We start from the raw sequence: 57,671 nt of genomic DNA on the forward strand, positions 1-57,671 counted from the left end.
TTAATTCCTTTTGTTTTTGAGCTTCTACAAGGGCCTTCGCTTCCAAGCGCCTACTTTTGGTACTGGTGATACCACAGGCTATGGCGAGTCGTTCGCTAACACCTAATTTCATTAAACTGCGTACTTTGGTACGAGCTATTCCTTTGGAAAGAGCGCCATTGCCGCCAGTAGCACATTCTTATCCTACGACGGATCCAATGATCTAAATCCACTGTTAGTTGATAAGCGTTGGCTATTAGGTAGTAGTGTCCCCAGCCGCGTAAATACTGCGTGAGTTTATGAATTTGTAGGGTCATTGAGATCCCCCAGTTGCGGTTAGTGAGTTCTCTTACATTTGCTTTAAATTTCTTTAGCGCCTGTTCGTGGATCTGCACTTGAGCGTAACGGAAGGTAAACCCGAGAAATTTCGAGCCTGATACGGGACCGACTCGACTTTTCGATTCATTCACTTTGAGTTTTAATCGCTGAGTGATAAACGCAGTAATTTCCCGTTGGATTATGAGTCCTTCGCTTTTCGTTTTTACTAAAATGATTATGTCATCAGCGTAACGTGCAAACTTAAGGTGTTTGTAGGTTAGCTTCTTATCTAATTCATCGAGTAAAATATTGGAAAGTAAAGGGGATAATGGCCCACCTTGAGGGACTCCTTTGGTTGACTCAAACCACAGACCCGTTTCGCGCTCTGCGATCCCCGCTCGGAGGTATTTACCAAGTAGGCGCATGAGTGCTTTGTCTTTGACTTTACGACCAACACGATTCATCAGCATGTCATGGTCTACTTCATCAAAGAACTTAGACAAGTCAATATCAACTGCTGTTTTATAACCTTGTTTAACACAAGATTGAACATGATTTACTGCTTGGCTGGCTCTTTTATGAGGGCGATAACCATAACTATGTGGTGAAAATAGAGGCTCAAAGTAAGGGCTAATCACTTGAGCAATAGCTTGTTGGATCACTCTGTCGATAACAGAAGGGATCCCAAGCATTCGCTCACCGCCATCGGGTTTGGGTATCATCACGCGTTTGACTGGCAAGGGTTGATAAGTGCCGCTAAGTAATTGTTGTTTAATACCCAGCCAATGTAACTTAGCGAAGTCATTAAATTCCTCAATACTCATATTATCAATACCCGCAGCCCCTTTATTGCGCTTAACATGTTGCCATGCTGCACCAATATTGTGGTTGCTCAGTACCCTTGCCATCAGGTCACGATCTGTTTGGTTGTATTCATTCGAGGTATTATTCACAGTCGAACGCTGTTCATCACTATCACAACACGGTGATCTATGTGAATTCAAGTTCATTTGTAGTATCTCCTCTGGTTAAGATGTTCAGGCCTTCACCGTGTCCCCTCCATTACGATGGGCGTTTGGCTACTCGGCAACTGCTCCTGCGTTGCTCTACCTTCTGCATCCATGCAGTCGTATGCCGTCTGCTGACTTCTGATAAATCACTCTAGCGATTACTCGATAAAGCGCGTCGAAACTAACGCTTGTTTACTGCTATTTCGCTCGCTGTAGGTCGCAGCAACCAAAGCGCCAAGGGTTGAACAACCAGTCCCTAACTGGTAATCTTCAAGCATTAGCACGGATGCGTGTTTATCAGATCTCCCCCCCCCCTTTTTACCAATGAAGAACAGGTGCATCGACTTTCTCTGCACAACTGCATCATTTACGGTGGCCGTTAGATCACATGACTTCGCTATCTTGTGCTAGCTCGTCTCCAGCCTACGCCTTATATGATGTTTTTGTTCATCAGCTCGCACTTATTTTTATAAAGAATGCTAGCGGCTTCCTTCAGACTATCTCTCACGATTTAGCCCTTGCCATTTGCGAGTGTCTATCGTTAAATAACAGTGTGTTATTTAAACGGTGATCTTCCTACAGAGGACTTTCACCTCATAAGTCAATGCCCATGTCGGGCGTACACAAGTTGCTCAAACGGACAAAAAACAGTTGGCCTTTGCTCGTACCTCGCTAATTTTAGCCAACAATTTTATTGCCGCTTAGCAAAGCGTTAGGCCACCCGAGGGAGAAATCAACATTGAGCACAATTGAAACATGGATATCGGTTGTTGGGTCTATAGCATCAATCGGTGGGGCTGTATGGGCTTTTATTGAAGCAGGGAAAGCCGCTAATTCTGCAACTAAAGCTGAAAGTGTGAAAGATGAAATAATTGAAAGAAGAAAATTGGTAGAGGTATCTCAGGTATATTCCGAAACTAGCAGAATCTTAAAGGTTGTTTCAAAGGTTGGCCCTTCATGTAACCAATCTCTTTTAAGAGGCGTTAATTGCGGTACGATCGCAAAAGATATCGAAGAGTATTCAAGGTTCATAAATGAACATAGTTCACATTTTACTGATTTTTTCGAAAACAAAGCCAGAGAATTATGTGAGCAGCTGCACCCTAATATAGAAACTTTATCAGAAGCAAAAACATTTGAAGATAAAAAATCGGCCGGTAAAAATATTTATTATAAAATAAATGCTTTTATGCCTTTTGTTAAACAACTTTCCGACGAAAAAAAAGAAAACGTCGCTACAAATTAAGGGATATAAATAATGAAAATTACTGACGGTGAAAAGCTAATCCTTTTAATGCTTAGTGAGCTGTATGACAAATTGGAAGTTGACGGAGAGGTTGAGCCTGACTTTATTCGATCAGCTATTTTCTCTGAAAATACGTGGGGTATTCCTTGGAAGTATTCTGGGATACCGTTTGAAAGGCAAGAAACGCCAGAAATAGTGAAGGAAGTGTTAGATATTCTTGATATGTGGAGCATGATAGAAAGAAGTTACGACAACCTTTCTGATGATGAAAAGGCATTTGTCGAGAAAGAAGCGGCTCCTTTTGGTAAAGACCCAATGTTTCGTGGCTTTGATGGTAACAATGAATCAGAGTACTTAGGAGCAGCATCTTTCTTAGTAAATGACTTAGATAGATTTGAAGAGTTTAAAGGAAGAGACTTTAATTCACATTGCCCATCAGTTGCCACTTACAATCGAATGTTAGGTGTATTCAAACCTATTTTTGAAAACCTTAATTTTCAGCCATTGTCAGCACAAAACGTAGTTGATATTATCAAAGAAAAAATTCACCCAGAGAATAGGTGATGGCCTAATCGGGTAGCCGGAGGTCTCTAACCTCCAGCCCCCACACCACCCATCATGCGCTTTTTATTAACAGGATGTGCAATGGGCGGTTCATCTCCCGTAATGAATATTGATCCAAATATCTCTCAATGACACTAAACCTTGTGACGCTAAGTAGTCATTGCCTAGCGCAATGTTAATTCCTTTTGTTTTTGAGCTTCTACAAGGGCCTTCGCTTCCAAGCGCCTACTTTTGGTACTGGTGATACCACAGGCTATGGCGAGTCGCTCGCTAACACCCAATTTCATTAAACTGCGTACTTTGGTACGGGCTATTCCTTAATAGAGAGCGCCATTGCCGCCAGTAGCACATTCTTATCCTACGGCGGATCCAATGATCTAAATCCACTGTTAGATGATAAGCGTTGGCTATTAGGTAGTAGTGTCCCCAGCCGCGCAAATACTGTGTGAGTTTATTGGGAACTTAGGATGACACCCATCTTAACCCGAATGCACGGTTTCCATTAAGCTGTTGTAATGATCCATTGACATAACGACAGCATCTTCTGCATCTCTGTGGGTAATGATTGTATAGTCTGCATCATTTACTACATGATCGAGTACAGATTTAAGCCCATTTCTTGCTTCAGTAAAAGACACTATTCTCATAATTAACTCACTTTAAGTTGTACAACTAATAAGACAAGTTTAATTAAAAACTATAACCTGTCCAAGATTGAGTACACGTTATACTTAAGCAACTAACGAGGCTGTAAAATAACTCATTTTTAATTTATTTTTATTGATAGTTCAACCATAGCTGAGTTCCTATTTTTGGTTCAATCGGTTACTTTGATTTTTCGTAAAATATAAAAAGAGGGTTTAGTGTTGTTTTAATGGACGTTTTAGAAGGTGGTTTAGTGGCTGATTTAAGACATCGATAATGTAAAAAACTGGTGTTAACTGGTTGGTTTTTTTCGTTGGGTTTCGTGGTACTCAAGCCAACCTACGTTACTTAGTTTAACACCGAGCAAGCTTATGCTTATGCCTTACAACTTACAACTTACAACTTACAACTTACCCGCTATTATCCAATGCATAAAAAAAGCAAGCCAGTAGGCTTGCTTTTTACATTCTTAAACTTTCAAAGCGTTACACTTTCAAGTAGTCCATGATCCCTTCGGCGGCGTTACGCCCCTCAAAGATTGCGGTTACTACTAAGTCTGAGCCACGAACAATATCACCACCAGCAAAGATTTTTGGGTTGGTTGTTTGATGCGTAAACTCACCTTTTTCTGGTGCGTTAATGCCGCCCCAGTGATTTATCTCTACATCGTATTTTTCTAACCAGTCCATTTTGTGTGGTTTGAAACCAAATGCCATTATTACTTGGTCGGCTTCAATAACATGTTCTGAGCCGGGTACTACTTCTGCACGGCTACGGCCTTTTTCATCTGGTTCACCCATTTGGGTTTTTACCATTTGTACGCCTGCTACATGGCCGTTGTCGTTTAGTACTATACCTGTTGGTTGCACGTTAAAGGTAAATTCAACACCTTCTTCTTTAGCGTTTTTCACTTCACGTCTTGAACCTGGCATATTTTCTTCATCACGACGATAAGCACAAATTACTTTCTCTGCACCTTGACGAATCGAGGTACGAAGACAGTCCATCGCTGTATCGCCACCTCCAAGTACCACGACTTTTTGATCTGCCATATCAAGGTATTCTTGATTTGATTCGTCGTAACCCATTACGCGGTTTGTATTGCCAATTAAAAACGGTAGTGCATCATGAACGCCTGGTGCATCTTCGTTTTCAAGGCCCGCTCGCATACTTTGATAAGTCCCCACTCCCAAAAATACTGCGTCGTATTCTGCCAATATTTCATCCATCGTGATATCAACACCAACTTCAACATTGAGTTTAAATTCAACACCCATTTCGGTGAAAATTTCACGACGTTTTTGCATAACTTCTTTTTCAAGTTTAAACGATGGAATACCGAACGTTAGCAGACCACCAATTTCTGGATGACGGTCAAATACCACGGGTTTTACACCATTTCTCACTAGAATATCAGCACAACCTAGACCCGCAGGGCCTGCGCCGATGATAGCTACTTTTTTATCTGTCCATACAACGTAGGACATGTCAGGCTTCCAGCCCATTTTAAACGCGGTATCGGTAATATATTTTTCAATATTACCAATCGTTACAGCGCCAAATTCTTCGTCAAGCGTACAGGAGCCTTCGCATAAGCGGTCTTGTGGGCATACCCGGCCACACACTTCCGGTAAACTATTTGTACGGTGTGACAGCTCTGCGGCTTCAAGGATGCGACCTGTACGAATTAACTTTAACCACTGTGGGATATAGTTATGTACTGGGCATTTCCATTCACAATATGGGTTACCACAATCAAGACAACGATCGGCCTGAGAGTTTACTTGCTTCTCTGAAAAGGGTTCGTAAATTTCAACAAATGACTTTTTACGTGATGAAATTGGCTTCTTGCGAGGATCAACCCGCTGCACGTCTATAAATTGATATACATTTTCGCTCATACTACCCCCTTACTGTGCTTGAACACGAAGTTCAGCACTACTGCGAGCGCGATGCCCGAGTAAACTTTTCACATCACTTGATTTCGGTTTAACAAGTTTGAATTTTGGTAAATACGCTTCAAAACTGGCTAAAATGTTTTCTGCACGGCTTGAGCCGGTTAGCTCCAAATGCTCAGCAATTAGACCTCGTAAGTGTTCTTGATGTGACGCAAGCTCATCTAATAGCACGACTTCAACAAGCTCTGGATTGATGCGTTTTTCAAAATCATTACGCTCATCCAATATATAGGCAAAACCACCGGTCATACCTGCACCAAAGTTAACGCCTACATTACCTAGTACACAAACAACGCCACCGGTCATGTATTCACAGCCATTATCACCCACGCCTTCAACAACCGCTTGCACACCTGAGTTACGAACAGCAAAGCGCTCGCCTGCACAACCTGCAGCAAATAATTTGCCGCCTGTTGCACCATATAAACAGGTATTACCCGCAATAGTCGCTTCATGGCTTTTAAACGAAGAACCGAGCGGTGGGCGAATAACGAGCTTACCGCCCGCCATGCCTTTACCAACGTAATCGTTGGCATCGCCTACTAGCGTCATTTCTAGACCACCGGCATTCCAAACACCAAACGATTGACCCGCTGTACCATGTAATTCAATTGATACAGGATCTGCTGCCATCCCTTGGTTACCATGCTTATCGGCAATATAACCCGATAACATCGCGCCCACTGAACGGTCAGTGTTACAAATACGACTGACTAATGAAATACCACTGCTGGTATCAATTGCTTGTTGCGCTTTTGCTAATAGCGTTTCATTTAACTTACCTAAGTAATGAGACGTATTAGGCGCGCTACAATAAAGCGTTTCACCGGTTGGGTTATTAGGCTGTGCAATCACTGACGATAGGTCAATTTTTTGCTGTTTCGCCGTTTTACCTTCAATCGCTTCTAGTAAATCAAGACGGCCAATGAGATCTGTTAATTTAACAACCCCTAGGCTTGCCATAATTTCACGCGCTTCTTGAGCAATAAACTTAAAGTAGTTCATCGCCATTTCAGGTAAGCCGTGGTAATGCTTTTGACGTAGCGTTTCGTCTTGCGTTGCAACACCGGTCGCGCAGTTATTCAGGTGGCAAATACGTAGATATTTACAGCCTAATGCAACCATAGGCCCAGTACCAAAACCAAAGCTCTCAGCACCTAAAATAGCGGCTTTGATGATATCTAACCCGGTTTTTAAACCACCATCTGTTTGTAAGCGAATACGATGACGTAAGCCATTTTCAACCAGCGCTTGTTGTGTTTCAGCCAGACCAAGTTCCCATGGGCTACCTGCATATTTAACCGAGGTAAGCGGGCTTGCACCGGTACCGCCGTCGTAGCCTGAAATCGTGATTAAATCGGCATACGCTTTTGCTACACCAGTGGCGATAGTGCCAACACCTGGCTCTGAAACCAGTTTCACTGAAATTAACGCTTTTGGATTAACTTGCTTTAAATCGAAAATCAGCTGAGCTAAATCTTCAATCGAATAAATATCGTGATGCGGCGGTGGTGAAATCAAGGTTACACCCGGCACCGAGTAACGAAGCTTTGCAATATACGGGGTTACTTTTTCACCCGGTAATTGACCACCCTCGCCTGGCTTTGCACCTTGCGCTACTTTGATTTGGATAACGTCAGCACTGCGTAAGTAATGCGGTGTTACACCAAAACGCCCTGACGCAACTTGTTTAATACGTGAGTTTTTCTCCGTACCGTAACGAAGCTTATCTTCGCCGCCTTCACCTGAATTTGAACACCCGCCTAAACGGTTCATTGCAATTGCAAGTGCTTCATGCGCTTCTGGTGATAATGCACCAATACTCATTGCAGCAGAGTCAAAACGCTTATATAGCTCAGTTGCAGGCTCAACCTCATTAATATTAATGCCTTCAGCTGGCAGTTTAAGCGCTAGCATGTCACGTAATGTAGCAATTGGGCGTTTATTCACTAAATCAGCGTACACGCTGTAATCAGTGTATTCACCTGATCGCACTGCTTTTTGCAGCGTTTGAATTACATCAGGGTTGTACGCGTGGTACTCACCACCATGAACATATTTTAATAAGCCACCGTGGCTTAATAATTTACGTTTGCTCATTGCTAAGGTATGCAGTTTGCGTTGGTCATCGTCAAAGTCAGTAAAGCAGGCACCTTTAATACGACTTGCTACACCGTGGAAACACGTCTCAACAATACTGTCTGATAAGCCTACTGCTTCAAATAACATTGAACAACGATACGATGCCACGGTACTAATACCCATTTTTGACATGATCTTGTACAGGCCTTTGTTGATCGCATTACGATACGCCAAAGTAACCTGACAATAGCTTTTATTAATCACTTTATTGTCGCTCATCGCAACCAGTGATTCATACGCTAAGTATGGGTAAATAGCCGTTGCACCAAAACCAAGTAATACCGCAAACTGATGTGCGTCGCGCACACTACCGGTTTCAATAATGATGTTTGATTCACAACGTAAATTGTTATCAACAAGACGCTTTTGCACCGCACCAACCGCCATAGCCGCAGGAATTGGTAATTGATTCTCATCAAAATTACGGTCACTTAAAAACAACATGACACAGCCAGCAGCCGCTTTTTCTTGTGCTTCATCACAAATACGAACTACCGCGTCGCCCAGATTTTCATCTTTGTTGTAGGTAATGTCTATTTTGCAATAACTGTAGTGCGCTTGATCGGCGCTGAGTAATTGCTGCATGTCTGCATACATTAAAATAGGTGTATCAAACTGCAATCGCTTAGCGTGACCTGTGGTCTCATTAAATACGTTTTGCTCACTACCAATACACGTTGCCAACGACATTACGTGATTTTCACGCAGTGGATCAATTGGTGGATTTGTTACTTGTGCAAACTTCTGACGGAAGTAATCAAATAAAGAACGGTTACCTTCAGAGAGCACTGCAAATGGCGTGTCGTCCCCCATAGAACCCGTTGCTTCTTGACCAATTTCACCCATCACGCGAATAACGCTATCAAGCTCTTCATTGGTATAGCCAAACATTTTTTGATATTTGGCCAAGGTTTCGTCATCAAATGAACGATTTCCTGCATCTTGTTCTGATAATTGCTCAAACGGGGTTAAACGCTTAACGTTTTCTTCAAGCCAAGCTTTGTATGGATGACGAGATTTTAAATCCTGATCAATTTCATCAGAATGCCAAATTTTCCCCTGCTGAGTATCTATTACGAGTAACTCACCTGGACCGACTCGGCCTTTCTCAACCACTTCATCGGCGGTGTAATCCCAAATACCCACTTCAGAGGCAAGTGTGATAAACCCATCTTGGGTGATCACATAGCGCGCAGGGCGCAGACCATTACGATCCAAGTTACACGCAGCAAAACGACCATCAGACATTACAATACCCGCTGGGCCATCCCATGGTTCCATGTGCATTGAGTTAAAGTCATAAAATGCCCGTAAGTCATCATCCATTGCACGGTTTTTTTGCCATGCCGGTGGCACAAGCATACGCATAGCGCGGAACAAATCCATGCCGCCCGCTAAAAACAGCTCAAGCATGTTATCTAAGCTTGATGAATCTGAACCCGTTTCGTTTACAAACGGTGCTGCTGATTGTAAATCTGGGATCAGTGGCGATGAGAACTTATATGAACGTGCACGTGCCCATTGGCGGTTACCTTGAATAGTATTAATTTCACCATTGTGCGCTAAATAGCGAAATGGCTGTGCTAATGGCCAACGTGGCTGTGTATTTGTTGAAAAACGTTGGTGAAAAACACAAATCGCACTAGTCATGCGAATATCTGCCAAATCTAAATAAAAGTTAGGTAAATCTACCGGCATCATTAAGCCTTTGTAGATAGTCACTAAGCCTGACAAGCTGGCAATATAAAAACCGTCGTCTTCGCTTAAACGCTTTTCAGCACGACGACGCGCAACATACAAACGGCGCTCTAAATCTTTAGGACGCCAACCTTCTGGTGCACTTACAAAGATTTGCTCAAACTTTGGTAGCTGCTTGATTGCAATAGGCCCTAAGCATGACTCATCAGTTGGTACTACACGCCAACCTTGAATATTGAGGGTTTCTTTTTCGAGTTCTTCACTCAATATATCTTTAGCAGCTTGCGCAAGTACTGGATCTGAATTTAGGAAAATCATACCTACAGCATAATTTTTACCCAGGTGCCAATTTTTTTCAGCGGCAATAGCGCGGAAGAAACTGTCTGGTTTTTGTAATAATAAACCACAGCCATCGCCTGTTTTACCGTCGGCAGATATACCACCACGGTGTTCCATACGGTCTAAACCCGTGATCGCTGTACGAATTAAGCGATGACTTGCCTGACCATTAACTTGGGCTATTAAGCCAAAGCCACAATTATCTTTTTCTAATTTTGAGTCGTATAACATAGACCCCTCCCCTTGCTACAACAGCTAGCTATGAATGACCTTCTCGACGGTTTGCTAGCAGACAGTCAAAACTATCGCCAATTGTACATTGAGTCAATAGTGTTTTGAATACATATTCACATTCTTGAATATTTCTCACCACAACACAATCTTTTTATTTCATGCCTTTTTTTAACATTTAGCGATATTTTGGTCATTATTTTTTTATGACACTGGTGTCATAATTAACAAGTTGTAAAATCACAAAATAAAAACAGTACAGTTTACGTAAACGTAAACCTCGCTAAAAGTGAATAAATATTCACTAATCCATTCACCGATATATTTGCTTTAGCCTAAATAGTTGCCATTTAATTTGCACACTTGAGCAGCGTTACTCATACCTGTAGAGCGCTGGCTCTAATCTAGACGCAAATTGTTATATATAAAAGGCAGCTAACTAATGCATAAAAATAATAAAATGTAGCTTTACTGCATAATTAATACTGATTGACCCTGCAAGTTTAAGAACTTAACCGCGCCCCTCTTTACCTCAACGCAAAGCATGCATGTCCGCAGCGGACACTTTAACTGTCCGCGGACAGTTAAAAAATACAAAATAAAAATAATAAACAATAAAATCAAACACCTAAATGTTGGCATGCTTTTCGGATAATAAACTTATGATAGTTAATGGACAGCACCATGTTTATTTTAAGCATTTTTTTAGTTTCGCCAGTTACCATGATTTTAGTTGCATACATGATCACTGTTTTTGAAAAATCACATGCCTAGCCATTCACTCGTGGCTTTGCCTTTAAAGCAAGCAACCCAATTTAGTTATGCTGATTTTAAGTAAGGGATAAAAATGATCAAAGATACCAGCGCACAAGATGTAAGCGTAAAACCTACAACTAACTATAAGAAGCCGTTGATCATTGTTTTGACTCTGCTGTTATTTATTGTTTTGTGTAGCCAAGTTTTTATTGCACAGACCTCTGCAAGCGTGTCTGTAGAACTTAAACGCGTAAATACAGCAACTGTGATTATTGATACGTTAATAAGAGACGTAGCCGCAAGTGGCAAAATAGTTGCTGCAAATGCGCCTCAGGTATACAGCCCTGAACGTGGTTTTGTAGATTTGAAAGTTAAAGCAGGTGATAAAGTACAACTAGGTGATGTTATAGCCACGTTAGAAAGCCCCGAATTAACTAACGAATTAAAACAACAACAATCTGTTTTGCAACGCTTACATGGAGAGCAACAACGCAAGCACTTAGAAGCCCGTCGTCAAACACTCAGCCTAAGTAAAACACTCGATATGGCTCAAGTTGAGCTCAATGCAGCGGATAGAGAAAATCGTCGCGCTCAACTTTCAATTGAAAAAAACCTTATCAGTCAAATTGATTTAGAAAAAGCGGTTGATGAGTTAGCGCGTGCAAAATTAACATTTAAACATGCACAACAAGAAGCTTTACTTGCTAAAGACACCCTTGCCTTTGAGCTACAAGCAGCACAAAGTGATGTTAACCGCCAACAGCTAGTCGTTGATGATTTAACGCGTAAAGTTAATAACTTATCTATTCAAGCATCGGTTACCGGTATTGTCGGGAATTTAATAGTGCAGGAGAAATCAGCCGTTATACAAAGCCAGGCACTGATGACTTTAGTTGATTTAAGTAATTTTGAAGCTCAACTACAAGTACCTGAAAGTTACGCCAACGAGCTGGGTTTAGGGATGCAAGTTGAATTAAAGCTCGGCGCTAGAACTGTAATGGGTGTACTTTCTGCGATCTCCCCTGAAGTTAATAATCGCGAAGTCACTACCCGTGTCCGTTTTGATGAGCCACTTGATAACATCCGTCAAAATCAACGCCTCACGGCACGAATTATATTAGATAACCGTGACGATGTGTTGATGATTAAACGCGGTGCATTTATGCAACAAGGTGGCACTGTGGCTTACAAAGTAATCGGAGATACTGCTACCAGAATTCCTATCAGCATTGGTGCCACCAGCATTAACGCCGTTGAAATATTACAAGGTGTAGCGCCAGGTGATGAGTTAATCATTTCCAGCTACAGCGAATTTAAGCAAGCCGACACTATATTATTACGCTAAAGACTAACAACCTAAACGATAACAACCAAATTAAGTGATATAAACAGGATCCCAACCATGTTAAAAATGAACAATATTAGTAAGATGTACCAAACTGAAATGGTACAAACCCACGCACTAAGAGATTTTAACTTAAACGTTAATGAAGGCGAGTTTATTGCCGTTACAGGCCCAAGCGGTTCAGGTAAAACCACCTTTTTAAATATTGCCGGTATGTTAGAACCCTTTAGCGACGGTGAATATTTTTTAGATGATATTAATGTAGGCAAGCTTAATGACAACCAACGCGCTGACTTACGCAATCAAAAAATTGGTTTTATCTTTCAAGGATTCAATCTTATCCCTGATTTGAATCTCTATGAAAATATTGAAGTACCGCTACGTTATCGTGGTATTAAAGCCAACGAGCGAAAACGCCGTATTGAGCAATGCTTAGAACAAGTCGGTTTGGCCTCACGGGCAAAACATTTACCACAACAATTATCGGGTGGTCAGCAGCAGCGCGTAGCGATTGCCCGCGCACTTGCAGGTGAACCTCGCTTTTTATTGGCTGATGAACCAACTGGTAACCTCGATAGCCTTATGGCACGTCAAGTTATGGAGTTACTTGAACAAATTAATCGCGATGGCGCCACCATTATTATGGTGACTCACGACCCTGAACTTGCCCGCAGAGCACCGCGTAATATTCAAGTAGTCGATGGTCAACTTGCCGACTTTACCTTGTACCAAGGTGCGCAAAATCTTAAAAATGTGGCTGGAGTGTAACTTATGCTATTACATTATCTTGATTTAAGTTGGCGTAGCTTTAAGCGCACGCCATTAGTCAGCTTTTTAATGGTACTGGCAATTGCTATCGGTATTGGTATCACCATGACCAGCTTGAGTGTTTACCACATGATGTCGGCGGATCCTATTCCTGAAAAAAGCAGTCAATTATACAACGTGCAATTACAAACCATGGATGAAGGCCGTACCTGGTGGAAATATGACAACATGCCTTTACAGCTTACCTATCAGGATGCGGTAAACCTACTAAGTGCCCCTGTAGAAACAAACAAAGTGGCTATGGTACGTTCAGGATTTTCAGTGCACCTTAATTCAGATACGTTAAAGCCATTTATTGGCGGTGCTCGTTTAACAACGCCTGATTTCTTTAACATGTTCAATGTACCATTCATCTATGGTGGAGTATGGACACAACAGCAAGAGCAAACTGCTGCGCCTGTGGTTGTACTGAGTGAAAAAATCAATGATAAGTTATTTGCAGGTGAAAACTCCGTCGGAAAAATGATCTATCTTGACGATCTAAGTTACGAAGTTATTGGGGTAATCGCTGACTGGCAATTAACAACCAAATACTATGATTTAAATAACGGTGCTTTTAACGATACTGAAGAGCTATTTATGCCTTTTAGCTTGCTTGAAGCGAATGAGTTCAATAATTGGGGTAATACTAACGGCTGGAAACATGAGGTTACTCATACCTTTAAAGATAAACTGCAATCAGAGAGGTTTTGGATTCAGTTTTGGGTGCAATTGCCCGATGAAAAAGTAAAAAATAAATACCAAGACTACTTACTTGCCTATATGCAAGACCAACAAAAAAATGGTCGTTTTAATCGAAAAGAGCTTCAATACACATTGCGTGACGTAAAACAATGGATGGCCTACAACGATGTTGTAAGTGAAGACAACAAAATTTTAGTGGCACTAAGCTTTATGTTTTTAGCTGTGTGCTTAGCAAATATACTCGGACTCTTATTAGCTAAATTTTTGCGTCGCGCGCCTGAAGTGGGTGTTCGCCGTGCACTTGGAGCCAGCAAACGCCAAATATTTTTACAACACTTAGTCGAAGTTGCAATGCTGGGCTGTTTTGGTGGGCTGCTTGGTATCGTGCTCGCACAAATAGGTTTATTAGGCGTACGTCAAAGTTATGATTATTACTCATCATTAGCAACAATGGATTTAACGATGCTTATAAGCGCACCACTTATTGCTATCACCACCTGTATTCTTGCTGGGCTTTACCCTGCTTGGCTGGTGTGTCGCACTAATCCTGCTATTTACTTAAAAAGCCAATAAAGGAGCTATCACTATGTTAGAGATCAAACCTATATTTCATGCACTGTGTCGCTCCAAAGTGGGCGCTATGTTACTACTGATCCAAATAGCAATTACAACTGCGATTGTCAGTAATGCCGCTTTTATTATTCAAGATAAAATAAGCTTTTTGAGCCAGGAAACAGGTTACCCTGAGCAAGATATTTTCTTATTTAATGTTATGACGTTTGGTAAAGACGTAAATGTTACGCAACAGTTTGAATTAGATGAAGCCATGATCAGGCAATTACCTGGTGTGGTAGGTGCAGCAATGAGTAGCAGTGCCCCATTAACTGGTAGTGGTAGTGCGTCTGACTTTAGCCTAAAACCCGCGCCACAAGAAAGCCTATCAGTCAGAACAGGGTACTTTTTTATTGATGAGCACGGTGTTAACACTTATGGCGTAAAACTAATAGCAGGTAGAAATTTTACCGAAGAGGAAGTCGTCGTTACTAACAACTTTGAAAAACAAGCGAATGTAACAATTGTGTCTCAAGCCTTACTAACGGAGCTATTTCCTGGTGAAAACGGGCTTGGTAAAACGGTTTATTTTGGTGATATTCCCTTAAAAATTGTGGGTGTAGTTGAAAAAATGATGGGACCATGGCTAAAAGACAGCCGCCCAGATAACCTAGCATTCATTCCTTTTATTAATGCCACTAGTTCAGCAAATTTTGTAGTACGAACTGAGCCGGGACAACGTGCGTCCGTTATTAAGCAAATTGAAGAAGCGATGCTCAATAATTACAATAAACGTGTTATTTCACGTATCCGAGGGCTTGATGAAAGCAAGGCAGAATATGTTGCCCAAGATAAACTCATGATGCGAATGTTGATTGTGCTGATCACTATTTTAGTGTTGGTAACTGCACTGGGGATTTTTGGCTTAACCTTATTTAACATCAGTAAACGCACCAAGCAAATTGGTACTCGTCGTGCGCTTGGGGCTAGAAAGTCTGCAATAATTAACTACTTTTTAGTTGAGAATGCGATGATTTGCTGCGTGGGCTTAGTGCTTGGGGTTATAGTAGCGCTATTGCTCGGGCAAATATTGATGCAGTATTTCTCTATTGCAGCGCTACCGCCTAGCTACATCATCATTACTGCCATGGGAGTGTTTTGTATGAGCTTATTAGCCGTATTTGGTCCCGCCAAACGAGCGGCAAATATTTCACCAAGCATAGCAACGCGCACTATTTAATAGTAATCAATAAGCTGTGCTACACTGTAAAATAGTGTAGCACTCAGATAAAACTACCCCTGAATTCGGATAATAACAGCGATTAAAAACAATAATATGGAAAAAATACTCATTGTAGATGACAACCCTGCCATTTTAGATGCATTGTCATTATTATTAGAAATTCATGACTATCAGGTCGTCACCGCCGATACCCCTTTTGCAGCGCTGCAAGTTGTTAACTATCAACGCATAGACTTAGTTATTCAAGATATGAACTTCTCCGCCGACACAACCTCAGGTGAAGAAGGTAAAGATCTCTTTTATCAACTAAGAGCACAAAATCCGCACTTACCTATTATTTTAATTACCGCATGGACTGAACTTGCAACCGCTATTGAGTTAGTTAAAGCAGGTGCGGCGGATTATTTACCAAAACCCTGGGATGACAGCAAGCTTCTTACCTGCATTAGTAATTTAATTGAACTTGGGAAAACTAAACAAGTTAATGCCACCTTCACTCGCCACCAGCAAGAGCGACAAGCACCACTAGAAAACGCAAATCTTGCGGGCTTAGTGTTTGCAAGTACCGCAATGGAAAGTACCGTAACTATGGCGCTGCAAGTTGCAAAATCAGATGTATCTGTGCTGATCAGCGGTCCTAATGGCAGTGGTAAAGAATGCATCGCAGCCATTATTCAGCTCAATTCTCCCTTAGCAGCTAAACCGTTCATTAAAGTCAACGCCGGCGCCCTGCCAACCGAGCTAATAGAAGCTGAATTGTTTGGGGCTGAATCAGGTGCATTTACGGGGATCACAAAACAACGCATTGGTCGCTTTGAAGCTGCTGATGGCGGCACCTTATTTTTAGACGAAATAGGTAATTTACCGCTTTCAGGACAAATGAAGCTACTTAGGGTATTACAAACTGGTGAATTTGAACGTTTAGGTTCCACGCAAACACGAAAAGTTGATGTGCGTGTTATTTCAGCCACCAATGAAAATTTACCGAATGCGATTCAAGCCGGTCGCTTTCGTGAAGATTTGTATTATCGGCTGAATGTGATTGAGTTAGCGTTACCGGCATTATCACAACGACAAGACGATATAATGCCTTTGCTTAATCACTTTTTGCCAGATCGTGAACTCACCTTACAAGCAGAGCAAGCATTAATAAAGCACACTTGGCCTGGTAACGTACGAGAACTTGAAAACGCCTGCAAACGTGTTGCGGTACTCAAACCAACTGGATTATTAGATATTAGCGACTTTGCTTTAACGCAAACAAATTCAAACATAACCACACCAAGTATAGAGCCAAGTAAAGCAGATATTGAATCAGCCATGCGCGAACATCAAGGTGTCATAGCCAAAGTGGCACGTCAATTTGGTTTAAGCCGCCAAGCGCTGTATCGTCGTTTGCAAAAAATGGATATTGACTATTAATGGCGTTCCCTCTTAATTCATTACCGTTGGTACATAAAATTAGCCTATATTGTGCTTTAGCAAGCGCACTGCCCGTTTTACTCATTGGATGGCTATGTAAATTAAGTTTGCCTTGGCTTATTAGTAGTGCTGTAGGCAGTGCTGTTTTAGCAATACTGCTGATAAGGCAATTGAGTTGTAACCTTGTAAAAGGCATGCAATCGCTCGAAACTGGTTTACTCAATTTTAAAGATGGTGAACTTTCAAGTTTACTCGCTTATAACCAGCGCGATGAGCTTGGCCAGTTGTGCCAATTGTATAACCAAACAGCTAAACAACTACGACAAGAAAAACAATGGGTTTATCAACGCGAACTTATGCTTGATAAAGTCCTGCAAAGCTCCCCGCAAGCTCTATTACTTATAAACGATAATGATACTGTTGTGTTTAGCAACCTAAGTAGTCGCGCACTTTTTAATTGTGCAAACGCACTTGAAGGTATGAAATTAACTGAACTACTTAAGTTAGCGCCAAAACAATTAGCCACAGCATTAGCGCAAGGTTTTGATGGTTTATTTAGTATCGAAAAAGACGCCCAAGAAGCGCAAACATGGCATTTAGCAACAGGCGAATTTTTGCTGAACAATCAGCGCCATCACTTGTATATTTTTAAACAACTCACACGAGAGCTTAGCCGACAAGAAGTTGCGGTCTGGAAAAAAGTGATCCGTATTATTAGTCATGAACTAAATAATTCATTAGGTCCAATGTCATCAATGTTACACAGTGCCCAACTGCTCGCTAATAAAGTAGATGAGCCCCGCTTAAGCCGAGTTTTTGCAACCATAGATGAGCGGATCGCGCATTTAACTGCATTTGTACAAGGTTATGGTAAATTTGCCAAGTTACCGCAACCTCAACGCAGCCCTATTGAATGGCCGACACTACTTACGTCACTGCAAACTCAATGGCAATTTCACTATCAAATTACACCGTCACAATACACAACCCATGCAGATCAAACACAAGTAGAGCAGTTACTTATTAATTTACTAAAAAATGCGCATGAGTCAGGCGCTGATCCACAGCATATCAATGTAAACATTAGCCATGATCAACACGCAACTTTAATTGCTGTCAGCGATAATGGCAAAGGCATGAGTGAGCAAGTAATGGCGAATGCACTTATTCCGTTTTATTCAACTAAAGCAAGCGGTAGCGGTTTAGGCCTGGCGTTATGTCGTGAAATTGCAGAAGCCCATCGTGGTCATATTAGTTTGCATAATCATAAACAAGGAGGATTAAGCGTACATGTTGTATTGCCTCACCAATCCAAAACACAAAAATAATGAAACTGTAGGGGATCGCCATGCGTGTTAGCGCCTTTTACCCGTTGCGGGGGTTGTCCTTCGCGTTATATGCTCAAACGAGCCAAGAGGTGATCGTCGTTGAAATTAAACACTTTTTAAACCTATAAACTATAGGGTGATTTGGGTATATACCCAAGCCACCTCAAGATGCGAGTTTCAGTTGGAATTTAAAGCGATTTAGGCAAGGCATTGATTGCAAGTAATAGTGGTTCTATTGTTAAAATTAATAACGCAGAATAAATCGCTTTAAAACCAACCCGCTGGGCGCTTCACAGGGACTCACTCTCATCGTTGTTACTTCTTAAAAGGGATTGCCATTATTGCAAAGTAACGCCTTGATATTAAGCCCCTGTGAAACGCTGAATTCTGCATCTTGAGGTGACTTGGGTATAGATGTCGCAAGGGCGTGTTGACCTTTGTGGATTGAAATTTGTTCAATCTAGGGGCGATTTAATCGCGGCGCGAGGTTTGTAACCTAGTGGGCTAAGTAAAAATCGAGCAACAAAGAGTTAATCGCCCTTAGAAAGAACCCTTTGGGCAGCGCATGTTTGGCATTTATACTGCGTTATCGCCTATTTATGGGGAACAACCACACACCATAGGCTCTGCCTTGCCTAAATACCAAATAGACTGCTGCAAAATCAATCACGAAAGGTCAACACGTCCTAGCTAAACTATCGCCTTTCATCATATTGCCACAGACGTCGTAACTAAGACTCGCCAACCGCCACTGCAGTAAACTCGTTTTACTTCTATCTCACCTTAAAAATGTTTACAAGCAAAAGGCAATACGCGCCCCTTTTGTTTAATTATTAACTATTTAACTTAAAAATAGGTGATTGCAACGCATTTTCATATGAAGCTGATATGTTATATAGTATCAACTTCAATCGCTTTTTATAAAAAATGTTAAGGATAATAAAATTGCTTTCCAAGTTACGCGTTGTTACGCCACTTTTTTTAAGTATAACATGTTGCTTTTCTTCATTAACTTATGCAGAAAAAAGAGAGCGGTATGATCCTTCTTTCTTTACGGTTTATTCGGTACAAACAGCCTTTGATATGGTTAATAGGCTCCCTGGTTTTAAAGTTGATCTAGGTAAAAGTGTCAGGGGTTTTTCAGGCGGCGCTGGGAACATTCTCATTGACGGCGCTAGATTATCTGCAAAATCCGGTGGCTTAAAAGAAGCATTACTACGGATCCCAGCGCAGCAAGTTGCCTATATTGAAATTAACCGTTCAGCATCTGGTGTGGGTGATGCGTCAGGTAAAGCAATGGTTGCAAATATTGTTAGAGTACCGCAATTACAAGCAGGACAATATAGCATTACATTATCAAAAGCAGGACAGGATGTACTCTTCCCCGAGGCGCAAATCAGTTATGTCACGCAATTAGGGCAGTGGCAGAGTAACTTTAAAGGGGATATTAAGTTTAAAGATATTCCTAGTCAATCAGAGTATGAGCTAACCTCACAGGCAGGTCGTCACTTAAATAATGCGACCGAAGTTAAAAAAGAAAGTTTAAATGAAATTTTTATCTCTGGTGACGCATCTAGACAACAGCAAGATGCACAACAACAGTTTACATTTAGGGTTGGTAAAAGTCAGTATCGACCTCAGTTACAGCGTACCACAACAACATTAAACAGTATCGAGGTACTGCATAATGACCGCGACAGCGTGTATCACACAGCTGAAGCGGGATTTAATTGGTCGCTTCCTGTTGCTAATTGGCGGCTTAAACACCTTGGAATTGTTAATTTCACCCATTGGACTGTCGACAGGCAAACAGAAGCATTTATCGAAACAATGCCCCGTTATGAAAATTATGACTTTCAACGTAATAAATGGGAATCTATTTATCGTGGCACAGCACAGAAAAAACACACAAAAAGCAGTCAAGAGCTAGGCGTTGAACTGACCTATAACTATGCCAACAACAACACACGCTACCTTAAAACACAAAATAATGTGCAGCAAGTTGTGCAATTACCTGCCGCCAATGTAGAAATAAAAGAGCAAAGGGCTGAAGTTTTTTATAATCATGCCTGGCAGTTAGACAGCACAACAGGCTTTAACGCAGGAATAGCCTTAGAGCATTCAAGTATTGAAGTAAAGGGAGATGCCAGTAATCAAGATGATTACTTGTTTATTAAACCAAGTTTAGCCTATTCACATCAACTTTCACCTAAATGGCAGGGGCAAGTACAGTTTAACCGAGTGGTAAATCAACTGTCGTTTAAATTATTTGCTGCGCAAAGTAATGCTGAAGCAAATAGGCAGCAAGCGGGTAACCCAGCATTAAAACCAGATAGTTACTACCGCTTAAGTGTGGATTCTAACTACCAATTGAGTGACAAAAATGTAATTAAAATGACGCTATTCGGACAATGGCATCAAGACGGTTTAGAGTATCAAATTTTACCTTCAGGAGCCGAAGGGATCGCCAATGGAGGTAATGCCCGAGTTATGGGGATCAATCTCGATGTTTCTTTAGGTTTAGATTTTGTGCTCCCCAATGGCGTAATGGATATTGAGTTTACAACACAAAAAAGCTCCTATTCAGATCCGATAACATTAACGGACAGAGCGATTAATCAACAGCAGCGGCCAACATTAAAAGCGCAGATCCGCCAAGACATCATAGCGCATGATTTTTCTTGGGGGGTAAACTACATAGGGAAAAACACACGACAAAACTATTATGTGTCTGAATACGTTGAACTAAAAGAACAAGAAGATTTTGATGCTTTTATAGAATATAAAGGGTTTGGCTCAAGTGTAATTACTTTTACAGTATCTCAGTTGAACCGTGCTCAATCAATGCAGTATAGGCACTTTTATAGCCCTAATCGTTCTGGGGTTTTGAGTCAGTCAGAACTGCGTGATAAGCGCCATGAACGGGTGGTAAGTTTGAACTATGCGACCACTTTTTAAAGCCTAAATTAATACTCAATGGTTTTAGATTAATTGTCGCCACCGCTCACTACTTCATGCGCATTGAGGCTATTGAACGAGTTGGCACAGTGATACCAATCGGCTTAAATATTTAACCATGCTAGCGGACTAAATAAGGCGCTAACTGCGTTTATCTTTCGCTATAAATGCTCATTAACTTAACACGATTGGTATCAGACAATCGTTATTTACATACGAACGCGCTTTTTCCAATTTTATAAATAAAAATGCCAGTCAGTATTAGCTGACTGGCATTTCATATAAAGTGGTTTTTCTATTTCAGCAATGCTTATTCAGCATCAGCTTCTTTATATTTTTCTGCTGTTTCAGTGATCAGTGGTTGTAACTCACCACGTTGAAACATTTCAATAATGATGTCACATCCACCTATTAATTCGCCATCAATCCACAATTGTGGAAATGTTGGCCAATTAGCATATGCTGGTAATTCAGCACGAATATCAGGATTAAGTAAAATATCAACATAAGCAAACGGTTCACCGCATGACATTAATGCTTGAGATGCTTGTGAAGAAAAACCACAATTTGGTAATTTAGGCGATCCTTTCATATAAAGGATAATTGGATTTTCAGAAATTTGCTGTTTAATTTTATCTATGGTTTCCATCTACAACCTCAAAAATGACGATAGCTGAACATATCAAGGCTTGAAAATTTTTCATTAAGCCTCATATATGTATCTTAAAGTGGGCAAATAAAGCCGCAATCGAAATAGTCTTGCATTTGCATTGCTGTTTGGCATTGCTGTTTGCTAAAACTTGAGTAAAATACTCAACAATTATAGTAACACTATAATTCTGTTTGGTATAGATAAGTGGTCTGTTCGAGCAGGCATTACGTATTACCAAACGGACTATCAACCAAAAGAAGATGGAGATAAAAATGTCATTTGAACTACCGTCACTACCATATGCAATTGATGCACTTGAGCCACACATTTCAAAAGAAACGTTAGAGTTTCACCACGGCAAGCACCACAACACATACGTTGTTAAACTTAACGGTTTAGTTGGTGGTACTGAATTCGAAAATAAAACACTTGAAGAAGTAGTATGTTCTTCAGATGGTGGTGTATTTAACAATGCAGCACAAATCTGGAATCACACTTTTTACTGGAACAGCCTATCTCCAAATGGCGGTGGCGAAGCAACGGGCGCGGTTGCAGATGCTATCAATGCTAAATGGGGCTCTTTTGAAGCATTCCAAACAGCTTTTAATGACAAAGCTGTAAACAACTTTGGTTCAAGCTGGACATGGTTAGTAAAATTAGCTGATGGTTCTTTAGACCTTGTTAATACATCTAACGCAGCAACTCCACTAACTCAAGACGGTGTTACACCGCTTCTTACTGTGGATCTGTGGGAACATGCTTATTACATCGATTTCCGTAACGTTCGTCCAGATTACTTAAAAGCATTCTGGTCGCTTGTTAACTGGGAATTCGCGAACGCTAACTTCGCATAATTAGCAGCTCATTTTGAGCTAACCTAGTTTAAAAGACGCTTCGGCGTCTTTTTTGTTTTTTAACATAAATTTTTAATTTTATTGCACAAAAATCTAAATTCGTGACTAAGCTTTATATAACCTTTGCTTATTTTTAATCTTTAAGCACCTAGTTTAAGCAGGTTTTCGGAGGTCTTCATGAGTATTTTTGAGCATTACCAAGCACGATACGAAGCGGCACAGGAAGAAGAGTACAGTATCGCTGAGTTCTTAGAAATTTGTAAAACGGATAAATCGGCATATGCCAGCGCACCAGAGCGATTATTAACAGCGATTGGTGAGCCAAAAATGGTCGATACGTCAACTGATGCACGTCTAAGTCGGTTATTTTCAAACCGAGTTGTCGCACGCTACCCCGCATTTAATGATTTTTATGGTATGGAAGATGCCATAGAGCAAATCGTTTCATACCTAAAACATGCCGCACAAGGACTTGAAGAGTGTAAGCAAGTACTTTACTTACTGGGCCCTGTAGGCGGTGGTAAATCGTCCATTGCAGAAAAACTCAAGTACCTAATGCAACAGGTGCCAATTTACTCCATTAAAGGCTCTCCGGTTAACGATCACCCATTGGCACTGTTTGACCCTAACGAGGATGCTGATCTGCTCGCAAAAGAGTACGGTATAAAACCACGCTACTTAAAAACGATTATGTCACCATGGGCAACTAAACGCTTATCTGAATTTAATGGTGATATTAGCCAATTTAAAGTGGTAAAACGTTACCCATCAATTTTAAATCAAATTGCGATTGCCAAAACTGAACCTGGTGATGAAAACAATCAGGATATTTCAGCGTTAGTCGGTAAAGTTGATATTCGCCAGCTAGAACATTTTGCCCAAAATGATCCCGATGCTTATGCGTACTCAGGCTCACTCTGTCTTGCCAACCAAGGCTTGATGGAATTTGTTGAGATGTTTAAAGCGCCTATCAAAGTGCTACACCCCTTGCTGACTGCTACACAAGAGGGTAACTATAACGGCACAGAAGGGATTAGCGCCCTGCCCTTTAGCGGCATGATTTTAGCTCATTCAAACGAATCTGAATGGCAAACCTTTAAAAACAACAAAAATAATGAAGCATTTTTAGACCGTGTTTATATTGTAAAAGTGCCCTATTGTTTACGCGCTTCAGAAGAAGTGAAAATTTACGACAAATTGCTAGAGCATAGCGAACTATACAACGCACCTTGCGCACCGGGTACACTTGAAACGCTGGCTAAATTTACAACATTATCTCGATTAAAAGATCCTGAAAACTCCAGTATCTACTCAAAAATGCGCGTTTATGACGGAGAAAGCCTAAAAGATACCGATCCTAAAGCAAAATCATATCAAGAGTATCGTGATTACGCCGGTGTTGATGAAGGCATGACAGGGCTATCTACCCGCTTTGCATTTAAGATTCTATCGCGCGTCTTTAATTTTGATACCACGGAAGTAGCCGCCAATCCAGTGCACTTATTCTACGTGCTTGAACAGCAGATTGAACGTGAGCAATTTTCTGCTGACGTTGAAGAGCGCTACCTGAGTCACTTAAAAGGCTATTTAATTCCGCAGTATGTTGAGTTTATTGGTAAAGAATTGCAAACAGCTTATTTAGAGTCGTACTCAGAATACGGGCAAAATATTTTTGATCGCTATGTAACCTACGCTGATTTTTGGATTCAAGATCAAGAGTACCGCGACCCTGATACCGGCCAATTATTTAACCGTGAAGCCTTAAATGCTGAGCTTGAGAAAATTGAAAAACCAGCAGGCATTTCCAACCCTAAAGATTTCCGCAACGAAATAGTTAACTTTGTACTACGTGCTCGTGCTCACAATAACGGTAAAAATCCGTTGTGGACCAGCTATGAGAAACTACGCACTGTGATTGAGAAAAAAATGTTCTCAAATACCGAAGAGTTATTACCCGTTATTTCATTCAATGCAAAAACATCTGCAGAAGATCAGAAAAAACACGAAGACTTCGTCAATCGGATGGTGGAAAAAGGATACACCCAAAAGCAAGTTCGTTTGTTATCTGAATGGTATTTACGAGTGCGTAAATCGCAATAACACACAAAGGTGTATTTTTAGGGGGTCTTTATGGCGCATTTTATAGACCGTCGCCTGAGCGGTAAAAATAAGAGCACGTTAAATCGTCAACGCTTTATTAGGCGATATAAAAAACAGATCAAAGAAGCTGTATCAGATGCTATCAATAAACGCAGTGTCACTGATACCAGTAGCGGAGAGAGTATTTCTATTCCGCAGCGGGATATTAGTGAGCCAACGTTTCATCAAGGTAAAGGAGGCGATAGAGAGCAGATTCACCCTGGTAACGATCAATTTTCTACGGGCGATAAAATTAAGCGCCCGCAAGGTGGTCAAGGTGGAGGTGCGGGCGAAGGTGAAGCAAGTGACTCAGGCGAAGGCGAAGATGACTTTGTATTCTCAATTTCTAAAGATGAGTATTTAGATTTACTATTTGAAGATTTAGAGCTACCAAACCTTCAACAAAATCAACTTGATAAACTAGTACAAATGAAAACACATCGCGCCGGGTTTTGCAGCGATGGTATGCCTAGTAATATCGACATCGTGCGTTCACTGCAAGGCTCACTTGCAAGGCGCGTTGCGATGAGTGCAGGTAAAAAACGTGAGCTAGCTCAGTTACAAGAGCAGCTTGCTGCGTTAATGGCTGATCCTGAACCGGATATAGCAGCCATAGCGTTAATGGAGCAAGAAATTGCCCAATTGCAAAAACGTATTGGCGCTGTGCCCTTTATTGATAACTATGATTTGCGTTTTCGTAATTATGAAAAACAACCTCACCCAACGAGTAAAGCCGTGATGTTTTGTATTATGGATGTGTCGGGCTCGATGGATCAGGCAACCAAAGATATGGCAAAACGCTTTTATATTTTGCTGTATCAGTTTTTAACACGTAGCTATAAAGATATTGAAGTGGTGTATATTCGCCATCACACTCAAGCAAAAGAAGTCGATGAGCAAGAGTTTTTCTATTCGCAAGAGACAGGCGGAACAATCGTCTCCAGCGCATTGAAATTAATGCATGAGATCATACAAGAGCGCTATAACGCGGGTGAGTGGAATATTTATGCTGCGCAAGCCTCTGATGGCGATAATTGGGCAGATGACACCCCACAATGCGGTGAAATATTGCGTAATAAACTCTTAAATGATGTGCGTTATTACACGTATATTGAGATCACGACGCGTGCCCATCAAAGCTTATGGCGTGAGTATGAAAAAATTTGTCAAAGCAATGATAATTTTGCCATACAACATATTCGAAGTGTTGAAGATATTTACCCTATTTTTAGAGAGCTATTTAAAAAAAGTCGTCAACACCAAGGTGCAGCTTAAGCTGTACAGCGAGGTATTTATATGACCGATAAACGTTTAAGTGATGGCCCAGATTGGACATTTGATTTATTACAGCAATACCAAGACGAAATAGCGCGCGTAGCAGAACATTATCGCCTTGATACTTACCCAAATCAAATTGAGGTGATCACGGCTGAACAAATGATGGATGCCTACTCCAGTGTCGGTATGCCGATTGGTTATAGTCATTGGTCTTACGGTAAAAAGTTTATTCAAACGGAACAAAACTACAAGCGTGGGCAAATGGGCTTAGCATACGAAATTGTTATTAATTCTGATCCCTGTATTGCCTACTTAATGGAAGAAAACACCCTGCCAATGCAAGCACTCGTAATGGCACATGCTTGCTACGGCCATAATTCCTTTTTTAAAGGCAATTACTTATTTAAAACATGGACCGATGCCAGCTCAATTATTGATTACTTACTGTTTGCAAAAAACTATATTGCACGCTGCGAAGAAAAGTATGGCATTGACGATGTTGAAAACCTGATTGACTCATGCCATGCGCTAATGAATTATGGTGTGGATCGCTACAAACGCCCGCAGCAAATCTCTTTATTTGAAGAGCAAAAGCGCCAGCAAGAACGTGAAGATTACCTGCAATCACAAGTAAATGAGCTTTGGCGTACTATTCCATCTCATCAGCAAGAGAAAAAGCCGCACGAACGTCATTTCCCGCGTGAACCACAAGAGAACATTTTGTACTTTATTGAAAAAAATGCCCCACTATTGGAGTCTTGGCAACGAGAAGTTATTAGAATAGTCCGTAAAATCTCTCAGTATTTTTACCCGCAAAAACAAACGCAAGTTATGAATGAAGGCTGGGCCACCTTTTGGCATTACACTATTTTGAACCATCTATACGATGAAGGTAAATTAACCGACTCGTTTATGCTGGAGTTTTTACAAAGCCACACCAATGTTGTTTATCAGCCACCATATAACAGCAATTACTATTCTGGGATCAACCCGTATGCATTAGGTTTTAATATGATGGTTGATATTCGTCGTATATGTGAAAACCCAACAGAGGAAGATAAACAGTGGTTTCCTGAATATGCTGGCAGTAACTGGCTAGATACGCTGCACTTTGCTATGGAAAACTTTAAAGATGAGAGCTTTATTAGCCAGTTTTTATCACCGAAACTGATCCGCGACTTTAAATTATTTACTATTATCGATCATGAAAAAGATCCTAATTTACACGTTGGCGCTATTCACGATGAAAGTGGTTATCACGCAGTACGCGAGGCACTCTCAGCGCAATATAATTTAAGTAATCACGAACCTAACATTCAAGTTTATGATGTGGATATTAGAGGGGATCGTTCTTTAACTCTACGTTATGTACCTCATCAAAATATCCCGCTTGCTAAATCCCATGACGAGGTATTAAAACACCTCTATAGGCTATGGGGCTTTAAAGTGAAACTTGAGCAGGAGTCTATGTCTGGGGAAGTAAGTACGGTGGCGCAATGCCCATCTGATGACTCTCGCCATACAACAGAATAATTGAACAATAAAAAATGACGCCATAGCGTCATTTTCTTAACCATTACTTTTACTCGCTTTTATTAGCTTTGTGGAATATCACTAAAAGCTGAAACAAGGTTTCTGCCATTTTCTTTTGAATGGTAAAGCGCTTTATCGGCGGCCTCTATCCACTTTTCGTGACGTTCAAAACTACTATCAAAACATGCAAAACCTACACTGACTGTCATCGTGACTTGCTGTCCATCAAAAAATATCGATGAGTTTTCAATAACACTTCTTAAGCGCTCTGCAAATATCTGTGCACCTTTTTTATCCGTATCAAGTAATGTTACTGCGAATTCCTCGCCACCATAACGCCCTGCTACGTCAGTTTCACGTAACGTTTTACGAAGTAAGTCGGCAATGTTACGCAGTGCTTCATCACCACAACGGTGTCCATGTTCATCATTTATCTTTTTAAAGTGGTCAATATCAAACATTAGCAACGTACTACAACCACCACTTCGTTTTATTCGTAAAAACTCTTGGCGTAAAGTATTTTCCCAGTGACCGCGATTAGCAAGCTGGGTTAATGCATCAGTTTGACTTATTAGTTCAAGTTTGCGGTTAACGGCTTCTAACTCTTTTTTATTGACGGCTTCATCAGTAACATCATAAATAATAATGCAAATATGACCAACTTCGCCCATCGTATTAGAAAGCGGAATAAACGTGGCATTTTGATACATGTGATCAGCTTTGCCTGTTATTGGCCGATAATTTTTAAACTTAAAAATATAAGGCTGCTGTTCCCAAATGGTAAATGAGCGATTTTTCAAAATGAAAACTGATTCAGACTTACTACGAAACCACTTTTCATCTATTGATGGGAACAAATCAAATAGATCTTTGTCTTTCACTGCACTTGGTAGCAAACCTGAATGGTTTTCCATAAAGCCATTCCAAATACACACTTTGTAGTCACGATCTAACACCACTAAACCAACATCAACGGTATTAAACATATCCATTAACCAATGGATTTCATTCATATTAAAATCTGCTGCAGGCATAATGTTAGTCTTCTAGTAGGTAAGCAACTTTGTATTTCAAAGTTTTCATTGAATCTTCGGTAAATAACAGCATTAAATCGCAGTTAATATTATGGTTTTCGATACCGTAACTAATTTCTATAGCTAACGTACGCTGCCAACGAGACTTGTTAGCCTTTACTAGATCAGATACATCGCAATGCTGCCCTAGTACGACCGGGTGACCTTGGCTAAAGGTCATATCAAGTTGTCTGGATAAACCTGTTAAAATCGCTCCAATTAGTATGTTACTAATATCCATGAGCAATTCTAATTCAACTTTATTGTTAAGCTCGCCTTCGTAATTCATCAACGATGCTATTTCTTTAAAACTTGAGTCGTTGAGCAGTAGCAGCGCTTCTCCCGAGACCCCTCCACCAATAAAGCCTTGGCATACACCAGATGTAGATGAATTTGCGTCAATTGAACGCAGCGCCATGTCTAACTCATTTACTTCAAGGATATTTACATTCGGAATAGGTAGCTCAACAAACACATTAAGCAGTCGTGCTAATAAATCCCCAGCTTGCCCCATTGCTACGTTTGTTAACTCTTGATAAATGTCTCTTACATCGGGGTCAACTTGCTCACCCAATTTATGAGAGAGCCTTTCACGCATGGCTTTATCTTTAATGCCATGATGCTCGATAATATCTGCAAGCTTTTGGGCATCACATGGCTTTTGAATAAAATCGATTGCACCAAGATCAATGACACGCTGATGGGCACTTGGTTGAATATCGCCAGAGACGACAACAGTAAGAACTTGAAACTGTAATTCCTCAATGGCTTGCAGTACTTCATAGCCATCCATTTGCGGCATATTAAGATCTAAAAATAATATCTCAGGACGAATTGCTTTTAATTGCTCGATACAATGAACGCCATCTTCAGCAAATTCTATTTTTATATCCCAATCATCGGGTAACGAACGCGCTAACTGACGGCGCGCAAGTTTTGAATCATCACAAATTAGTACCGATGTTGACATATTTTCTCTCTGATAGTGTTTATTTATAGCAACCACTTTTTAGTTACAATACATTTATTATTATTGATCATTGAATAAACATTTATTACTGTATTATGTTAATCAATGTAACACCTATTTACAATTTTAAATTTCACTAAAACCTTGGTGTGCACCAATGATTATAATACACTCTGGCTAATTGCGTTAATTCTAAAGGAAATACCTTATGCTTCGTTCTATCAGTTTTGCCTTGAGTGCTTTTTGCTCTGTTGCTTTCGCGACTGAAATTCCAGAAAACACGTTAGATGCGGGGAAAGTCACCGCACAATCAAAACCCATAACGTTGTTAGGCCAAGGAGTGAAATTAAATGAACAAGCGCCCGATTTTAAAGTAGTCGACGGTTCTTTCACACCGGTCACTTTAGCAAATTACCAAGGACAAGCTGTTTTAATTAGCGTGGTTCCAAGTCTGGATACAGGTGTATGTAGTATTCAAACAAAGCATTTTAACGAAAAAGTAGCTGCACAATTTCCCAATATTGCCATGCTGACTATCAGTGCTGATTTACCCTTTGCACAGGCGCGTTTTTGTAAGGCTGAAAACATCGATAAAGTAGTCACTTTATCTGACTCTGTTTGGCGTGACTTTGGCCAAAATTATGGCCTAGTGATCAAAGATATGGGGTTATTAACCCGCGCTGTTTTCGTGCTTGATGAAAATCATAAGGTTGTTTACAAACAATTAGTGGCTGATCTATCAACAGAGCCTAAGTATGAGCCTGTCCTTAGTGCTTTAAAGTCACTCTGATTTATTGTCGTATTAATAATAAAAAACCGCCAATTGGCGGTTTTTTTAGATTATTAGCTTATTAACCTAATAATTCAGCTAACTGTTGATTAACCGCTTCAACAGCTTGTGTTCCGTCTAAACGGTGGTACTGAGTGTTACCCGCTTTCGCTTCAGCTTGATAGTAATCAACCAATGGCATTGTTTGCTCATGGTAAATACCTAAACGTTTACGGACTGTTTCTTCAGTATCGTCAGCGCGGATGATAAGATCTTCACCGCTTACGTCATCTTTGCCTTCAACTTTTGGTGGGTTATACACAACATGGTATACACGACCAGAACCTGGGTGAACGCGACGTCCGCCCATACGATCAACAATGATCTCATCTGCAACGTCAAATTCAATAACGTGATCAACGACAACGCCATTTTCTTTCATTGCATCAGCTTGTGGAATTGTGCGCGGGAAGCCGTCAAGTAGGAAACCTTTTTCACAATCCGCTTTAGTAATACGTTCTTTAACAAGACCAATGATGATGTCATCAGAAATTAGCTGACCTGCATCCATTACTTTTTTAGCTTCTAAACCCAGTGGTGTGCCTTCTTTAATTGCTGCACGTAACATATCACCAGTAGAAATTTGTGGAATACCGTACTTGTCCATCAAAAACTGAGCTTGAGTGCCTTTACCTGCACCCGGCGCGCCCAAAAGAATAATGCGCATATCATTGTCCTCGTTTGATACTGATTTTACTTATCTTGCATCAGTATGATTTATTATAAAGCCTGAATTCTTCCATAAGCGCCTGCGATACTCAAGCAACTTATACCAATTGACTACACACACACCATAAAAAAAGGGAACCGAGGTTCCCTTTTCATTAAAATGTTATTTTTTGAGCAATTACTTGCTTAGATCAAGCATTAGTTTGTTTAAACGTGTCACAAACCCAGCAGGGTCTTTTAACGTGCCACGCTCTGCAAGTAGAGCTTGATCAAGAAGTACATGTGACCACTGAGCAAATTTCTCTTCGTCTTGTTCAACATTCAAATGTTTAACAAGTTGGTGCTCTGGGTTTAGTTCAAAAATAGGCTTTGCTTCTGGTGCTGCTTGTCCTACAGACTCCATAAGCTTTTGCATTTGTGAGCTCATGTCATTATCATCTGCAACCACACAGGCTGGTGAATCAGTTAAACGATGTGTAAAGCGTACATCTTTTACTGTATCGCCTAAGGCTGTTTTGATTCGCTCAACAAGTCCTTCAACTTCTTTTTCAGATTCTTCTTGCGCTTTTTTGGTCTCTTCATCATCTAGGTTACCTAAATCTAGGTCACCACGTGTGATTGATTTAAATGGTTTATCAGCAAACTCTGTTAAGTGGCTCATCATCCATTCATCAACACGGTCGCTTAGCAATAATACTTCGATACCTTTCTTACGGAAGATCTCTAAATGCGGTGAACTTTTTGCTGTGGTAAATGAATCAGCCACAACATAGTAAATTGCATCTTGACCTTCATTCATACGCTCAATGTATTGCTCAAGTGACGCATTCTGTGTGCTTTCATCTGTATGCGTTGATGCAAAGCGTAATAGTTTAGCAATCGCTTCTTTATTAGCTGCGTCTTCCGCTGGGCCTTCTTTGATCACTTGACCAAATTCATTCCAAAATACTTGGTAATCATCGGCTTTGTTTTTAGCCATGCGCTCAAGCATTTTTAAAATACGTGATGTACAGCCCTTACGAATTGCTTGCGTTACTTTGTTATCTTGTAAAATTTCACGTGATACATTCAATGGTAAATCATTTGAATCAAGTAAACCTTTAACAAAGCGTAAGTAACTTGGCATAAACTGTTCTGCGTCATCCATTACAAATACGCGTTGTACATAAAGCTTTAAACCACTTTGGCGTTCACGGTTCCATAAATCAAATGGGGCCTTCTTAGGGATATAAAGTAGGCTTGTATATTCAGTTTTACCTTCTACTTTATTATGTCCCCAGCTAAGCGGCTCTTCCCAGTCATGGCTTACATGCTTATAAAATTCTTTGTACTCTTCATCAGAAAGCTCTGATTTATCGCGAGTCCAAAGTGCAGTCGCGCGGTTAATGCTTTCCCACTCACCTGGTACTGCTGGTGTTTTTTCGCCATCTTCACCTTCAGACTCAGGTACTTCTGCTTTGTACATTTGTACAGGTGTAGAGATATGATCTGAGTATTTAGTCACGATGCTACGCAGACGCCAATCATCAGCAAACTCTGTTTCATCTTCACGAAGGTGTAAAATGATGTCTGTTCCGCGGCCTTCTTTTTCAATTTCTTGTAATGTGTATTCGCCTTCGCCTTGCGACTGCCATTCAACACCGGCTGCTTCACCAGCTTTGCGAGTGCGAACAGTAACTAAGTCTGCAACAATAAATGCTGAGTAAAAACCAACACCAAATTGGCCAATTAACTGTGAGTCTTTACCTTGATCACCTGTTAAGTTTTTAAAAAACTCAGCTGTGCCTGATTTAGCAATTGTGCCTAAAGAGCTGATCACTTCATCGCGTGTCATACCAATGCCGTTATCAGAAATAGTGACCGTATTGGCTTCTTTGTCTGCACTGATACGTACTCTAAGATCAGCATCACCTTGGTAAAGCTCACCGTTTGAAAGTGCTAAAAAGCGTAATTTATCTGCCGCATCTGAGGCATTTGACACAAGCTCACGTAAAAATATTTCTTTATTTGAATAAAGTGAGTGGATCATCAGGTTTAATAGTTGTTTAACTTCCGTTTGAAAGCCTAATGTTTCTTTTTGTGCTGCAGTCATTGTGTTTCTCCAATTAGCAAAGTCTCTGCGTTATGCACTTAATATGGGGCGCGGTTCGTTAACTTCAAGGGGAAATATAAAAAAGGCAAACGAAATAATTATTTAAACTGAGTAAATAGGCTATTAACATTTAAACTTAACGCTTAAAATAAACATGGCGAATGGCCGTGGATCTGCTCGCCACTTATTGGATGCTGAAAAAATAAGTCACTGGCGTGTAAGAGCAACCGTGCTGCCATTGCTTCGCTCGTTTCATTTTTATATAGATCACAACCCAAAATAGGGTGACCCATCTCTTTACTGTGGATCCTAAGTTGATGAGTACGCCCTGTCATAGGCATATACTGCACTAAACTTCGCTTTGGTTGGTCAATACGCTTTAGTACCATGTAGTCACTTACTGCGGTTTTGCCTGTAATCTCACAAATTTTAACTAAAGGGAAAAGTAACGTGTCTTTCGCTATCGGTGCGATAACCTGCCCTTCATCTTTCACAACCCACCCTTGTAACATCGCTATATAGTGTTTTGTAATCGCTCGGTTCTGAAATTGCTTATTAAGCTGTTTTGATGATTCAGCATTGAGCCCCACGACCATAATACCTGATGTGCCATAATCTAATCGATGCGGTAATTTGGCTTCAGGGAAAGGCGGACTAACTCCTGCTTGCCCATTTACTAATCGATAATGTACCGAGTCCCAATTAAGTGGATTTCTACCCGACAAGCTCAATAAACCACTGGGTTTGTTGATTAATAAAATATCTTCATCCTGATAGAGTATGTCTAAAAAGCCGGTGCATATTGGGGCGACAAAATCATCAACTATGCTGGGAGTTATTACGTGCTGTTCAGGCATTTATATTCCTGCTAATACCAATTTTATTAAAAACATATTTATGTGAGTTTTGCTAAAAGCCATTAAAAAGCCTGCATAACTAAGTTAATGCAGGCTTTTTCTTTCAAAGTGTTTAATTACGCTAACAGTTAATTTTCGGTAACTGCCCTGCGACCACTAAACGCATGCATTAATGTCATGCCATCGAGTAAGTCAAGCTCACCACCGACAGGTATACCATGAGCAATACGCGAAGCCTCTACTTTATAACGATGACAAAGCTGCGCAATATAATGCGCGGTGGTTTCACCTTCGACCGTTGGATTGGTGGCTAAAATCACTTCGTTAATACCGCCTTGCTGTAGCTTTTTCTCAAGGGTATCTAAGCCTATTTCGTTAGGACCAATACCATCAATAGGTGATAAATGCCCCATCAAAACAAAGTATAAACCTTGATACTGCCCTGTTTGTTCAATAGCCAAGACATCAGTAGGCGATTCAACAACACATAAAACACCACTGTCTTGGCGCTTTATGCTTAAACAAATATCACAGTGTAGCTGCTCTGCAAATGTACGACACGATTGACAATGACCAATTGCAGTCATCGCTTTTGTTAATGCATTACCCAGCTGGCTCCCACCTTTACGGTCGCGCTCAAGTAAATGAAATGCAATACGTTGGGCTGATTTTGGACCAATGCCCGGTAAGCAGCGTAATGCTTCTATTAACTGACTTAAACTCTCTGAAAGTTGCATATTTTAACTTAAAACGGCATTTTCATGCCTGGTGGTAATTGCATACCGCCAGTAACTTTGCCCATACGCTCTTGTGTTTCATCAGCTACACGGCGTACTGCGTCATTACATGCTGCTGCAAGTAAGTCTTCAATCATGTCTTTATCATCTTCCATTAAACTTTCATCAAGCTCTACGCGGCGAACATTATGATTACCAAGCATCGTTACTTTAACAAGACCTGCACCTGCTTCACCAACAACTTCCATCGTTGCGATTTCGTCTTGGGCTTTTTGCATGCGCTCTTGCATTTGTTGCGCTTGCTTCATCATGTTACCCATTCCACCTTTAAACATAACTCTCTCTCTTTATATAATCTTTAATTGGCATGAAGATAAGGGCTATTGCAAAAAATTACAATGCCTGAATACTGTTTTCGTCGATTATTGCAGAAAATACCTGCTGTAATTGCACGATATTCTCGTCGCTGTTGATCACATCAATCGCCTGCTGGTGACGCCCCGCATCTATTTTTTGCTGGATTAAGTAAGGGGAATCAATCACCCCGACTTCAAAGTTAATGCTTAATTCAACATTATGCTCATAAATACTGGCCAGTGCTGCCGTTAATTTTTGTCTCAGCATAGGTGTATCAAGGTGTTTTTGCGATGCGTCAACTTCTAAATGTAATTGTTGCTGCTGTTTTGAATAAATTGAGTGCAGTGCAAATTGGCGCATCCGCCCGCCAAGCCCCATTCGCTTAATTAAATAAGCCCATTCATCTTGTTGATGCGCAAAACGGATATCGCTGATCGGGCTTTGAAAATCATCGGGCACTTGAATGTTTATTTCTGGCTCAGGTGCAGCCACCACTTTTTGTGGATTAATTTGCTCTAGTAACTCTGGCGCTAAATTTTCAGTAATTGTTTGATGTTTTTCTTTAAAGTCAGGTTTTATAGTTTTATTTGGTGCAATGTTTGCCGTGTAGCCGTTAGCCTCAGCTTGGCTAGTTGTCCCCGCTATTTGGGGTTGGGACTTTTTTACCGGTGTACTGCGCTCAACCGCCGGTATCGTCGTCGTTAACGGCTCTGCTGATACTTTGCCACCAGAAAGCGTGCCTGCACCCGAAATATTTCTATCACGTAAAATACGTGCGATTGCAGACTGCGCTTGTGCTTCTTTTTGACTAATATCTGTAGTAGCGGAATAGTCAGAAAGTGAATTATTACTTGGTACAACCGCCGCGTTTCCAATTGGTTCAATGCTATGCTGATGGTCACTAATATTTTGTTTTTGAGCATGGTTAGTATCGCCATCAAAGCCTTGATCCACAGCGTTGCTCATCACATCATCATATTGTGATGCTAATTGTTGCTCAAGCTCAGTTTCTGGATCAGCTGCAGCTACATGAGCAGGTGCTATATCAACTGGCGCAGTTGGCTCTTGCTCCATCGCCACTGTGTTGTGGGGAACTGCGACCGGTTTTTTCTCTGATGCGGTGGCCGCTGATGTAGTAGCTGATGTTCCCGCTGGCAATCTAACTTGATCGTCATTACGCTCTGATGGTGCTTGCTTGTTTTTATTTAGAATGTCTCTGAGCGAGCCTGCTCGAGAACGTTTTTCATCCGCTGATGATCCAGCCGATACTGTGTTGGCAACTATTTGGTTATCAATTGGTTGAAATGCTAGTAAACGCAGCATAATCATCTCAAAGCCTAAACGCGGCTCTGGCGCCCATTGGAGATCTTTTTTACCATTGAGCAGTAATTGATAATAAATTTGAATTTGCTGTGAGTCACAACTCAACGCTACTTCGCTAATAAATTCACGATTATATTCATCTAATTTTGCAGCGTCTGGGACTAATTGCGTCAATTGCGCTAAATGCGTCAGACCAATTAAATCATCTAAAAGGGCTATATAATTTGGGTTTTGAGTGGCAATCTGCTCTATTTGCGCCATCAATGCAGCGCCATCTTGCGCCAATAATGCCACTAACAAGTGCTGGCTATAATGGTTGTCCATCAACCCTAGCATTGCTTGTACCGCTTGATGCTTAATATCACCATTGGTTTGGGCAATGGCTTGATCAGTTAAACTCAATGCATCACGCATACTGCCATCAGCAGCTTTAGCGATAATTTGCAGTGCTTGGGTTTCAAAACTTAACTGTTCTTCGCCTAATACATATTCAAGTTGCTGGAGTATTTCGGGTTGCGATAACGCATTAAGATTAAACTGCAAACAGCGAGATAAAATAGTAACAGGTAGTTTTTGTGGATCGGTAGTCGCCAATAAAAACTTAACGTGTTCAGGTGGCTCTTCCAAGGTTTTTAATAATGCATTAAAACTGTGCTTTGAGAGCATGTGTACTTCATCGATCAGGTACACTTTGTAACGGCCACGCGTTGGCGCATATTGTACATTATCGAGAATTTCTCGAGTATCTTCCACTTTGGTCCGGGATGCCGCATCTATTTCAAGTAAATCAATATAACGACCCGTTTCAATATCGACACAACTACTACACTTTCCACAAGGCTCAGCCGAAATGCCTTCATCACAATTTAAGCTTTTTGAAAAAATACGTGCGATGGTGGTTTTACCCACCCCGCGTGTCCCAGTGAACAAATAAGCGTGATGCAGTCTATTTTGCGTCAAAGCATTTACCAATGCTTGTTTCACATGGGACTGACCGACCAATTCATGAAAGGTCTGTGGACGCCATTTTCTCGCTAGGACTTGATAACTCATTAATTACTCGCCTTCGAATTCAACCAATTTTAGGATTTTAATGCCCATTTTTGCAATACGTTGCTCGCCACCTAGTTCAGGTAAAGAGACTACAAATGCCGCATCTGTGGCATGGCCACCAAGCTTGTGAACTAACTTAGCCGTTGCTTCAATCGTACCACCAGTCGCTAATAAGTCATCCACTAATAATACTTTGTCGCCAGGGACAATTGCATCCGTATGTAGCTCTAATACATCTTCACCATACTCTAGTTGATAATCTTGCGAGATCACTTCGCGCGGTAGTTTACCTGGTTTACGAACTGGAATGAAAGGGATACCTAGTGCATATGAAAGTGGCGCACCAAAAATAAAGCCACGTGATTCAGTACCAATGATCTTTGTGAAACCTTGATCTTTATAAGCAGTTATAAATGCATTAATCGTCGCTTGAAACGCGGCAGGGTCAGCCATCAACGTAGTTACATCACGGAACATAATGCCCGCTTTTGGGTAATCTGCAATGGTGGTAATGCTGTCTTTAATAATAGATGGAGTTGTCATAATTTTAGCTGTCATACATGTAATATTACAAAGCAGGTAATTATATACCCAAGCCACCCCAAGAAGCGAGTTTCAGTAGGAATAAAACGTGATTTATACAAACCACAGGAGGCAATTTAGAATATCTGTTAATGTACGAGGCGTGTGGTATAAGTAAAGTGTTGGTAAGGAGTTAAAAAGATAAGACTGCACAAAATACAGCCTTAGTATAATTTACTAGGGTAAATTAAGACACGGTTGTGATCCAACCTAATATTGCATTTAAACACCCAACTACTGCAAATATAGCTAAAAACGCAATAAAATACATAGCGTTAAATGGGTCTTTAAAATCTTTATCATCTGACATGGGGACTACCTTTATTAAGCGCGACAAATAAAGCGCATATGATAGTCGATGTAAAAAAATCAATAAAGCGTTTAACCTTGATTTTTTGTCACGATCACACCACGTTCAACCATCGCCGTTAATGTCTGGGTAGCCCCTTGCAATAATTGCTCTTCTGTAAATTGCGGTGCGTGCTGAGCGACTTGCTCAATAACCGTAGCTAAATAAATTCCTGATGTTGACTCTATTATAGATAAGAGTAATGCTGTCATTGCATTGGTAGCTATAAACTGCACTTCATCTTCAGTATCACGATATACAACAAAGTAATGCGGCTGTTGCGATGGTTCTGAAGGTTGAAATTCGCTAGTAATGTGTTGCACTGGGTATTGATAACTTAAATTTCGGGCACAGCTACTAAGGTAAAGCGGTGTGTTACTTAGCTCCGTGGTGATAATTCGTTCCATAATGTCTAGCTGTGTAATCGATACATCAAGTTCTATCCATTCATAATGCGCAAGTTCAAGCATAAAAGCGGGATCACTTTCTAGCATTTTATAGTCGCTACTTAAATAATGAATAAACTCTCCCGCAATATCCAAAAAATAAGGGGATTGGCAATCGTGCTCAGCAAAAAAACAGCGAACTAACTGTAACCAGTCATCATCACTGTAGAGTGTTTTCAGAACCGGGAAACCAGATGAAATAAAGCCATTTATATTATTAAAAAATAAGTCGCGATAGATAGCCATTCGGCGATCTTCAATACCGTTAGGCTTTGGGTGCAATTGTGGTTCACGAATATGCGCCATAAACGCGTGTTGCGTGTCAATAAAGTTCATATCAGGCACTTTCTTTACTCTGAGGTATAGCGTTCTTCGCTTGTAGACAATGAATTATATCCAGTTCTTTAACTAGATCGGGAATAGCAGGAATATTAAAGTCACGCTCTAATAAGGTAGGAAATACCCCGTGATATTTATAAGCGTTATCGAGTAGTTGCCATACAGGGTCTATTACATCTGCGCCGTGAGTATCAATAATTAAATCATCAGCTTCATTGTAATGCCCAGCAACATGGCCATAAGCAATACGCTCTGACGGTAAGTTTGCTAAGAAATGGTCGCCGTCATAGCCATGATTTATTGAATTTACATAAATGTTATTTACATCGAGTAATAACTTACAATCAGCTTGTTGTAATATCTCACTGGTAAATGCAAGCTCGCTCATTTGTTGACCCGGAGCCGCATAATAGGACACATTTTCAATAGCAATTTGCTGCTCTAAAATATCCTGTACTTGCTTAATACGCGGTACAACATGTTTAATTGCTTCATCAGTGAATGGGATGGGCATTAGATCATACATATGACCAGTACCAGAGCAATAACTAAGATGTTCACTAAAGCGCTTTATATTATGTGCATCAAAAAATACTTTTAACGATTTAATAAACGCAATATCTAACGGTTCTGGCGAGCCAATCGATAACGATAAACCATGACAGACAAAGTTATTTGTATCAGTAAGTGATTTAAATTGCTTGGCAAATCGCCCTCCGAGTTTTAGCCAATTTTCCGGAGCCACTTCCATAAAATCAATTTGCTTTGGTACCTGAATGAGTAATTCATCCAACATTTCTCGGCGTAAACCAAGCCCCACCATACCAAATTCATCTTTATTAGATATTCCCATAGATACTCCTTAATTTAAAAAGGCCCGCAAAGGCCTTTTTAATAGAATTAACTTAATGCTATCACAAAGTGATTAGTGGCTACCGCCACATTTACCTTCACCACATTTGCCTTCTTTTTTCGCTTTTGTGTCTTTAGCATCGCCGCCACATTTACCTTCGCCGCATTTGCCTTCTTTTTTCGCTTTTGCGTCTTTAGCATCGCCGCCACATTTACCTTCGCCGCATTTGCCTTCTTTTTTCGCTTTTGCGTCTTTAGCGTCGCCGCCACATTTACCTTCGCCGCATTTGCCTTCTTTTTTCGCTTTTGCGTCTTTAGCATCACCGCCACATTTACCTTCGCCGCACTTGCCTTCTTTTTTCGCTTTGTCATCTTTAGTTTTAGCATCGCCACCGCATTTACCTTCGCCACATTTACCCTCTGTAGCATCAACTTGGTAGCCAGTTACCATTTGCTGAAATTCAAATGGGTTTGCATGAACATCAGCAGAAATAAAACTTGTGCTGCCTACAACTACCGCGCCTAATGTTAACGCAATTGAATTCTTTTTAATTGTATTCATTTTATGACTCTCTCTAAAACATAAAGGTTATACTAAGTAGACCTTGCTAAAAAAATAATATTTCATTCAATCACAACTTTTTATTAATTTTTTACCAGAGCCCTACAAAATACGCACAACAGAAGATAACTATGAGAGTAAAATAAGGATTTATCAAGGTTATATTTATATCCAAGCCACCAGAGAATTTAAGATCAAGGCGATTTATACTGCGTTATTGATTTTAACAATAGAGCCAACTATTACTTGCAACCAATGCCTTACTGAAATCGCTTTTACTCCAACTGAAACTGTATCTTGAGGTGGCTTGGCTATACAGGTAAACTACGCCTCCTTTTCAGTTGTATAAAGTTCCCCTATCATGAAATTAGTTTTAGCGCCTATGGAAGGGGTTGTCGATTTTAAAATGCGTCAACTGCTCACCGAAATTGGTGGCTTTGATCTATGCGTAACTGAATTTGTGCGCGTTATTGATGCCTGCCTTCCAGATAAAGTATTTCATCGCTATTGCCCTGAGCTTCATAATAATGGCTTAACTCGCTCAGGAACACCCGTGCGTATTCAATTACTTGGGCAAGTTGCGCACGCATTAGCTGCAAACGCAGTAAGAGCGATAGAACTTGGTTCACATGGTGTTGATCTAAACTTCGGTTGCCCTGCTAAAACGGTTAATAAGAGTAAAGGCGGCGCTGTACTGTTAAAAGATCCAGAGCATATGTATGAAATCATCAAAGCTGTACGTGATGCTGTGCCAAGCGAGCATCAAGTAACAGCTAAAATCAGATTAGGCTTTGATGATGATAGTAACAGTCAAGAAATTGTTGATGCTGTTGTCAGCGCTGGCGCTAGTAGCATTGCCATTCATGCCCGCACAAAACGTGATGGCTATAACCCACCCGCTTATTGGGAAAAAATTCCTCCATTAATCAAAGGTAAAGATATTGCTGTTGTAGCAAATGGTGAGATTTGGCAAGTAGAGGATGCCATACTATGCCAAAAGCGAAGTGGTTGTGCCGATTTAATGTTGGGTCGTGGTGCACTTTCGCACCCTGATTTAGCACGCAAAATTAAAGCTCATTTTAATGGCGAGCAATATGTCAGTCTTCAATGGGAACATGTGCTGTATCATCTAGTTCATTCTGCTATACACCATGACCCAGCTAAAGATGAAAAGTATTTTGCTTCTCGTACTAAGCAGTGGTTGGGCTATTTAAAACGTCAATATAGCCAAGCTGATATTTTATTCGATGAGATCAGGCGTCTTAAAACAAAAGAAGACGTTGCCGATGTTTTGAAAAAATACGCTATTGCACCTTAATTTGACGCACATCATAGTGCGCTTTTTTTTATTGATGAATACTACAGCATTGCTCAATGGGGAAACTAATAATGATCAATGCTCAAAACCACCTGCTTATACTAAATGGCGAATTAAAGAAAGTAAGAACGTCTTTACTCTCAGCACTGTCGAACTCAAGTAACCTATTACACCATTCGCTCGTTGAAACATTAAAACAAAATAATCCAGAGCACTGGCTAGAATTAACTGATAGGCAGCTTGGGAATGAATATAGATCGCTTATTATTCGTCTAGAACAGCTAGAAGCCGCAGTTTGCCAAGTGGATATTGGGCAATATGGTTATTGCTGTGACTGTGAAGAAAAAATTGACTCGCAACGTTTAAATGCAGATCCAACAATTCAACGTTGTGCCAGCTGCGAGTCTAAGATAAAAAGTAATTAGTTCACGTTTACTTTTTATCTAAAAGAAATGAAAAGCTAAAGCTCGATCCAGGATAAAAAACAATATCCTCAACCAAGTATTGAGCTTGCTGCGGTGTTAAGCTTAAGTGCTTAAGCAAGTTAACTTTGGCTTGTTGTGGTGTCCAAGCATGGTAGTGAATACCAACGTCGGTCTCCATCATCGCCAACCAAAATACTTGATCTGGTGCTGTTAGCTCTGATTTTTTACTTAACACAGCTTTAGTAAGGTCTTGATAATTTTGTGCCCAGTCAAAACCTATGCTCTCAATCGCGGTTGGTTTGAGCCACTGCTCTAATACTGAATACTGATGATCTAGCGCCAACGTCAATCCAAAGCTTTCCCTTTGTCTTACTTTTAATTCAGACTGTACCGCTACCAACCAATTTAATGGAGGCTTAGTCATACCAGAAAAATAATTTAATTTACTTTGATACCATGGACCCCCATTCGCTAAGCCATGTAAACCTGCGCTTCCTCTAGGTATATAAGCTAATAAGTACTCATTAAAACCTTGTAATGCTAATTGTACATTTGAAGGTAAGCTGGGCCGATTTAAACTTACACTCACCTGCTGTTTTAACATACCCAATTCGATTGAATTTAGCTTTAGATTGCTTTCCTTGGCAAGTATCAACTGCTGTTGATTAAAATTAATCCAGCTTGCTATCTGCTGTGATATATCGAGCGTCTGATTATAGTTAAGCATATTTTCAAGCACAGGAATATGTGCTGGCCAGGGAAAATAGCGCTCAGGAAAACGCTCAGCAATAATTAAATAATCCAACAGCCTTTGCTCTGTTGGCTCTAAATCAAACGTATTAATTCCTTGATAAATTAAATGCCGTTTTTCTAAATAAGCGTTTGTGAATGGCCATTGCTCCTCACTCACTTGCTTAATTGATCCGTTAGTTTTTAGTAATTGGTTTAATGTTTGCAGGGTCTGTAAAGCATGATCTTTTGTTTGATACTGCGTGTGACTTTCACCACATCCACTTAATAAAAAACCGAGAAAGCACACCGTTAGTAAATGTTTTATCATGAGTATAATCCAATAAAAAAAGCCCCTATGGGGCTTTTTATAAATTGCTACAGCAAATTAAAGTTAAATCTTAACACCGTTGCGAGCGGCTTTATCTTTAATATAAGTTGACCAACCTTTTGCAAACTTACGTGTGCGAGGGTCATCCATTGCTTTAACAATAGCAGCATAAGCTTGCTTATACTTTTCTTGATAGTAGTAAGCTTCTGCTAAATCTGTATATATAGTTCCTTTCTTATCAGAACCTAATTCCAGAGCTTTGTTCAAACGAACAACGGCTGCACTATAGTTTTGCGACTGAAGCAATAATGAACCTGCTTTACGATAAAGCTCAGCATCGCCATCAAATTTTGCCGCTTCTTCATAGTACTTAGCTGCTTTCTCTATTTCTTGAGAGCGATGGTAATTACTTGCCACTGCAGAGATATTTTGTTTTGTACGTTTAACTTTCTTCTCATTGATCGCATCTTCTAAAACTTTAGCAGCTTTAAAAGGTATTGCATTCAAAGAGTAGAAGTTAGACAAAACTTTATAATCAACTTCAGTTTCAAAGTAGCCATTCTTAAATGCGACTTCCATCGTCGAAAGACCGGTTTTATAGTCTTCCGTCTGGAGGTAGTATTTACCTAAGCCTACCCATGCTTTTTTATCATCAGGCCAAACACGAACAATCTCTTCACCAACTTTAACCATATTTTTATAGTCTTTAAGTTCAAAATAAGAACCTAATTTTAATTGGTAAGGGCCTTTATTTGGCTCTTTTTGAAGTTTAATTGCCTTATCTGCCGGTTCAAAAACATCTTTGAATTTTCCTAGCTGATGATTCGCTTGGGCGATGCGTGTGTAAACAGTTGCATCTTCTTGACCAGTAAAGTCCATCCACGCAACATACGCTTTTTTCGCTTTTTCATACTGCTCTGTGCCAGCTAACATATCACCTAATGTTTTTAAGCTTTGCTCATGATCAGCAAAGTTTAAAATATCAGGCGCCACTGCTAATTGTAGGTATTTAATCGCAACTTTATACTGCTCTTTTTGCGCATACATACTACCTAAGTAGCGATTAACTGTCGCTTTATCAAAGTCATCTGATGGCTCAAGCTCTTTAAGCATAGCAATTGCTTCATCAAGCTTTTCTTCAGCGTAAAGATCGAACGCTTTGATAACTTTCTTACCAACACGCTCTCCCATCACTCTAGTTTTTGCTTTTTTACGCTCTTCTATCTTTGCGTAATCAGGCGCCGCTAAAGCAGGTGCAGTAAATACTGCACCTGAGAAAGACATAAGTACCGCAAGTGCTGTTACTTTAGATAAATTTCTCATACTTGCCTCCTTAATTGCCTTGGTTAAGTTTAAAGTCTAGCTGAACTTGTAAACCAACTTGTTTTTGTGGTTTTCCGTCAATAATCTTAGGACGGTACTTCCACTTACCAAGCGCACGTTTAGCTTCTCTATCAAAGATACGTTTAGGGTCTGCGTCGATAACATCGATGTCAGTCACTCCACCTAGCTCATCAATTGAGAATGAAAGTTGTACCCAACCTTCTTTACCATCACGTGCTGCTTGTGTTGGATATTTAGGTTCAATTCGAACGATAGGTGTCGCATCACCGTCACGTCCAAATGCACCTGGACCACTTAAACCACCTGCCGAACTTCCCACATCGATGCTGCCCATATTAAATGACATAGCACCCGGATTTGGGTTGTTGTTTTCCGGCTGTGGCGGCTGCGGTTTAGGCGGCTGCTTTGGCGGTGGTGGAGGCGGAGGCGGTACACGCTTCCTCTCTTGCACCTTAGATTCAGGCGGATTCGTCATAATTTCGACTATGATCTGCTCTTTTTGTTCCGTATTACGGTCAGCCCCACCAGAGATGAGGAAAGCCATGAAGTAGAACAAGCCGAAAGTAACTGCCCCACCTGCAATCAGTGAAAACAGAAAACGAATCATTACTGATCTCCAGCTATTGAAATTCTCAGGTTATCGCCCGTCGCTTTAATCTGGTCCATAACTTTAACCACTACGCCATGTTTTGCATCTTTGTCAGCTTGCAAAATTACAACTTCAGTAGGTTGTTCTGCTAATAAACTTTCAATTTTTGCTGAAACACGTTCAACATCAACTTGCTGTTTATCAATCCAGATTTCGCCGTTGTCACGAATAGCAATAAAAATGTTAGCATTTTTTTGCTTCGTAGCTTGGGCCGCTTTTGGTTTATTGACCTCGATACCAGCCTCTTTAACGAACGATGTAGTTACGATAAAGAAAATAAGCATGATAAATACGATGTCAAGCATCGGTGTCATATCGACCGTTGCATCTTCTTCTTCACGAAAACGTTGTTTACGTGCCATATTTAATTCTCTCTCTAGTGATGAGGCATACTATCAATAAGTTTGGCTTTCACCATTTTAGCTTTTGTCTCAAGACGTGAGCTAAAAAATACTCCAGATAGTGCCGCAACCATTCCAGCCATTGTTGGGATTGTTGCCATTGAAATACCTGATGCCATTAAACGTGCATTACCCGTACCTTGGCTTGCCATGGTTTCAAAAACCGCGATCATGCCTGTTACCGTACCAAGTAAGCCAATTAAAGGACAAACAGCTACCAATGTTTTAATCAACAACATACGCTGATCTAATTTTTCAGACGCTTCAGAAATCCATGCTTCACGGATTCTGTGTGCGTACCAAGACGTAGTGTCTTGGCGGGCATCCCACTTAGCTATAATTCCCTTCGATAAACGAGGAAACTCTGCAAGTAAGAACCAATAGCGCTCAATCATTAAAACCCACATAAGAAAGAGTGCTATCGCGACCACGTATAAAACCTGGCCGCCTGTGCCAACAAAATCCCTGATAGATTCCCAGATTTCCATCAGGACTAGCATTAGGCTTTCTCCTTCTCCGCGTGAGTAGCGATGATACCTGCGCTTTGCTCATCAAGGATGTGTAATACCGACTTACTACGACCCGCAACAACAGCGTGAAGAAGAATAAGTGGTAGTGCAGCAATTAGACCTAGCGCAGTAGTTACAAGTGCTAGAGAGATGTTACCTGCCATGATCTTCGGATCACCTGTACCGAACAATGTGATTGTTTGGAACGTTAAGATCATACCGATTACCGTACCTAGTAGACCAAGTAGTGGCGCGATTGCAGCAAGGATTTTGATAATGTTGATACCAGCTTCAATGCGTGGCGTTTCACGAAGAATCGCTTCATCAAGCTTAAGCTCAAGGTTTTCAACGTCTTGATTCTTATTATCATGATACACTTTAAGAATACGACCCAATGGGTTATTTGTATTCGGTGTAGCAAGATTTTTAAGCTGGCTGTTGATTTTGCTTTTTGTAAGCGTAAGGTCAACAAAACGAGCTAGGAAGATTAATAAACCTAAGCCTAACAACGCAGTGATGATGTAACCAACAACGTCACCTTGATGATAGTACTCTTCAAGTGTCGCTTTTTGTGTATTGATACGTAAGATCGCACCACGAGTTGGATCCACATAAACACCAGCAAAGTTATCAGATGAAGTATTTGCTAAATCATCAATACCTGCAAGGATAAAACCGTCTGGTTGCTTACCTAGTGGCTGAATCGATTTAGTTTCAGGTGAATAGATTAAGTATCCATCATCTGTTACTAAGTTGAAGTTACCAATACGCGTTACTTTCTTGATAGATGCATTACCGTCAAGACCTGCAACTTCAGTTTCAAATGTTGAAACCTTCGCTGACTCAGTCATTTCAGTTTGTAAAGAAATCCAAAGCTCTTCAAGTTCACGAACTGTTGGTAATTCTTTAGCAGCAGCTAATGAACGTAAGATTTCAGCACGGCCTGGCTTTTCAGCAGATACAAGTGACGCTTCAATTGAACCGATTGCATCTTGAGCTGCACGACGTACAACACCAAACATCTCACCTAAAGTACCTTGTGCACTTTGTAGAGCTGCTGCTTTCTCATTCATTGTATTTTCGTTTTGTGCATATTCTTTAGTTAGACGAGTTCCACGCGACTTTTCAGACGCTAATTGGCTTTTCGCTTTATTAAGTAACGCTTGCTTGTCAGCACGAGCAGAAAGAAACTCTTGCTCACGTTGCTTATTGATTTTGCCTTCAGAGATACGCTCTTGTTTTACTTGCTCAAGAATTTTATCTAGAGCAGCAGAACTTGCATGTGCATTAAGCGCGGTACCTGCAGAAACAGACAGTACTGCTGCAACAGCAAAACCTTTAAATAGTTTCTTCATTATTGATTACTCCGCGCCAAAGATTGGTAGTTTAACAAGTTCTAATGTCGCTTGCTTACGCGCCATACGGATAACTTCTTTAACAGGTTTTAGGTATTCATCACCTAATTCTTTCCACTGTTTAGTGTTGTTATCCCAAACCCACGCGTGCTTAAGGTCAAACGATTGTGCAACATAAGTGATACGACCTAATTGGCCGAAATCAACATTTATGCTTTTGCCATCAACTTCTAAAGTACCTTGTGAAGCAGCAACTAAAGAGCTGTATGCAGCTTCAATAGTGTAGGCTTCTAATACTTGACGGAATTTCTCTGATGTAGTTACAGAAGAAGAAACCATTGTTTCACGTAATCTTTCAACACGCGCTAAACGATTGTCACTGTTAAACGGAACGTCCGCTTTGATGAATTGCTCGAGCGTATCGATCATGCGATACATCAAAGGCACAACGTTTTGTTTTGTGTTGTCGATAGTAGCGATTTGACGGTCAAACGATTCAATTTGTGCATTTTGGTCAGCGACCAAACGTGCAACGTGATCGTTGTATACTTTCAAAAGCTCAGTTTCATCAACAATGCTACGGTACTCAGCGATAAGCTCTTGAGTTTGACCGTATACGTTGTCAATTTTAGTTTGAGACTTAACCGCAGCCGTTTGAATTTTTAGACCTGCGTTTTGCACGTCCTTCAAAGGATCTGCAATCACATTGCTGCTTGCGAATGCAAATGCGCCAACCAACGCAGTTGCTACAAGACTCTTTCTGATTTTAACAGACATAGTTCCCAACCAATTAAGTAATGTTACTTTTATAATTTAATTATCCTCCGAAGAAGACAACCCTGATATCTTTTAATAGATATCAACCCTCCAATAATGCTAAATGCAATGCACGCTGTCAACTTGATGTTTGGAATTAACTAGAAATAAATCTTCAGAAGCAACATAAACTAAAATACAAAAAACAAAGGATTAACATAAATGCAACAGGTGGATTTTTCGAAGGTCTATAAAAGCCGCTAACTAACGACGGTTTTTTTTTAAATAAATTAAAGACGCACATAAATGTAACATTTCATGTCAAAGCGAGGTTTTAAAAAAATATTTCAGGAAACTTTAATATAAGCTTAATCATTCAGTAAAAAAGCGTTTTTATGCACGGGTTGAAACAAAAATGAAAGGAATTAGCTGTAAAATGTATTAAATTACACAGGGTGTACTTAACTTCTTACAGCTAAATTTTAAAAAGAGTCTTCTTTTACAAGTTTCGCCAGTGAAATGACTGAGTCAACACCTAGCTTTTCGAATATCTTCGTTTTATAGGTGCTGACTGTTTTATTACTTATAAACAATTTTTCGCCTATATCCTTATTAGATAGCCCTTCTATAAGATATCGCATGACAGTAAGTTCACGCTCAGTAAGTATTTCATCTAGATCTTTATCGTTACTAACCAAATCACCTTGCGGGAAAAAAGTAAAACCACGTAAAATTAATTCAACTGCAGAAGTGATATCTTCTAAGCTCTCAGCCTTATTGATAAACCCTTGAGCTCCCAACTTTGCGGCGGTACGAATTATATGCTTATCTTGTTTAGCGGATAAAAAAAGAACATGCCCTTTATACCCATCTAAAAGCGCGCGTTTATATAAGCTAAAACCGTCAGAATCTTCCAATTCAATATCTAAAATAATAAGCGTGATATTATTTTTCTTTAAAGCATCCAATGCCGCTTTTTGACTAGCGACTGTATATATATCACCAACTAATGCAGATGTACCTAAGGTGGTTTTTATCGCTGCACATACCATTGGGTGATCATCAACGATCAGTACGTTATTTCTAATATTCATTAATTAGCAAACCCTTTACTTACTTTGTAATGCTTAAACTTAGTGTAAACCAAGATAGCTAATTGTTCCTGCTTCTTGCCAAGCATTTTGATGTGGCAATCGTCGCAATCAGTGAATGAACTTTGATAATGAATATAAAATTTACTATGTGTTCTTCATTCAGAAAATATAATTTATGTTATAGATGTTAATTCTAAAGTATAAGGATAACGAATATAAACAAACTGATACAGGATAAAAACAAGGATGAATATAAAATTCAGTAATTGGGATGCGGAATGATTTAATAAATAATGTTTTAGTATTGCTAAAAAATGTAATTTTATAAAAATTTGAGGAAGATTATGGTGAAACAGGACTCTGTTTCACCACGATGAACTTAGGTTCACATAATAAAATTATGCTAGTTCTACGTTCTCAGCTTCAGGGCCTTTTTGGCCTTGCTTGATGCCGAAAGACACTTGCTGGCCTTCGCTTAGAGTGCGAAAACCTGAACCAGTGATAGCGCTGAAATGTACGAATACGTCAGGGCCATTCTCTTGTTCAATAAAACCAAAGCCTTTAGCTTCGTTGAAAAACTTTACTTTACCAGTAACCGACATACTAAATTTTCCTGTAAGTCAATAATTAAAATTCAGCCATATTATTATGGCAATATCCTCCCTGAGTCAATGCCCAAAAATCTGGAGGTATAGTACAGGAACAAGTAATAACCTAACCGGTAACCTTAAACGCAGCACAATATCCGTAAATTCAATACGCAAAAACTCAAAGCAATATAAGATTAGCACAATAAAAACGTTTTTGCTCTATTAATTAGTAAATATTTTGTCTGCCAATTTGCAATGCACGAAACACTATCTAACTGATTAATTTTAAAACTAAAAACGTACTTTAACTATAGGCTAAACCGCGATTTATTTAACTTGCCACTCAATAACTGATTCAGCTTTTATTGGTACTACGTGATCACCACCAAGCGGGTAACTTGCTGGTACTGTCCATGGCTGTTTTATTAAAGTAACGGTGTCTGTGTTACGTGCTAAACCATAGAAATCTGGACCATAATGACTTGCAAACCCTTCAAGTTTATCTAAAGCCCCAGCATCCTCAAAAGCTTCGGCATAAAGCTCTAATGCAGCATGAGCTGTGTATGCACCCGCACATCCGCATGCAGCTTCTTTTTTGTCTTTGTAATGCGGTGCAGAGTCTGTACCCAAGAAAAACTTTTTACTTCCGCTAGTCGCAGCGTCTATTAGTGCATGTTGGTGCGTGTTGCGCTTTAAAATAGGTAAGCAGTAGTAATGAGGGCGGATCCCACCGGCAAGCATATGATTCCGATTATAAAGCAAATGATGTGCTGTAATCGTCGCTGCAACATTTTCTGATGCATTATTAACAAAATCAACAGCATCTTTAGTCGTAATATGCTCAAGAACAATTTTAAGCTCAGGGAAGTCTTTAACAACATCAACCATAATAGTATCTAAAAATACTTTTTCACGATCAAAAATATCGATTGAAGAATCAGTAACCTCACCATGGATCAATAATAACATCCCCACTTCTTGCATGGCTTCCAGCACCGGATAAATGTTTTTCATGGATGTAACACCAGAATCAGAATTCGTTGTTGCACCGGCTGGGTATACTTTTGCAGCGACTATTTTACCAGTTGCATGCGCTTTTTTTATTTCTTCTGGTGAGGTTTTATCTGTTAAATAAAGCACCATCAATGGTTCAAAGCTGCCTTGTGGGCCTGCAGCCATAATACGCGCTCGATATGATAAAGCTGTTTCAGTACAAATTGCGGGCGGTACTAAGTTAGGCATTATTATAGCGCGGCCCATATATCGACTAATATCACGAACGGTATCTTTGAGTTGATCACCATCTCGTAAATGAACATGCCAATCATCTGGACGAGTTATAGTTAATGTTGACTGAGTATTGAGGGCTTTATTTGTCATTACTTATTTCCACGGCTGAATTTAGTTGATCATATGCATATGATTCATCTGAGTAAAGATTTTATTGCCCTTTTTTACTCGGACGTGTTGACCTTTCGTGGTTGATTTTGCAGCAGTCTATTTGGTATTTAGGCAAGGCAGAGCCTGTGTAGTGTGGTTGCTCCCCATAAATAGGCGATAACGCAGTATAAATGCCAAACATGCGCTACCCAAAGGGTTCTTACTAGGGCCTTATAAGGACTCCCCCACAAATTGTGAAAGCATTGCATCTTCAATACCTTGGCTGTTCGTTTGTATTTACACACTCACGTTGTTTTTTCATATATACTTTGTTTATAAGTTAATATTCCGTTAACGTATATTTATATGAACTATAAGAATTAGAAAAACCACACGTGCCTTATGAAAAATAAAATAGATTTATCTTCTGCTCTTGAAGTAAAAACAGAACAACTGAGCATTATTAATCAGTTTTCATCAAGCTTATTACAATTAGATAGACTCGATGAACTGTTTGAATATGCCACGACAGAAGTCGTTAAACGCTTAGGTTTTGTCGATTGTGTGATATATATCGCCGATGAAAAAAATGCCACCCTTCATGAAGTCGCATCAATGGGCGTATCTAACTCAGCGAGTGATTACTCCATAGAACGTAGTATCATTAATTTCAATCAAGGGATCACCGGTTATGTTGCATCAACAGGTCGCGCAGTAATTAGTGGCGATGTAAGTACAGATAGCCGTTATATTGCTGATGCCCGCCCTGCCAGATCAGAGCTGTGCGTTCCATTAATTTACAAAGAGAAAATTTTAGGCGTTATTGACTGCGAACACCCAGTACACAATTACTTTACTGATGCTCATTTAGAAATTTTAACCACTGTGGCACATTTACTAAGCGCCAAAATTAATCATGTCAATACTGTAGAAAACCTACAGCAAACAGTCAGCCAGCTAAATACGGCACAAAAGCTTGAAAGTACATTATTGCAAATTGCTAATTTGACTTACCAAGCAAATGATTTAGATACATTTTTAGAGTCACTTCATGGCATATTGACAAACCTATTAAGGGCTGACAACTTCTTAGTTGCACTTTACGATAAGCAAATAGACATTTTGGACATCGTCTATATTGTTGAGCAGGGTGTTCGCTCAAATGCTCATAAAAAAATATCAAAAGAGCAACTTAAAAATACGGCTTCATATTATTTGCTCAATTCAGAACAACCTTTATTACTAAATAAAGAAGAATACCAACAACACATTCAAGCTGGCCATTTTAAAATGGTGGGCAGGCAGTCAGAATCGTGGCTGGGTGTCCCTTTCAAAGTAAGTGATAACATTAGTGGTGTAATTGTTGTACAGAGCTACGATAAAACACATCATTATGATGATCATGATTTAGCGCTTTTAACTTACGTGAGTCGCCAGATCAGTCTGACAATTGACAGACAGCTCTCACGACAAGCACTCGAATATCGCGCCTTACACGATGAGTTAACTGGGCTGGCAAACCGCTCCTTACTGATTGATCGTATTAAGCATGCCATTTTAAAACTGACTCGTACCCCCAAAGGCACTTACCATGCTTTGCTCTACCTCGATCTTGACCGTTTTAAAAGTATTAACGATTCACTTGGCCATGAAGTTGGTGACCATTTTTTAATCGCCATTTGTAAATCCATTAAAGCAACCATCCGTAACACAGATACCTTTGCACGATTGGGCGGCGATGAATTTTCAATCCTTATGGAAAATATCACCCATAAAAATCAAGTAACTGAAGCACTAAAACGAATAAAAAAAGCCTTAGCTGAACCACTTAACATTGATGGGCATTTACTCCAAGCCTCAACAAGTATTGGTGTTGCTTTTTGCGATAATAAAAACGATAAAGCTTATAAGCTATTACAGCATGCTGATGCGGCTATGTATGAGGCTAAATCGAATGGCCGCAGCCAAGTTCGCTTCTTTAATAATACCATGCGTAAAAAGCTAAAAAGTCATGCTGATATTGAAAATGATCTACAACACGGTATTGAGCACAATGAATTTGAATTGTATTTTCAACCAATTTTTACCATTGGTGATTGTCATGTAGTTGGTTTTGAAGCTTTAGTTCGCTGGCATCACCCAACAAAAGGCTTTGTGCCACCCAATGATTTTATTCCAATTGCAGAGAATACCGGTCAAATTATTAACCTTGATCTACATCTGCTTGAGCTGGCTGCTAAACAAATTTCAACTTGGCAACAACAGGGAAAGCGCTTTTTACGGATCACTGTCAATGTGTCGTCGCGGCACTTTGCGAGTCTTGATTTCGTCTCACAAATTCATGCAATTTATAATACCTATCAACTGCCTTTAGGTTCTTTGTGTTTAGAAATAACTGAGTCAGGATTAATAGAGAACCTTGAGCTGGCAACCAAAATTATTGAAGGTCTATCACCATTAAAAGTTAAACTGTGCTTAGATGATTTTGGTACAGGCTATTCAGCACTTGGCTATTTACATCAGCTCCCTATCCATGTGCTAAAAATTGATAAAAGCTTTATTGATCACCTCAAAGACACGCCGACTCCACTTGTTGACGCTATTTTATCATTGGCATCATCACTTGAACTTGATGTAGTTGCTGAAGGCATTGAAACCCAACAACAATTAACCACACTACAACAAACAAAATGTAATTACGGGCAAGGTTTTCTAAAAGCCAAACCATTGCCTGCATGCCAAGCTATCCTCTTAATTGATCAACCACTTTAAATAGCTCACAAAAAAGCCCCGATAAACAGGGCTTTTTTGTATCTGAGTCTCTAAATCAACCAACTAACCAATGTGCCATAAGCGCTATTACCGGAAGTGTTACCAAGGTTCTCAGGATAAAGATTGTGAACAACTCCAAAATGTTCACGGGGATTTTACTGCCCAGTAATAGTGCACCTACTTCCGACATATAAATTAATTGCGTCACGCTCATTGCGGCAATGATAAAACGCGTTACATCACTTTCAATCGAACCTGCCGCTAAAATTGATGGAATAAACATATCGGCAAAACCAACCATAATTGTTTGCGCAGCGGCTTCAGCTTCAGGCACTTGTAATAACTCTAAAAACGGAATGAATGGCATACCTAGATATTGAAAAACCGGCGTATATTCAGCAATAATCAATGCAAATGTGCCCACAGCCATTACAACTGGTAATACAGCAAACACCATATCAAGCGCGTTATGAACGCCTTCTTTTAATGTTCCCTTTAACCCGGGTGCTTTTTCAGCCTTAGCTAATGCAACATCCAATGAATGCTTAAATAACGTTTTACCTTCAGGTACTAATTCAGCGTTAACATCAGGCTTCGTACCGTCAATTAATAAGTCTTTTTTAAAGCGTAACGGTGGTAATCGAGGTACTATAATCGCGGCCACAACCCCGGCTAAACATACCGTTGCATAAAATGGGGCAAATAGGTATTCCAGTTTTACTTGGCCAATAACCACTAAACAAAAAGTGATTGAAACAGCAGAGAAAGTGGTACCAATTATCGCAGCTTCACGTTGTGTATAGTATTTATCTTCATATTGACGCGCGGTCATTAAAATTCCTACGCTCCCATCACCCAACCAAGAGGCAACACAGTTAACCGCACTACGCCCTGGCACCCCAAATAATGGACGCATCACTTTCGTTAATAAAGTCCCCACTAATTCAAGTAAACCAAAGTTAAGCAATAAAGGAAGTAATAAACCCGCTAAAATAAATACCGAAAATAATACAGGCAGTAAATCTTTTAATACCAGAAGCCCTGTATTTTCAGACGTTATCGCATGAGGTCCAACTTGAAAGTAAGTTAATAGCACAAACAGCATACCTAGTAGCCTAGTGACTAACCAAATCCAACTCACATTAAACAAATGATTAAGTAAGCGAAATTTTGTTAAGCTTTTTGGCTTTAGTACACTGAATATAATCGACATTACGCCTGCAACACAAATAACAAACGCGATCAGACCTAAAGCAATATCTGCAAATGAAGCCTGCACTGCTTTAGCCATTACCGCAATTGGTATCGTCATGATCTCGCCAGATGGAACCGGTGTCATAAATAAGAACACGCCAATCAAAGAGGGGACTAAAAAGGCAAACCATACTCTTAAATCGTAGCTCTTTTGATGCTGCTGCGGGCTGGGTGAGTTTAACTTAGACATATTTTCAACCTGTTAAAACCACAAAAAGAGCCAAATGCTCTTTTTGTGGTTATTATTTTATTTTTGATTAAATTTTAATACCGCGCTGACGCAAGGCATTTTCTAATGCTTGTTGTAGATCGTTCATAGTGCCAGGCTCCAATGTTGCCCCTTTATCATCCATCCAAGTTAAACTAGTGCCGCCCTCTTTCGTTCGGCTAACGAGTATTTGGTATTGCCCTTCATCAATTGGTAATTCAGCAAGTTCATCACCCCAAATTGAATCCCAGACGCTTGATTCAGGCTTTTTATAGTCAGCCGTTATAAGGCCTTTTTCTTGGTTTATCTCTACAATTGTAAAAGATAAGCGCTCTAAGAAACCAGAAAAGCGCTCAAAAATAACTGAGTAATCTTGCTCTGTTACCAATGCCGCATTGCCTTTATTATCAAAGCCCATCTCAAGAGAAATAATGCCTTGCTGCTTACGCATTTCAACCTGAAGCTGACGGTAGCGATAATCAAATTCAGCAATTACTTGATTTAATGCACGTACTTCTAACTGTTGCTGCAAAAGCGGCGTTAGTTTTTCACTTGCACTTTTATAATCAACCAGTTTAGAACTCAACGAAGCTGTACGCTGGTGTGATTTTTCTTCCAATGTAAAAATAAAACGCTGTTGTGATACAGGCGCACTATCAGCAAACCAGCCATCATCTGGTTTTATAATTGAGTACCAATCGGTTTCAATCGTACCCGTTGTATTATCTTCTTTTTGCACTCGTGTTTGTTGTTCAGCCAAAACAGCTTTAACCGATTCAGTGATAAATTTATTTAAATCGACAATGCCGTCATTTTTATCAAAAAATACACGCGCTTGTTTATCCGTTTCTTCAACCCAGCTGCCTTTAGCTACAGTTAAAACCTGTGCTGGCGGGCGGTAATTTGTGGAATCTGGATTATTATCATAAGCAGCCACTTCCATTTTATAAGTGGGGTCTTGCGCTGGTTGCGCCAATTGCCCAGGCACCTGTACTGGTGCAGTTGCACGATAATTACGTTTATGATGCGCTTCATCAGTAAAAACACTACATCCTGACAAGCCTACCAATACACTCACTGCAAGCGCTTTTGGGATCCAATACTGCACAGATAATTCTCCTTAGCATACCCTTAATTGTTTTAACAAATATATGAGTGGGTTATGCCGATTTGGTTCAGTGTAAAATCAAGATTAACTTTACATTTCTTATTTTTATGCAAAACCCGTTGTTTTGAAGAGCCACTCAATACATATTATGAGCGCGGTTATGCAAAATTTTAACTATGGTACTTTCCCATGCCACTAAAAACAAGAAACACCGTGATTTTATACGGTGTAAATTAAGGTGCTCTGTAGTTTAGCACCTAATTTGTGTTAAACTTCGCCGCCATACAGCCACTATTACTGGCTTAGCTCGCGCTGTCTGTTGTAATAAACATAACTTAGGTATTTGAATTTATGACTGTTTTTTCTAACCATCAGATCGTATTAACTGCAATTGGCGAAGATCGCCCTGGTATTGTTAGTGAATTAACCCAATTAGTCAGTGACTGTCATTGCAACATCATCGACAGCCGCATTGCCATCTTAGGTAATGAGTTTACGTTTATTATGTTGTTATCTGGTGACATGTCTGCAATAAGCCGAATTGAACACACCTTGCCTCTCAAAGGCATGGAGTTAGGTTTGCTGACTATGATGAAGCGCACAGCCAGTCATAAACAAAGTGAATTTTGTGCAGGCTATACGCTCGAGTACACTGG

The 57,671-nt window shown here is 40.1% G+C and carries 48 protein-coding genes and 2 pseudogenes (1 of these 50 running past the window's edge); 18 read left to right on the plus strand and 32 right to left on the minus strand.

Going from position 1 to position 57,671, the window contains the following annotated elements:
- Nucleotides 1-95: 95 nt before the first annotated feature.
- Nucleotides 96-1,307 (minus strand): group II intron reverse transcriptase/maturase, encoded by a 1,212-nt coding sequence (gene ltrA, locus HH219_RS13720; RefSeq protein ID WP_249118528.1) that lies wholly within the window; start codon nucleotides 1,305-1,307, stop codon nucleotides 96-98.
- A 158-nt stretch (nucleotides 1,308-1,465) separates the two neighbouring features.
- Nucleotides 1,466-1,648: a hypothetical protein gene (locus tag HH219_RS13725; protein WP_169327796.1), complete on the minus strand. Its 183-nt coding sequence runs from the start codon at nucleotides 1,646-1,648 to the stop codon at nucleotides 1,466-1,468.
- A gap of 398 nt (nucleotides 1,649-2,046) precedes the next feature.
- On the opposite strand from HH219_RS13725, the gene HH219_RS13730 reads away from it, so the two are divergent.
- A complete protein-coding gene (locus HH219_RS13730) occupies nucleotides 2,047-2,553 on the plus strand; it encodes a hypothetical protein (protein ID WP_169327797.1) in 507 nt (168 codons plus the stop codon).
- Between the two features lie 12 nt (nucleotides 2,554-2,565).
- Nucleotides 2,566-3,117: a YfbU family protein gene (locus HH219_RS13735; RefSeq protein WP_169327798.1), complete on the plus strand. Its 552-nt coding sequence runs from the start codon at nucleotides 2,566-2,568 to the stop codon at nucleotides 3,115-3,117.
- A gap of 90 nt (nucleotides 3,118-3,207) precedes the next feature.
- Here HH219_RS13735 and HH219_RS13740 read toward each other — a convergent pair.
- From HH219_RS13740 to gltB, 4 genes and pseudogenes are all read right to left on the minus strand, one after another.
- Nucleotides 3,208-3,570, minus strand: a pseudogene (locus tag HH219_RS13740) (group II intron maturase-specific domain-containing protein); the annotation flags it as partial.
- Nucleotides 3,571-3,605: 35 nt separating this feature from the next.
- Nucleotides 3,606-3,764: pseudogene (locus HH219_RS13745) on the minus strand (type II toxin-antitoxin system Phd/YefM family antitoxin); the annotation flags it as partial.
- A gap of 483 nt (nucleotides 3,765-4,247) precedes the next feature.
- The gene (locus HH219_RS13750) at nucleotides 4,248-5,663 is read right to left on the minus strand and encodes an FAD-dependent oxidoreductase (protein ID WP_054205782.1); all 1,416 of its coding nucleotides are present in this window, start codon (nucleotides 5,661-5,663) and stop codon (nucleotides 4,248-4,250) included.
- 9 nt (nucleotides 5,664-5,672) lie between these two features.
- On the minus strand, nucleotides 5,673-10,130 hold the full coding sequence (gene gltB / locus HH219_RS13755) for a glutamate synthase large subunit (protein WP_169327799.1): 4,458 nt from the start codon (nucleotides 10,128-10,130) through the stop codon (nucleotides 5,673-5,675).
- 847 nt (nucleotides 10,131-10,977) lie between these two features.
- On the opposite strand from gltB, the gene HH219_RS13760 reads away from it, so the two are divergent.
- From HH219_RS13760 to HH219_RS13790, 7 genes are all read left to right on the plus strand, one after another.
- A complete protein-coding gene (locus HH219_RS13760) occupies nucleotides 10,978-12,231 on the plus strand; it encodes an HlyD family efflux transporter periplasmic adaptor subunit (RefSeq protein ID WP_169327800.1) in 1,254 nt (417 codons plus the stop codon).
- Nucleotides 12,232-12,288: 57 nt separating this feature from the next.
- Complete coding sequence (locus HH219_RS13765; RefSeq protein WP_054205779.1) at nucleotides 12,289-12,999, plus strand: ABC transporter ATP-binding protein; 711 nt, start codon at nucleotides 12,289-12,291, stop codon at nucleotides 12,997-12,999.
- A gap of 3 nt (nucleotides 13,000-13,002) precedes the next feature.
- Nucleotides 13,003-14,316, plus strand: coding sequence for an ABC transporter permease (locus tag HH219_RS13770; RefSeq protein ID WP_169327801.1), 1,314 nt, complete (start codon nucleotides 13,003-13,005; stop codon nucleotides 14,314-14,316).
- Between the two features lie 13 nt (nucleotides 14,317-14,329).
- Nucleotides 14,330-15,535: an FtsX-like permease family protein gene (locus HH219_RS13775; RefSeq protein WP_169327802.1), complete on the plus strand. Its 1,206-nt coding sequence runs from the start codon at nucleotides 14,330-14,332 to the stop codon at nucleotides 15,533-15,535.
- 96 nt (nucleotides 15,536-15,631) lie between these two features.
- Nucleotides 15,632-16,960, plus strand: a complete 1,329-nt coding sequence (locus HH219_RS13780; RefSeq protein WP_169327803.1) for a sigma-54 dependent transcriptional regulator — start codon at nucleotides 15,632-15,634, stop codon at nucleotides 16,958-16,960.
- Nucleotides 16,960-18,288 carry an ATP-binding protein gene (locus HH219_RS13785; RefSeq protein ID WP_169327804.1) on the plus strand — a complete coding sequence of 443 codons (1,329 nt, stop codon included), beginning with the start codon at nucleotides 16,960-16,962 and terminating at the stop codon, nucleotides 18,286-18,288. Before HH219_RS13780 ends, HH219_RS13785 begins: the two co-directional genes overlap by 1 nt.
- 1,083 nt (nucleotides 18,289-19,371) lie before the next feature.
- Nucleotides 19,372-21,246: a TonB-dependent receptor gene (locus HH219_RS13790; RefSeq protein WP_169327805.1), complete on the plus strand. Its 1,875-nt coding sequence runs from the start codon at nucleotides 19,372-19,374 to the stop codon at nucleotides 21,244-21,246.
- A 310-nt stretch (nucleotides 21,247-21,556) separates the two neighbouring features.
- Here the strand turns inward: HH219_RS13790 and HH219_RS13795 are convergent, their stop codons facing one another.
- Complete coding sequence (locus HH219_RS13795; protein ID WP_064435892.1) at nucleotides 21,557-21,895, minus strand: Grx4 family monothiol glutaredoxin; 339 nt, start codon at nucleotides 21,893-21,895, stop codon at nucleotides 21,557-21,559.
- 275 nt (nucleotides 21,896-22,170) lie between these two features.
- Between HH219_RS13795 and HH219_RS13800 the strand changes: the two genes are divergently transcribed.
- From HH219_RS13800 to HH219_RS13815, 4 genes are all read left to right on the plus strand, one after another.
- Nucleotides 22,171-22,752: a Fe-Mn family superoxide dismutase gene (locus tag HH219_RS13800; RefSeq protein WP_054455059.1), complete on the plus strand. Its 582-nt coding sequence runs from the start codon at nucleotides 22,171-22,173 to the stop codon at nucleotides 22,750-22,752.
- Between the two features lie 177 nt (nucleotides 22,753-22,929).
- On the plus strand, nucleotides 22,930-24,852 hold the full coding sequence (locus HH219_RS13805; protein WP_054205771.1) for a PrkA family serine protein kinase: 1,923 nt from the start codon (nucleotides 22,930-22,932) through the stop codon (nucleotides 24,850-24,852).
- A 30-nt stretch (nucleotides 24,853-24,882) separates the two neighbouring features.
- Nucleotides 24,883-26,166 (plus strand): YeaH/YhbH family protein, encoded by a 1,284-nt coding sequence (locus HH219_RS13810; protein WP_169327806.1) that lies wholly within the window; start codon nucleotides 24,883-24,885, stop codon nucleotides 26,164-26,166.
- Nucleotides 26,167-26,187: 21 nt separating this feature from the next.
- A complete protein-coding gene (locus HH219_RS13815) occupies nucleotides 26,188-27,702 on the plus strand; it encodes a SpoVR family protein (protein ID WP_054205769.1) in 1,515 nt (504 codons plus the stop codon).
- A 62-nt stretch (nucleotides 27,703-27,764) separates the two neighbouring features.
- On the opposite strand, the gene HH219_RS13820 is transcribed toward HH219_RS13815, so the two are convergent.
- Nucleotides 27,765-28,736 (minus strand): diguanylate cyclase, encoded by a 972-nt coding sequence (locus HH219_RS13820; RefSeq protein ID WP_054205768.1) that lies wholly within the window; start codon nucleotides 28,734-28,736, stop codon nucleotides 27,765-27,767.
- A gap of 4 nt (nucleotides 28,737-28,740) precedes the next feature.
- Nucleotides 28,741-29,745, minus strand: a complete 1,005-nt coding sequence (locus tag HH219_RS13825; RefSeq protein WP_054205767.1) for a response regulator — start codon at nucleotides 29,743-29,745, stop codon at nucleotides 28,741-28,743.
- Between the two features lie 208 nt (nucleotides 29,746-29,953).
- Here HH219_RS13825 and tpx point away from each other — a divergent pair, with 208 nt between their 5' ends.
- Nucleotides 29,954-30,535, plus strand: coding sequence for a thiol peroxidase (tpx, locus tag HH219_RS13830; protein WP_169327807.1), 582 nt, complete (start codon nucleotides 29,954-29,956; stop codon nucleotides 30,533-30,535).
- A 61-nt stretch (nucleotides 30,536-30,596) separates the two neighbouring features.
- On the opposite strand, the gene adk is transcribed toward tpx, so the two are convergent.
- From adk to HH219_RS13880, 11 genes are all read right to left on the minus strand, one after another.
- The gene (gene adk, locus HH219_RS13835; protein WP_054205765.1) at nucleotides 30,597-31,241 is read right to left on the minus strand and encodes an adenylate kinase; all 645 of its coding nucleotides are present in this window, start codon (nucleotides 31,239-31,241) and stop codon (nucleotides 30,597-30,599) included.
- Between the two features lie 180 nt (nucleotides 31,242-31,421).
- Entirely contained in the window at nucleotides 31,422-33,335 is a 1,914-nt protein-coding gene (htpG, locus tag HH219_RS13840; protein WP_054205764.1) for a molecular chaperone HtpG, read from the minus strand.
- Between the two features lie 143 nt (nucleotides 33,336-33,478).
- Nucleotides 33,479-34,192 (minus strand): RluA family pseudouridine synthase, encoded by a 714-nt coding sequence (locus tag HH219_RS13845; RefSeq protein ID WP_169327808.1) that lies wholly within the window; start codon nucleotides 34,190-34,192, stop codon nucleotides 33,479-33,481.
- Between the two features lie 128 nt (nucleotides 34,193-34,320).
- Entirely contained in the window at nucleotides 34,321-34,929 is a 609-nt protein-coding gene (gene recR / locus HH219_RS13850) for a recombination mediator RecR (RefSeq protein WP_169327809.1), read from the minus strand.
- 8 nt (nucleotides 34,930-34,937) lie between these two features.
- A complete protein-coding gene (locus tag HH219_RS13855; protein WP_004588122.1) occupies nucleotides 34,938-35,264 on the minus strand; it encodes a YbaB/EbfC family nucleoid-associated protein in 327 nt (108 codons plus the stop codon).
- Nucleotides 35,265-35,322: 58 nt separating this feature from the next.
- On the minus strand, nucleotides 35,323-37,662 hold the full coding sequence (gene dnaX / locus HH219_RS13860; RefSeq protein ID WP_169327810.1) for a DNA polymerase III subunit gamma/tau: 2,340 nt from the start codon (nucleotides 37,660-37,662) through the stop codon (nucleotides 35,323-35,325).
- 3 nt (nucleotides 37,663-37,665) lie between these two features.
- Nucleotides 37,666-38,205: an adenine phosphoribosyltransferase gene (gene apt, locus HH219_RS13865; RefSeq protein ID WP_054205791.1), complete on the minus strand. Its 540-nt coding sequence runs from the start codon at nucleotides 38,203-38,205 to the stop codon at nucleotides 37,666-37,668.
- 226 nt (nucleotides 38,206-38,431) lie between these two features.
- Nucleotides 38,432-38,554: a hypothetical protein gene (locus tag HH219_RS22320; RefSeq protein ID WP_269432723.1), complete on the minus strand. Its 123-nt coding sequence runs from the start codon at nucleotides 38,552-38,554 to the stop codon at nucleotides 38,432-38,434.
- Nucleotides 38,555-38,625: 71 nt separating this feature from the next.
- Nucleotides 38,626-39,375: a putative DNA-binding domain-containing protein gene (locus HH219_RS13870; RefSeq protein WP_169327811.1), complete on the minus strand. Its 750-nt coding sequence runs from the start codon at nucleotides 39,373-39,375 to the stop codon at nucleotides 38,626-38,628.
- Nucleotide 39,376: 1 nt separating this feature from the next.
- The gene (locus tag HH219_RS13875; protein WP_169327840.1) at nucleotides 39,377-40,201 is read right to left on the minus strand and encodes a DUF692 domain-containing protein; all 825 of its coding nucleotides are present in this window, start codon (nucleotides 40,199-40,201) and stop codon (nucleotides 39,377-39,379) included.
- A 102-nt stretch (nucleotides 40,202-40,303) separates the two neighbouring features.
- Nucleotides 40,304-40,792: a hypothetical protein gene (locus HH219_RS13880; RefSeq protein ID WP_054455047.1), complete on the minus strand. Its 489-nt coding sequence runs from the start codon at nucleotides 40,790-40,792 to the stop codon at nucleotides 40,304-40,306.
- A gap of 361 nt (nucleotides 40,793-41,153) precedes the next feature.
- Here HH219_RS13880 and HH219_RS13885 point away from each other — a divergent pair, with 361 nt between their 5' ends.
- Nucleotides 41,154-42,110 carry a tRNA-dihydrouridine synthase gene (locus tag HH219_RS13885; protein ID WP_169327812.1) on the plus strand — a complete coding sequence of 319 codons (957 nt, stop codon included), beginning with the start codon at nucleotides 41,154-41,156 and terminating at the stop codon, nucleotides 42,108-42,110.
- A 71-nt stretch (nucleotides 42,111-42,181) separates the two neighbouring features.
- Complete coding sequence (locus HH219_RS13890; RefSeq protein WP_054205757.1) at nucleotides 42,182-42,535, plus strand: TraR/DksA C4-type zinc finger protein; 354 nt, start codon at nucleotides 42,182-42,184, stop codon at nucleotides 42,533-42,535.
- A gap of 7 nt (nucleotides 42,536-42,542) precedes the next feature.
- Here the strand turns inward: HH219_RS13890 and HH219_RS13895 are convergent, their stop codons facing one another.
- The 10 genes from HH219_RS13895 to pyrC form a co-directional block, all read right to left on the minus strand.
- Nucleotides 42,543-43,595 carry a hypothetical protein gene (locus HH219_RS13895; RefSeq protein WP_054205756.1) on the minus strand — a complete coding sequence of 351 codons (1,053 nt, stop codon included), beginning with the start codon at nucleotides 43,593-43,595 and terminating at the stop codon, nucleotides 42,543-42,545.
- A gap of 63 nt (nucleotides 43,596-43,658) precedes the next feature.
- A complete protein-coding gene (locus tag HH219_RS13900; protein WP_169327813.1) occupies nucleotides 43,659-44,918 on the minus strand; it encodes a hypothetical protein in 1,260 nt (419 codons plus the stop codon).
- Between the two features lie 10 nt (nucleotides 44,919-44,928).
- Nucleotides 44,929-45,546: an energy transducer TonB gene (locus HH219_RS13905; RefSeq protein ID WP_054205754.1), complete on the minus strand. Its 618-nt coding sequence runs from the start codon at nucleotides 45,544-45,546 to the stop codon at nucleotides 44,929-44,931.
- Entirely contained in the window at nucleotides 45,546-45,950 is a 405-nt protein-coding gene (locus HH219_RS13910; RefSeq protein ID WP_054205753.1) for a biopolymer transporter ExbD, read from the minus strand. Before HH219_RS13910 ends, HH219_RS13905 begins: the two co-directional genes overlap by 1 nt.
- Nucleotides 45,951-45,964: 14 nt before the next feature.
- Nucleotides 45,965-46,489 carry a MotA/TolQ/ExbB proton channel family protein gene (locus HH219_RS13915; RefSeq protein WP_054205752.1) on the minus strand — a complete coding sequence of 175 codons (525 nt, stop codon included), beginning with the start codon at nucleotides 46,487-46,489 and terminating at the stop codon, nucleotides 45,965-45,967.
- Nucleotides 46,489-47,853 (minus strand): MotA/TolQ/ExbB proton channel family protein, encoded by a 1,365-nt coding sequence (locus tag HH219_RS13920; RefSeq protein ID WP_054205751.1) that lies wholly within the window; start codon nucleotides 47,851-47,853, stop codon nucleotides 46,489-46,491. Before HH219_RS13920 ends, HH219_RS13915 begins: the two co-directional genes overlap by 1 nt.
- 6 nt (nucleotides 47,854-47,859) lie before the next feature.
- The gene (locus tag HH219_RS13925; RefSeq protein ID WP_054205750.1) at nucleotides 47,860-48,630 is read right to left on the minus strand and encodes a DUF3450 domain-containing protein; all 771 of its coding nucleotides are present in this window, start codon (nucleotides 48,628-48,630) and stop codon (nucleotides 47,860-47,862) included.
- A 461-nt stretch (nucleotides 48,631-49,091) separates the two neighbouring features.
- On the minus strand, nucleotides 49,092-49,703 hold the full coding sequence (locus tag HH219_RS13930) for a response regulator transcription factor (protein WP_054205749.1): 612 nt from the start codon (nucleotides 49,701-49,703) through the stop codon (nucleotides 49,092-49,094).
- Nucleotides 49,704-50,101: 398 nt separating this feature from the next.
- Nucleotides 50,102-50,305: a cold-shock protein gene (locus HH219_RS13935; protein WP_054205748.1), complete on the minus strand. Its 204-nt coding sequence runs from the start codon at nucleotides 50,303-50,305 to the stop codon at nucleotides 50,102-50,104.
- A gap of 315 nt (nucleotides 50,306-50,620) precedes the next feature.
- The gene (pyrC, locus tag HH219_RS13940; RefSeq protein ID WP_054455044.1) at nucleotides 50,621-51,673 is read right to left on the minus strand and encodes a dihydroorotase; all 1,053 of its coding nucleotides are present in this window, start codon (nucleotides 51,671-51,673) and stop codon (nucleotides 50,621-50,623) included.
- Nucleotides 51,674-52,075: 402 nt separating this feature from the next.
- On the opposite strand from pyrC, the gene HH219_RS13945 reads away from it, so the two are divergent.
- A complete protein-coding gene (locus tag HH219_RS13945; protein WP_169327814.1) occupies nucleotides 52,076-54,445 on the plus strand; it encodes an EAL domain-containing protein in 2,370 nt (789 codons plus the stop codon).
- A 55-nt stretch (nucleotides 54,446-54,500) separates the two neighbouring features.
- Here HH219_RS13945 and HH219_RS13950 read toward each other — a convergent pair whose 3' ends face one another.
- Nucleotides 54,501-55,889: a YjiH family protein gene (locus HH219_RS13950; protein WP_169327815.1), complete on the minus strand. Its 1,389-nt coding sequence runs from the start codon at nucleotides 55,887-55,889 to the stop codon at nucleotides 54,501-54,503.
- Between the two features lie 67 nt (nucleotides 55,890-55,956).
- Entirely contained in the window at nucleotides 55,957-57,015 is a 1,059-nt protein-coding gene (bamC, locus tag HH219_RS13955) for an outer membrane protein assembly factor BamC (protein ID WP_054455041.1), read from the minus strand.
- A gap of 351 nt (nucleotides 57,016-57,366) precedes the next feature.
- Between bamC and HH219_RS13960 the strand changes: the two genes are divergently transcribed.
- Nucleotides 57,367-57,671: the 5' portion of an ACT domain-containing protein gene (locus HH219_RS13960; protein ID WP_054205743.1), read on the plus strand. The gene runs 229 nt beyond the window's last position; the window shows 305 of its 534 coding nt (coding positions 1-305); its start codon is at nucleotides 57,367-57,369; its stop codon lies beyond the right edge, outside the window.

Origin of the sequence: Pseudoalteromonas sp. NEC-BIFX-2020_015 (assembly GCF_012952265.1) — a bacterium.
Lineage (GTDB): Bacteria > Pseudomonadota > Gammaproteobacteria > Enterobacterales > Alteromonadaceae > Pseudoalteromonas > Pseudoalteromonas neustonica.

Coding starts and splice junctions, on each gene's coding strand:
- ltrA (WP_249118528.1), bottom strand. CDS start 1,307: ATGAACTTGAATTCACATAGATCACCGTGTTGTGATAGTGATGAACAG.
- HH219_RS13725 (WP_169327796.1), bottom strand. CDS start 1,648: ATGCACCTGTTCTTCATTGGTAAAAAGGGGGGGGGGAGATCTGATAAA.
- HH219_RS13735 (WP_169327798.1), top strand. CDS start 2,566: ATGAAAATTACTGACGGTGAAAAGCTAATCCTTTTAATGCTTAGTGAG.
- HH219_RS13750 (WP_054205782.1), bottom strand. CDS start 5,663: ATGAGCGAAAATGTATATCAATTTATAGACGTGCAGCGGGTTGATCCT.
- gltB (WP_169327799.1), bottom strand. CDS start 10,130: ATGTTATACGACTCAAAATTAGAAAAAGATAATTGTGGCTTTGGCTTA.
- HH219_RS13760 (WP_169327800.1), top strand. CDS start 10,978: ATGATCAAAGATACCAGCGCACAAGATGTAAGCGTAAAACCTACAACT.
- HH219_RS13765 (WP_054205779.1), top strand. CDS start 12,289: ATGTTAAAAATGAACAATATTAGTAAGATGTACCAAACTGAAATGGTA.
- HH219_RS13770 (WP_169327801.1), top strand. CDS start 13,003: ATGCTATTACATTATCTTGATTTAAGTTGGCGTAGCTTTAAGCGCACG.
- HH219_RS13775 (WP_169327802.1), top strand. CDS start 14,330: ATGTTAGAGATCAAACCTATATTTCATGCACTGTGTCGCTCCAAAGTG.
- HH219_RS13780 (WP_169327803.1), top strand. CDS start 15,632: ATGGAAAAAATACTCATTGTAGATGACAACCCTGCCATTTTAGATGCA.
- HH219_RS13785 (WP_169327804.1), top strand. CDS start 16,960: ATGGCGTTCCCTCTTAATTCATTACCGTTGGTACATAAAATTAGCCTA.
- HH219_RS13790 (WP_169327805.1), top strand. CDS start 19,372: ATGGTTAATAGGCTCCCTGGTTTTAAAGTTGATCTAGGTAAAAGTGTC.
- HH219_RS13795 (WP_064435892.1), bottom strand. CDS start 21,895: ATGGAAACCATAGATAAAATTAAACAGCAAATTTCTGAAAATCCAATT.
- HH219_RS13800 (WP_054455059.1), top strand. CDS start 22,171: ATGTCATTTGAACTACCGTCACTACCATATGCAATTGATGCACTTGAG.
- HH219_RS13805 (WP_054205771.1), top strand. CDS start 22,930: ATGAGTATTTTTGAGCATTACCAAGCACGATACGAAGCGGCACAGGAA.
- HH219_RS13810 (WP_169327806.1), top strand. CDS start 24,883: ATGGCGCATTTTATAGACCGTCGCCTGAGCGGTAAAAATAAGAGCACG.
- HH219_RS13815 (WP_054205769.1), top strand. CDS start 26,188: ATGACCGATAAACGTTTAAGTGATGGCCCAGATTGGACATTTGATTTA.
- HH219_RS13820 (WP_054205768.1), bottom strand. CDS start 28,736: ATGCCTGCAGCAGATTTTAATATGAATGAAATCCATTGGTTAATGGAT.
- HH219_RS13825 (WP_054205767.1), bottom strand. CDS start 29,745: ATGTCAACATCGGTACTAATTTGTGATGATTCAAAACTTGCGCGCCGT.
- tpx (WP_169327807.1), top strand. CDS start 29,954: ATGCTTCGTTCTATCAGTTTTGCCTTGAGTGCTTTTTGCTCTGTTGCT.
- adk (WP_054205765.1), bottom strand. CDS start 31,241: ATGCGCATTATTCTTTTGGGCGCGCCGGGTGCAGGTAAAGGCACTCAA.
- htpG (WP_054205764.1), bottom strand. CDS start 33,335: ATGACTGCAGCACAAAAAGAAACATTAGGCTTTCAAACGGAAGTTAAA.
- HH219_RS13845 (WP_169327808.1), bottom strand. CDS start 34,192: ATGCCTGAACAGCACGTAATAACTCCCAGCATAGTTGATGATTTTGTC.
- recR (WP_169327809.1), bottom strand. CDS start 34,929: ATGCAACTTTCAGAGAGTTTAAGTCAGTTAATAGAAGCATTACGCTGC.
- HH219_RS13855 (WP_004588122.1), bottom strand. CDS start 35,264: ATGTTTAAAGGTGGAATGGGTAACATGATGAAGCAAGCGCAACAAATG.
- dnaX (WP_169327810.1), bottom strand. CDS start 37,662: ATGAGTTATCAAGTCCTAGCGAGAAAATGGCGTCCACAGACCTTTCAT.
- apt (WP_054205791.1), bottom strand. CDS start 38,205: ATGACAACTCCATCTATTATTAAAGACAGCATTACCACCATTGCAGAT.
- HH219_RS22320 (WP_269432723.1), bottom strand. CDS start 38,554: ATGTCAGATGATAAAGATTTTAAAGACCCATTTAACGCTATGTATTTT.
- HH219_RS13870 (WP_169327811.1), bottom strand. CDS start 39,375: ATGAACTTTATTGACACGCAACACGCGTTTATGGCGCATATTCGTGAA.
- HH219_RS13875 (WP_169327840.1), bottom strand. CDS start 40,201: ATGGTGGGGCTTGGTTTACGCCGAGAAATGTTGGATGAATTACTCATT.
- HH219_RS13880 (WP_054455047.1), bottom strand. CDS start 40,792: ATGAATACAATTAAAAAGAATTCAATTGCGTTAACATTAGGCGCGGTA.
- HH219_RS13885 (WP_169327812.1), top strand. CDS start 41,154: ATGAAATTAGTTTTAGCGCCTATGGAAGGGGTTGTCGATTTTAAAATG.
- HH219_RS13890 (WP_054205757.1), top strand. CDS start 42,182: ATGATCAATGCTCAAAACCACCTGCTTATACTAAATGGCGAATTAAAG.
- HH219_RS13895 (WP_054205756.1), bottom strand. CDS start 43,595: ATGATAAAACATTTACTAACGGTGTGCTTTCTCGGTTTTTTATTAAGT.
- HH219_RS13900 (WP_169327813.1), bottom strand. CDS start 44,918: ATGAGAAATTTATCTAAAGTAACAGCACTTGCGGTACTTATGTCTTTC.
- HH219_RS13905 (WP_054205754.1), bottom strand. CDS start 45,546: ATGATTCGTTTTCTGTTTTCACTGATTGCAGGTGGGGCAGTTACTTTC.
- HH219_RS13910 (WP_054205753.1), bottom strand. CDS start 45,950: ATGGCACGTAAACAACGTTTTCGTGAAGAAGAAGATGCAACGGTCGAT.
- HH219_RS13915 (WP_054205752.1), bottom strand. CDS start 46,489: ATGCTAGTCCTGATGGAAATCTGGGAATCTATCAGGGATTTTGTTGGC.
- HH219_RS13920 (WP_054205751.1), bottom strand. CDS start 47,853: ATGAAGAAACTATTTAAAGGTTTTGCTGTTGCAGCAGTACTGTCTGTT.
- HH219_RS13925 (WP_054205750.1), bottom strand. CDS start 48,630: ATGTCTGTTAAAATCAGAAAGAGTCTTGTAGCAACTGCGTTGGTTGGC.
- HH219_RS13930 (WP_054205749.1), bottom strand. CDS start 49,703: ATGAATATTAGAAATAACGTACTGATCGTTGATGATCACCCAATGGTA.
- HH219_RS13935 (WP_054205748.1), bottom strand. CDS start 50,305: ATGTCGGTTACTGGTAAAGTAAAGTTTTTCAACGAAGCTAAAGGCTTT.
- pyrC (WP_054455044.1), bottom strand. CDS start 51,673: ATGACAAATAAAGCCCTCAATACTCAGTCAACATTAACTATAACTCGT.
- HH219_RS13945 (WP_169327814.1), top strand. CDS start 52,076: ATGAAAAATAAAATAGATTTATCTTCTGCTCTTGAAGTAAAAACAGAA.
- HH219_RS13950 (WP_169327815.1), bottom strand. CDS start 55,889: ATGTCTAAGTTAAACTCACCCAGCCCGCAGCAGCATCAAAAGAGCTAC.